The sequence below is a fragment of the Nocardioides deserti genome, assembly GCF_014266025.1.
Classification (GTDB): Bacteria; Actinomycetota; Actinomycetes; order Propionibacteriales; family Nocardioidaceae; genus Nocardioides; species Nocardioides deserti.
The window spans coordinates 398974-454713 of the sequence record NZ_JACMYC010000003.1 but is presented as its reverse complement, the minus strand read 5'-3'; the positions used below and the strand labels follow the sequence as shown (position 1 = coordinate 454713).

Sequence of the window (55740 nt, the reverse complement as noted above, 5' to 3'; positions counted from 1 at the left end):
ACGATCGCGCGGACGATGGACAGGCCGAGGCCGAAGCCCTCGTCGCCGTCGGGAACGGAGCTGCGCCCGAACCGCTCGAAGACCGCCTGCCGGTCCGCGGCCGGCACCCCGGGGCCGGAGTCGCGGACCCAGAGGCGGAGCTCGCCGGCGGTGCCGTCGGGTCCCGGGACGCAGGTCGACCCCAGGGCGACCAGGTCGCCGGGGCGGGTGTGCTTGACGGCGTTGTCGGCCAGCTGGAGCAGCGCCTGGGTGAGCCGTTGGCCGTCGACGCGGACGACCTGGTCGGCGGTCCCGTCCAGCTGCCAGTCGCGGTCGCCGAGGCCGCGGACCTTGGCGAGCACGTCCTCGGTGAGCTCGCCGAGGTGCACCTCGGTGGGCAGCACGAAATCGGGACGGTCGGACTTGGCCAGCAGGATCAGGTCGCCGACGAGCCGCGCCATCCGGTCGATCTCGTCGAGCAGCAGCGCGCGCGTCTCCTCGACGTCGGCGGCGTCGGTGGCGTCGACCAGCTCCAGGTGGCCGCGCAGCACCGTCAGCGGGGTCCGCAGCTCGTGGCCGGCGTCGTCGAGGAAGCGCCGCTGGTCGGCGAAGCTGGTCTCGAGGCGGTCGAGCATCCGGTTCAGGGTGCGGGTGAGCGCGGTGATGTCGTCGTTGCCGGCCTCGGGGATGCGCCGCGACAGGTCGGACTCGCCGATCTCGTCGGCGGTCTCGCGCAGGACGCGGATCGGCGCGAGCAGGCGGCCCGACTGCCACGCCGCAGCGGCGACCACGAGGATCGTCAGCAGCGTCGCCACGACGGCGTAGGTGCGCATGGTGTCGAGCAGCTCGCCGCGGTCCTCGGCGAGGTAGACCACCACGACGAGCGCGCCGGTCTCCTCTCCGGCGGGCGTGCTCTGCCGGACCGGCTGCGTCGCGACGAGCGCCGGACCCTGGTCGGTGTCGATGCGGGTGGAGCCGCCGGTGGTGACCAGGGGCCGCACGGCCTCCAGGAAGCGCGGGTCGCGATAGAGCTCGTCCTCGCGCGGGAACCGGTAGATCGGTCGGTCACCCGCCCACGCGATGAGGACCTCGTCGTCGTCGGGAACGTTGCGCTCGAGGAACAGTCGCAGCAGGTCGCGGATCGAGGCGAACGGCTCGCCGGTCGTCGGGTCGGTCCCGTCGCCCTCGAGCACCGCGAACTCGTCGAGCTCCTGCTCCACCTCCTCGACCGTCTGGGCGTCCACGCGCTGGGACTCCACGGCGTACACGATCACGCCGGCGGCGCTCAGCGCGCCGAGGACGAGCACCGCCACCGTGGCGGTGATCCGGGCGCGCACCGAGAACCCCGGGCGGCGCGCTCGGGGCTCGGTCCGGGGGGCGGCCCGGGGGTGGACACGGGGCGGTACGCCGTTCAGTCGTCGTCCTCGCGGTCGTCGTCGTCATCGTCGTCGTCCCGGTCGTCGTCCCGGTCGTTGTCGTCGAGGTCGTCGGGCTCGGGGTTCACGACGCGGACGTCCTCATCCCCATTGTCGTCGTCGTCGGGGTCGTCGTCCCCGCGGCCGGACGGGTCGCCGCTGGGGGAGGGGCGCGGGCTGATCGTGGTGCCGGGCGAGGACTGCTGGGCGGGGGCGTCGCGGATGACGATGACCTCCCGGGGAGCCGGGTCGTCGCCGCTGGTCGCGGCGAGCGACCCCGCGACGTACCCGCCGACGGGCAGGACGACCGCCAACGCCAACAGGCTTCTCCAGAGGGGACTCATGACGACCACGATCCTGCCCGACGGTGGGTCGCGGGTGAGAGGTCGATGAGAGGACTCTCATCGATCGGTCCCTGGATGCCGGGCCGGATGCCGGGCAGGGCGGCCGGGTACTCCGAGGACGTCCAGTCCCCGACGACAGGAGATCCCGTGGCCGACGCGCCGCACCACGACCAGCTGCCCCTTCCCGACTACGACCATCTCCCGGTGGGCTCGCTCGAGGGCCGCATCCGCTCGCTCGACGGGGCCGGGCTCGAGGCGCTGCTCGCCTACGAGCGCGACCACGCGAACCGGGTGCAGGTCGTCCAGCTGTTGGAGAACCGGCTCGAGGCGGTCCAGGGCGGCGCGCCGCTGTCCGGCGGCTCGCCGATGGCGAACGCCCCGGAGGCGGACGCGGCCCCGCAGACCGACTCCCAGGGCGGTGCCTCCGTCAACGAGGGCCCGGCGATGAACCCGCCGTCGCAGGGCGTGCCGACGAACCCCGCCCAGCCCCGCTGAGCCAGCCGCGCTGAGCGGGGTCCGTCGTACGACGTCCCGACCGGCGGGCGCCCGTCAGATGGTGACCGGCTGCCCGCCGGTCACGGCGATGACCTCGCCGGTGATGTAGCTGGCGTCGCTGGAGGCCAGGAAGACGTACGCCGGCGCGAGCTCGGCCGGCTGGCCCGCGCGCCCCATCGGGGTCTGCTCCCCGAAGGACTCGACCTTCTCCTCCGGCATCGTGGCCGGGATCAGCGGCGTCCAGATGGGGCCGGGCGCGACGGAGTTGACCCGGATGCCCCGCTCGGCCAGCTGCGCGGCCAGGCCGCGCGTGAAGTTCACGATGCCGGCCTTGGTGGTGGCGTAGTCCAGCAGCGGCACCGACGGCGAGGACGCCTGCACCGACGAGGTGTTGATGATCGACGAGCCCTCACCCAGGTGCGGCAGCGCCATCTTGCACAGCCAGAACATGGCGTACAGGTTCGTCTTCATCACCCGGTCGAACTGGTCGGTGGTGATGTCCTCGATCCCGCCGGGCTGCGACATCTGGTACGCCGCGTTGTTGACCAGCACGTCGATGCGGCCGAGCTCGCGCACGGCGGTGTCGACGAGCTCGCGGCAGGCCTCCTCCGAGACCAGGTCGCCGGGGACGGTGATCGCGCGGCGGCCGGCCTCCTCGACGAGCCGGGCGGTCTCGCGACCGTCCTCGTCCTCGCCCTCGAGGTAGGCCAGCACCACGTCGGCGCCCTCGCGGGCGTAGGCGATGGCGACGGCCCGGCCGATGCCGGAGTCGCCGCCGGTGATCACGGCGACCTTGTCCTGCAGCCGGCCGGAGCCGCGGTAGCTGTGCTCGCCGTGGTCCGGCTCCTGGCGCATCCCCGGGGTGACCGACTCCTCCGAGCCCGGCGGGGGCAGCTGCTCACCCACGTCAGGCGTCCTGGCTGCCGGGGGTGGGCTGGTCCCAGCGCAGCAGCGCGGCGACGGGCTCGCCGCCCATCGCCTGGTACGGCGCGACCGTCACCGAGGCGTCGGTGAGCACCGCGGCGGCCACGAGGGCCTGGTCGGCGCGCAGCGGCTGCTGCGGGACGCCGTCGCCGAGGTTCAGCCCCTCGTACTTCGACGGGTCGAGCTCGGTCTCGGCGGCCTTGGTCGGGTCGAGGAGGAGGGTGTCGACCTGGCCGCGGACGAAGGCGTCCGCCACGTCGTCGATGCCGCTGGCGACGGACTCGCCGCGGCCGAGTCGCTCTTGGAGCTCGTGCACCGCGCCGAGGCGGCGCTGGACGACCTGCTCCATGAGCGCGTCGCGGATCGCCTGCTGCATCGCCTCGTCGCCGCCGTCCTCGGCGCGCTGCCCGCTGCTGAGCTCGACGACCTCCGCTGGGGTGCCCTCGAGCCGGTCCTTGACCAGGCCCTTGGACTGCGGGTCCCCGGCGAGCAGGACCAGCCGGTGGCCGGCGCGGACGTGGGAGGTGACCGCGTCGACGACCTCCTCGGCGCTGTCGCGCCAGGCGTTCTCGGCGCGCAGCTCGTAGTGCTTCTGCGCCCAGCCGCCGACCGAGACCTTGTTGATGTCGTCGGCGCGCTGGTCGTCGACCTCGATGCTCTGCTCCTCGAGCGCGGTCGGCACGTCGGAGACGTGGACCGCGACGTCGCCGCCGGTGTGGTCGACGATCGCGAGCACGAACGACACGGTGCCGTCGCGGTGCTCGACCCACCGGGCGAGGTCGGGCAGCGGGCCCCACGTCGCCACCGCCTGGTCGACCTGGACCGACGCGACCTCCTCGAGCACCACGCCGTCGGCGTTGGCGACCACGAGCCGACCGACCGGGGCCGGCTGGTCGACCGGCTCGGCGAGCACGCGCGTCACCGCCTCGACGACGGCGTCGTCGGCGCCCTGCTCGCGCAGCTGGTCCGCGGCTGCTCGCACGCGCAGCTCGTGCTCGTGCTCGCCGTTCTCGGTGGCCCGGCTGACGTCCACGAAGGCGGTCGCGAACGGGCCGGCTGCCTGCTTGAGGTTGCTGAAGTCAGAGGTGTCCATGCGGCGCCGGTGCCCCGCGTGCGCTCCGGGCAACCACCGTCCGTGCCGCCTGCGCCGCGCCCGCCTAGAGTGGCCTGCGCCACGTCGTACGCGTCCGCTCTGGAGGTCCCGTGCTCGTCCCGTTCAGCGTCTCCGACTTCATCGACCGGGCCGTCACGGTCTACCCCGACCGCACCGGCGTGGTCGACGAACCGCAGCAGCCGGCGCCGTCGCTCGGCTCGCCGACGTACCGCGAGATGGGGGAGCTGGCCGTGCGCCAGGCCGCCCGCCTCGACGAGCTCGGCATCGGCGTGGGGGAGCGGGTCGCCGTCGTCAGCCACAACAGCGCACGCCTGCTGACCTCGTTCTTCGGTGTCGCCGGGTCGGGACGGGTGCTGGTGCCGGTGAACTTCCGGCTGCGGCCCGACGAGGTGCGCTACATCGTCGAGCACTCCGGCGCCCGCGCGCTCTACGTCGACCCCGAGCTCGAGGACGCGCTCGGCGGGGTCGGGGCCGAGCACCGGTTCACGCTCGGCCACGACGAGGACCTGTACGCCGCGGCCGGGGCCACCGCGCAGCCGTGGGAGCCGGACGAGAACGCGACCGCGTGCATCAACTACACCTCCGGCACGACCGCGCGGCCCAAGGGCGTGCAGATCACCCACCGCAACATCTGGGTCAACGCGCTGACCTTCGGCCTGCACGCCGGGCTGACCGACCGCGACGTCTACCTGCACACCCTCCCGATGTTCCACGCCAACGGGTGGGGGATGCCGTTCGCCACCACCGGCCTGGGCATCGAGCAGGTCGTGATCCGCAAGATCGACGGCGCCGAGATCCTGCGCCGGGTCCGCGACCACGGCGTCACCGTCATGTGCGCCGCGCCCGCCGTGGTCGCCGCGGTGCTGGACGCGCTGCCGTCGTGGGAGGGCAAGGTGCCCGGCCGCGACCGCGTGCGGATCATCGTCGCCGGCGCCCCGCCGCCGACCCGCACCATCGCCCGGGTCGAGGAGGAGCTGGGCTGGGAGTTCATCCAGATCTACGGCCTCACCGAGACCTCGCCGCTGCTGACCGTCAACCGCACCCGGGCCGAGTGGGACGACCTGACCTCCGACGAGCGCGCCGCGAAGCTGGTCCGCGCCGGCGCCCCCGCCCTCGGCGTACGCCTCTCGACCGGGCCGGAGGGCGAGGTGCTCGCCCGCTCCAACGTCGTCATGGAGGGCTACTGGGAGCAGCCGGAGGAGAGCGCCACCGCGCTGGCCGACGGCTGGTTCCACACCGGCGACGGCGGCACCATCGGCGACGACGGTTACCTGACGATCTCGGACCGCAAGAAGGACGTGATCATCACCGGCGGCGAGAACGTCTCCTCGATCGAGGTCGAGGACGTGCTCTTCTCCCACCCCGCCGTCGCCGAGGTCGCCGTCATCGGCGTCCCCAGCGAGAAGTGGGGCGAGACGATCAAGGCGCTCGTGGTCCTCGCCGAGGGGGCCACCGCCACCGAGGCCGAGCTGATCGCCTGGTGCAAGGACAAGGCGGCCGGCTACAAGGCGCCGACGTCGGTCGAGTTCCGCAGTGAGCTCGCCCGCACCGCCACCGGCAAGCTGCAGAAGTTCAAGCTGCGCGCGGAGTACTGGCAGGGGCAGGGCCGGCAGGTCAACTGACCTCCGGCTGGCTCGCTGGCTCGCTCGTCATCGGTTGTGGAGGTGCCGGCGGAGCCGGTCGACGACGAGCCCGCGGGCGACCGCGACGTGGATCCCGGTCGTCCGCGAGGACGCCACCTGTCGGGGCCGCCCGCCCGAGATGTCCCACAGCCAGATCGAGCCGCTCTCCCAGTGGTCGACGAGCAGGTGCCGGTCCGTGAGCCACGCCTGTGCACCCAGGCACCCCTCGCCCTGCTCGTTGGCCAGCATGGCGATGAAGTCCCCGGAGACCGGGTCGACCACGACGACCCCGCCGGGGTCCCTCGGCCGGCGGGCGTGGGGGCACTGGCTGTACGCAACGTGCTCGGCCGCGACCGGGCCGCCGGCCGTGGACGGCGAGGTCCGGAAGGGGAGGTCGACCGTCGTGGCGCCTGGTTCCTCCTGGTGGATCACGACCTGCGCCGGTCGCGTGTTCGCCCCGGCTCTCACCTCGACCGCCCGCCCGGCGGCGTCGTGGGTGGTCCGAAAGAGGTCGTAGGGGACCGTCGTGAGCTCCCCGGTGGTGAGGTCGAGGGCGCAGCCCTTCGGCCCGCAGGGCCGCCTGCCGCTGTGCCGGTCCTTGAGGAGGAGCACCGACCGATCGGCGGTCCACTGCAGCGCGACGGCGTGGTGGACGGGCAGGTCGAACCTCCGGAAGGTGCCGTCGCGGAGGTCGACCACCGCGAGACCGGACGGGTCGGCGAGGGCCACCCTCCGTCCGTCGTGGGAGAGCGCGGTCGACAGCTCGCCGTACGTCCTCGACCCGAACCCGTACCGCTGGAGGTCGAACCGGCGCCAGCCGCCGGCCTGCGTCATCAGGTAGGGCTCGCCGGGGCGGATGGCGTCGTAGCCCGGGTCGGTCGAGAAGAGGCTGAGCTGGACGAGCAGCATCCCTCTCCCGACCGGCGCCTCGTCGACCGTCGGGGCTCGCGTGGCGTCCAGGAGGTCGATCTCGATGCTGGCTCCGACCATCGCAGCCGTGGGCTCGAGCCGTTGCCGCTGGTCGTCGGGCACGGACGCCAGGCGCTGTGGCGGCACGTGCGTCGGCGTAGGGGACGTCTCGGCCTGCTGGGATGTCGGTCGCGCATCGGGCTCTGCAGGTGGTCCCGCGGAGCAACCCGTCGCGACCAGCAGCAGCCCGGCGCACCAGGCCGTCAGGTTGGTCGCTCTCACCGGTTCAGCCGCCTGTCGTCGGTGCCGTCGTCACGACTATGACGCCCGGCGCGTTTGTCTGGTTGGCGTGGCTCGTTCCCGCGGACCGATGTCGTCCTCGTTCAGGAAGGTGCGCACGCTCGGGCGCGCAGGGACCGGGTGCGCGCTCGGCCGCGCCGGCAGGTCGGCGGCTTCGGCGGTCGTCCCGGTCGGGTCTTGTGCCGCCCGGCTGTCGGGCTCCTCAGGCTGGACCGCCCGCGGAGTGCTGCAAGCCCCGACGGCTGCGAGGACTGCGGCGGCCAGGCAGGTGACGCTCGGTGCTGCACGGGGCGCTCCGCTCGGTCTGGGGGTGGACCGGCAGTACGACGGCGCGGCGCGGAGGTTGGTTCCGCCGTGGGTCCGAGCTGGGCCCGGGCGCAGCTCGTCCGGACGTGCCTGTGCCCCGCCGGCTGGGTGCTTCGGCGGGGTGTGGGGCGGGGTGGCTAGTGCTCGGGTGGGTCGGTGTCGTGGTCGTGGGTGCCGTGGTGGTCGACGGTGTAGGTGACGCCGGAGGGGCTGGTCCAGTGGTAGCTGCCGGAGCTGGGTGAGGAGTGGCGCCAGCCGCCGTGGGTCTTGGCGCGGTGGTGGCGTCGGCAGAGGGGGCCGATGTTCTCGGTGGCTGTCGGCCCGCCGTTGCGGTAGGGCGTGGCGTGGTCGTCGTCGACCTTCGAGGTGGCGGTGGCGGGGCGGGTGCACCAGGGGAAGACGCAGTGGTGGTCGCGGAGCCGGGTCTGCTCGGAGAGGCGGTCGGGGACTTCGTAGGCCTCGACGTGGATCCGTTCGGTCAGGTCGATGACCGGCTTGACAGTGATCCTGCCGTTGGTGTTGGTGGCGGCGCGGGTGCACCACTCGGCGAGCTGACCGGTGAGGGCGAACCCGCGGACGTTCTCGACGCGGACGACCTGGTCGAGGACGGGTTCGCCGGTGTGGGGGTCGGGGTGCTGGTGGACGTGGACGACCATCGGCTTGGGGTCGGTGTCGAACTCCAGGACCAGCTGCCGGCGGGCCATGTCACCGAGCGCGGTCGCCCGGCGGGATCCCTCGGCCTCACGGGAGCCAAGCGCTTCCAACCGGTCCGCGCCCTTCGCGATTGCGTCCTCGAGGTCGAGCGCGTCGGCGAGTCGAGGGTGGCCCAGACGTCGACGTGGCCGTCGAAGGACACCTGCCGGGTCTGCACGGTCACGTGGCGCGCTTCGGTGCGTTCGAACCGGATGCGCTCGGCACGGGAGCGGGAGGGTCTTGCGGGCGATCGTCCGGGCTTTCCAGGCGGGGAGGTCGCCGCCGGTGACCTTCGCCCAGACCTTGGGGAGCCGGTAGCGCAGCTCGAGCGCCTCGGACAGGTACGCGCGGCCGGCGTCGAGAGATTTGCCGAGTGCCGCGGCGAGCTCGACGACCGCGAACTCGGTCACCAGGGGCGCGCCGTCGCCGGCGAGGCCGACGGGCTGGTCGCCGAAGCCCTGCATCGTGGCCCAGGACGCCGATTCCGCCAAGGACTCCGTAGGGTGCAGCGCGCACCACTCGACCGCAGCCTGGAGGACGCGGACCTCGGCGGCGTCGGCCTCTCGCTGGCTGACCCGCGCGGCCGCGAGGACGTCCGCTGGGTCGTCCAGCGGGGTCTCGGGTGTCGCGAGATGGGCCAGCGTCATGGCCACCTCCCACTCGAACAGGTGTTCGAGTGGGAGGTCCCGCCGCGCCCGTTGTGGATTGGTCCAGCGGGTTCGAGACGGCCGTGGCCGGCCTCCTCAACCCAGGCACGCGGAGCTAGCCGCGGACGTCGAGGACGACCTCGAACTCGAGGAGCGAGGCGCCAGTGGAGACGGGGCCGCCGGCGGGCGCGCCGGCGTGGGCGGCGCGGGCGTCGCCGTCGCGCCAGGCCTCGAAGGAGGCGTCGTCCTCCCACTGGGTGACCACGAAGTAGCGGTCCTCGCCGGCGACGGGGCGCAGGAGCTGGAAGCCGAGGAAGCCGGGCGTGCCCTCGACGGTGCCGGCGCGGGCGGCGAACCGCTTCTCGAGCTCGGGGCCGGCCTGCGGCGGGACGGAGATGGCGTTGATCTTCACGACGGGCATGGGCCCGAGCCTAGGGAGGTGCGGCGCTAGCCTGACGCGGTGCCTGCCCTCAAGGACGTCGTCGACCTGCTGCACGCGTGGTACCCCCCGCACACCGCGGACGGCTGGGACGCCGTCGGCCTGGTGGCCGGCGACCTCGACCAGCCGGTCGCCAAGGTGCTGCTGGCCGTGGACCCGACCGAGGTCGTCGCGCGCGAGGCGGCCGAGTGGGGCGCGGACCTGCTGGTGACCCACCACCCGCTCTTCCTCAAGCCGGTCCACGGGTTCACGACGGCGACGCCGAAGGGCCGCACGCTGACGACGCTGACCCGGGCCGGTTGTGCCCTGCTGGCCGCGCACACCAACGCCGACCAGGCCGTCGGCGGGGTCTCGGAGTCGATGGCGCTGGCGCTGGGACTCACCGACCTGCAGCCGCTCGTCCCGGCGCCCGCCGAGCCGCTGGACAAGCTGACCGTGTTCGCGCCCGCGGACAGCGCGGAGGCCGTCCGTGGGGCGCTGGCCGACGCGGGCGCCGGCCGGCTCGGTGACTACGAGGCGGCGTCGTTCACGGCTGCGGGGGAGGGTCGCTTCCGGCCGTTGCCCGGTGCCGACCCGACGATCGGCGAGGTCGGCAGGCCCGAGGTGGTCGACGAGGTGAGCATCCAGGTGGTGCTGCCGCGCCGGCGGCGCACGGCCGTGGTCCGCGCGCTGCTCGCGATCCACCCCTACGAGGAGCCGGCGTACGACGTCGTCGAGCTCGCCGACCCCGGCATCGCGACCACGGGAACGGGGCGGGTCGGCGAGGTGGAGCCGACGACGCTGCGGGCGTTCGCCGAGCGGGTCCGCGACGCGCTGCCGGCGACCGCGCACGGGGTGCGGGTCGGCGGCGACCCCGACCGGGAGGTACGCCGCGTGGCGCTCTGCGGCGGGGCCGGCGACTTCCTGCTCGACCGGGTCCGGGGCAGCGACGTCGACGTGTACGTGACCAGCGACCTGCGTCACCACCCCGCGGCCGAGTTCCTGGAGCACGGCGGGCCGGCGCTCGTCGACGTGGCCCACTGGGCGGCGGAGTGGACCTGGCTGCCGGTGCTGGAGAGGCGGCTCCTGGAGGCGCTGGGCGGTACGGTGGCCACCCGCGTGAGCACCACGAGCACCGACCCGTGGTCGTTCCGCGTCTGACCATCTGAACAAGGAGACCCCGCTGAAAGCCGACCCCGCCGCCCAGCTCGCGCTGCTCGAGGTGCAGGAGATCGACGCCCGCGCCGCCCAGCTGCGCCACCAGCGGTCGCACCTGCCCGAGCTCGCGGAGATCGCCGAGCTCGAGGCCAGCCGGAAGGCGGTCGACGACGAGGCTCGCGACGCCCGGATCGTGGTCGACGACCTGAGCGTCGAGCAGGCGAAGGTCGACGCCGACGTGGAGGCCGTCCGGACCCGCCGCACCCGCGACCGGGACCGGGTCGACCAGGGCCTGGTGACCAACCCCAAGGACCTCGAGCGGATGCAGCGCGAGCTGGAGTCCCTCGACCGCCGGATCGGCTCGCTCGAGGACGACGAGCTCGAGGTCATGGAGAAGCTCGAGGAGGCGCAGCGGACGCTCGCCCACCTCGAGGAGCGGATCGCCGCGCACGACGAGCGGCTCGCGGCGCTGGCCGCCGAGCGCGACCGCCGGTGGGCCGAGATCGACGCCGAGCTGGCGACCGCCGAGGGCGGCCGCGGCGCGAAGGCCGACGGGCTGCCCGCCGACCTGCTCGCGCTCTACGACAAGCTCCGCGCGGCCAAGGGCGGCATCGGCGCCGCCGAGCTGCGCGCCCGTCAGTGCGGCGGCTGCCGGCTCACGCTCGACAACGCCGAGCTCGCCGTCATCGCGCGGACGCCGGCCGACCAGGTCGTGCGCTGCGAGGAGTGCTCGCGGATCCTCGTCCGCACGGCCGAGTCCGGGCTGTGACGAGCCGCTCGGTCGTCGTCGAGGCCGACGGCGGCTCCCGCGGCAATCCCGGCCCGGCGGCGTACGGCGCGGTCCTCAAGGACGCCGACACCGGCGCCGTGATCGCCGAGGACGGCACGGCGATCGGCCGGGCCACCAACAACGTCGCGGAGTACTCCGGTCTCATCGCCGGCCTCCGGCTCGCCGTCGAGCACGCGCCCGGCGCGCGCGTCGAGGTGCGGATGGACTCCAAGCTCGTCGTCGAGCAGATGTCGGGCCGCTGGAAGATCAAGCACCCCGACATGCAGCCGCTGGCGGCCGAGGCGAAGCAGCTCGCGCCGGCCGGCACGACGTACACCTGGGTGCCGCGCGCGCAGAACGGCCACGCCGACCGGCTCGCCAACGAGGCGCTGGACGGGCTTCGCTCCGGCGTCACCGTCGCCGGCGCGGTCGAGACCGACCGCGAGGTCCTCGACGAGGACTCCCTCATCGAGGAGCTCGAGAGCCCCGAGGCCGCGGCCGCGGGCGACGCGCCGGCGTCGATCCAGTCGCAGGCGCGCGGCTGGTCGGCCGGCACCGGCGCGCCGACGACGCTCGTGCTCGTGCGCCACGGGGTCACCGCGCACACCAAGGAGAAGCGCTTCTCCGGCGGCCTGGCCAGCGCCAACCCGGGCCTGAGCGAGGAGGGCCGGGCGCAGGTGCGCTCGACGGCCGAGTGGTTGGCGCCGCTGGCCGAGCGGGTGGACGCCGTCGTCGCGAGCCCGGTACGCCGCACCCGGGAGTCGGCGGAGATCCTCGCGGAGGTCCTGGGTCGCCCGCTGCTGGAGGAGCCGGGCTTCGCGGAGATGGAGTTCGGCGCGTGGGACGGGCTGACCTTCGGCGAGGTCGCCGAGCGGGACCAGGCCGGTCTCGACGCGTGGCTCGGGTCGCTGGACGTGCCCGCGGGCGGCGGCGAGTCGTTCCGCACGGTCGAGGAGCGGGTGCTCGCCGGGCTCGAGCGGGTGCTGGCCGAGCACGAGGGCCGCACGGTCGTCGTGGTCAGCCACGTGACGCCGATCAAGACGCTGGTCGCGCACGCAGTCGACGCGCCGCTGGACGCGGTCTTCCGGATGGAGCTCACGCCGGCGTCGGTCACGGTGCTGTCGTTCTTCCCCGCCGCCGACGCGGAGGGCGGGAAGACGGGCCGGCGCGGCTCGATGCGCCTGTTCAACGCGCTGCCGCCGGGCAGCGGCGTGGTCGCCGACCTCGGGCGCTGGTAGCCGGCTACAGCTCGCTGACCACCACGTCGAGCTGGGTGCCCTTGGCGGTCGGCTCGCCGACCTCGACGGTCCAGCCGAGGTCGCGCAGCACCTCGGCGAGCGCGACGGGGGTGCGCGGGTCGCGGCCGTCCTCCATGAGCGCGCGGACGATGCGGCCCTTGGTCGCCTTGTTGAAGTGGCTGACGACCTTCCGCCTCCCATCGACCTCGTGCAGCACCCGGACGGTCGCGGTGCGAGCGGCGAGCTCGCGGTCGGGGCGCCAGAACGCGACGTACGTGCTGCTGCGCAGGTCGACCAGGAGCCCGCGCCCGAGCGCGTCGACGACGGCCGGGCCGAGCGCCTCGCGCCACACGCCGGCGACCGCGCCGAGGCCGGGCAGGGTGGCGTCGCCGGAGAGGCGGTAGGCCGGGATCCGGTCACCGAGGCGCACCAGGCCGAAGAGGCTGGAGACCACCGCGACCCGCGAGGCGGCGCGCCGCTTGGCCGCGGGGCTGAGCGTCGCCGCACCCAGCGCGTCGTACACGACGCCGGAGTAGACCTTGTCGGCCCGCGCGGTCGCAGCGTCGCGCAGCAGCGCGTTGCGCTCGACCAGGTCGAGCTGGGAGGGCCCGAGGTCGAGCACGGTCGCGGCCTCCGCCGCGTTGCCGGAGCACAGCGCTACCAGCGCGTCGAGGACCCGCTCCCGCGCCTCGGTGAGCACGGGGGAGGAGAGGGCGGCGAGGTCGAGCGGCGCGCCTCGGCGCGGGGCGGTCTTGCCCTCGCTCGGCGGGAGCAGGATCAGCACCGGCCTAAGGTACGAGCATGCCGAGCAACCGCGTGGTCCGGGTCCGCACGACGCAGGACGGGGTGGCCGCGACCCTCCTCCGCGAGGGCATCGAGGCCGTCCGCGAGGAGCTCGGCGTCACCCCGGACTTCCCACCGGAGGTCGAGGAGGCCGCGGCCCGCGCCGCGGCCGCGCCCCGCCTGCCCGACCTGGACCGCACGGACCTGCCGTTCGTCACCATCGACCCCGAGGGCTCGATGGACCTCGACCAGGCGCTGCACATCGAGCGGGCGGCCGACCGGGGAGCAGCCGACGGCTACGTCGTCCACTACGCGATCGCCGACGTCCACGCGTTCATCACCCCCGGCGACCCGGTCGACGAGGAGTCCCGGCGGCGCGGGGAGACGCTCTACGGCGCCGACTCCAAGATCCCGCTGCACCCGAAGGTCATCTCCGAGGACGCCGGCTCGCTGCTGCCCGACCAGGTGCGCCCCGCGCTGCTGTGGACGATCCGCGTGGACGCCGACGGCGAGGGCACCGACGTCCACGTCGAGCGCGCGCTGGTGCGCTCGCGCCGCCGGCTGACGTACGCCGAGGCGCAGGCCGCGATCGACGACGGCACCGCCGACGAGGTGCTCGTGCTGCTCTCGGAGGTCGGCCGCCTGCGCATGGCTCGCGAGGCCGCGCGCGGGGGCGTCTCGCTGCCCCTGCCCGAGCAGGAGATCGACATCGACGGCGACCACTGGCGCCTCGAGCTGCGCCGCCAGCTGCCGGTCGAGGAGTGGAACGCCCAGATCTCGCTGCTGACCGGCATGGCCGCCGCCTCGCTCATGGTCTACGCCCGGGTCGGGCTGCTGCGGACGCTGCCGCCGCCGGACCCGCGCGACGTGCAGCGCCTGCACCGCACGGCGCGCGCGCTCGGCATCGAGTGGCCGGCCGAGCAGCTCTACCCCGACTTCATCCGCTCCCTCGACCCCGAGCAGCCGCGCCACGCCGCGATGGTGGTGGCGTGCACCCGCCTGCTGCGCGGGAGCGGGTACGCCGCGTTCGACGGCGAGGTGCCCGCCCAGCCGCTGCACGCGGCGCTCGCCGCGGAGTACGCCCACGTCACCGCGCCCCTGCGGCGGCTCGGCGACCGGTACGCCGGCGAGGTCTGCCTCGCGCTGTGCGCCGGCACCGAGGTGCCCGGGTGGGTCCGCGAGCGACTGCCCGAGCTGCCGGCCGTCCTGCAGACGTCGGGGCAGCGGGCCGGCCGCTACCAGCGCGCGGTCGTCGACCTGGTCGAGGCCGGCGTGCTTGCGCCGCGGGTGGGCGAGGTCTTCGCCGGCGTGGTGGTCGACGTGGACGACGACGACCCCCGCACGGGTGACGTCACGGTCGACGCGGTGGCCGTCGAGGCGCGGGTGACCGCGACCTCCGACCTGCCGCTCGGGACCGACGTGCGGGTCCGGCTCGTGACCGCCGACGTGGCCAGCCGCCGGGTGGCCTTCGAGCTGGTCGAGGACGCCGCGCAGGAGTAGGTCAGCCGTGCAGCAGCACCTGGAGGAGCACGATCAACGACAGCACCACCCCGCAGGTCACGGTGGAGGCCAACAGGTCTGATCCGTCGTCCTGCGGTGTGCTCATCCGGCCTCCTCGGGCAGCGTCGCTGTGGCAGGCTCAACGACGCTCGGGCACACCGGTGACGCCCGACCGACTCCGGAGGTCCCGTGCCTGCTCGACTCCCCGCCCGGCTCGCCGTCCTGCTCGCGCTCGTCCTTGCGCTCGTCCTGGGGCTGACCGGCGTGGGGCTCGTCCCGGCCGGGGCCGGCGAGGGCACCCAGGCCGCTCCGCCGTCCCGCGCGGTGCAGACCGCGAAGGCCGCGTTGACCGCCGCCCGCGGCGCGCTCGCCGGCGACGGACGCGAGGCGACCATGGCCCTGCGGGACCTCGCGCTGACCCGGTCGAGCCTGGTCGGCGAGGAGCGCGCCGCGGCCGACCGGATCCTCGCGCGGCCCACCGACGGCCCGCTGGACCCGGAGGGCTACGGGCTCTTCGTCGGGTCGGCGCGGAAGTGCACCGCGGTGTGCGTGCACTGGGCCACCAGCGGCCGCCACGCACCGCCCAGCGCGGACGACGACCGCGACGGGGTGCCGGACTACGCCGAGCGCGCGCTGAAGATCCTCACCAAGGTGCACCGCACCTACGTCAAGGCCGGCTACCGCCCGCCCAAGGGCGACGGCTCACTCGGCGGCGACAAGCGGACCGACGTCTACCTCGCCGACATCGGCAACCAGGGGCTCTACGGCTACTGCACGAGCGACGAGGACCTGCTGGTCGGCTCCTCGCCGACGTTGTGGGCCTACTGCGTGCTGGACAACGACTACGCGTCCAGCCAGTACTCGCAGAACACCCCGCTCGACAACCTCCGGGTGACCGCCGCGCACGAGTACTTCCACGCGGTGCAGTACGCCTACGACGCCGGCGAGGACACCTGGCTGCTGGAGTCCACCGCCGCCTGGGTCGAGGACGAGGTCTTCCCCGGGATCGACGACAACCTGCAGTACCTCCTCCAGTCCCCGCTCGCCCAGCCGCGCGCCTCCCTCGACGAGTCCGGCAGCCTGGCGCGCTACGGCGGCTGGATCTTCTTCCGCCACCTGACCGAGCGCTTCCCGCAGGCCAAGGGCGGGCTGCCGACGTTCGTCCGGGACGTGTGGCGCCAGGCCGACAGCCGCCGCGGCGCCGCGAACCGCTGGTCGGTGCAGGCCGTGGACCGCGTGCTGCGCAAGCGGGGAACGAGCATGCGCGCGGCGTTCGCGCGGTTCGCCGCCGAGAACCGCCGGGCCCGCACGACGTACGCCGAGGGACGGCCCAACCGCTACCCGAACGCGCCGCTGGCCGACCGGGCGGTGCTTGGCGCCCGCGCGTCGACCGGGTGGGGGACCCTGCGGCTCGACCACCTCGCCGCGGGCACCGTGCGCCTCGAGCCCAAGCGCGGCCTCGGTCGGGCGTGGGACGTCCGCCTGGAGCTCGACCTGCCGTCGCTGGTGCGCGGTGGCGCCGCCGTCGTCACCTCCAAACCGCGCGGCGGGAGGGTGACCAGCCGGCTGGTGCGCACCGACCGCGACGGCGACGGGACGCTGCGGGTGCCGTTCGGGGCGAGCGAGTGGGTGGAGGTGACGCTGGCGAACACCAGCAGTCGCTACCGCTGCTGGCAGGCCACCTCGTTCGCGTGCCGCGGGCTGCCGCTCGACGACCAGCGGATCTTCCGGCTCAAGGCGACGACGGTCCGCTGAGGCCGGCCCCCGTCGGCGCCGTGCCGGTCAGCCCGCCCGGCGCGCCACGCGGCGCACCGCCCAGGCGGCGGCGAGCGCGCCGGCCACCCACGGCGCGCCGTTGACGACGGGGTCGATCGCCTGGTGCCGGATGTCGGTGCGCCCCTGCCCGAAGCGGGACGCTCCGTGCTCGAGCTCCGCGGCGATGCCGGTCTCGGTGATCGGGTTGTCCGGGCGCAGCGTGACGAAGGAGCGCAGCACGTGCTCGGCGACGTCGACCCGGTCGGCGGCCATCAGCAGCAGCCAGTGCGCCGCCTTGCCCTCGCTGTGCCGTCGGTAGGCGTAGCGCCGGACCACGCCGGACAGCCCGTGCAGGGGCTGGGCGGTGCCGAAGACCGGGGTGAGCATGCCGTGCTCCATCGACCGCTCGCGCTCGCCGTGCTCGGGCTGCGGCTCGGGCAGGTCCCAGTGCGCGCCGGTCTCCGCGGCGATCTCGCGGGGATACGACGGCCGGTCGGCCGGGTCGAGGTCGGCTCCCCAGCCGGGGATCCGCGCGCGCAGCTGCTCGGGCGTCTCCGGCAGCGGCGGCTTGCGGTGGGTGTAGACGGGCGGGTGGCCGGTGCGCTCCATCGGGGTGTCCATACCGGGGCCTCCTTCAGCTCGCTTCCGGGATGATGACCGGCTTGATGCAGCCGTCGAGCTTGGCCGAGAACAGGTGGTAGGCCTCGCCGATGTGCTCGAGCGGGATGCGGTGCGTGACGATGTCGCTGGGCTTGAAGTAGCCGCTCCTGATGTGCTCGAGCAGCCGCGGCCACTGCCGCTTGACCGGGCACTGGTTCATCCGCAGCGTGAGCCCCTTGTTGAGCGCGTCGCCGAACTTCACCGAGCTGAAGATCGGGCCGTAGGCGCCCATCACCGAGACCACGCCGCCCTTGCGCGCGCCGTCGATCGCCCAGTTCAGCGCGATCGGCGACCCGCCCTGGAGCTTGAACCGCGCCGAGGTGAGGTGCTGGGTCATGTTGCCGTCGGCCTCGGCGCCGACCGCGTCGATGACCGCGTCGAAGCCGAGGTGGTCGGTCTGCTTCTTCATCTCCAGGACGACGTCGTCGACCTCGTTGAAGTTGATCGTCTCGGCGTGCGCGAACGTGCGTGCCTTCTCCAGCCGCTCCGGCAGCTGGTCGATGACCACCACCCGACCCGCACCCATCAGCCACGCGCTCCGCGCGGCGTACAGGCCGATCGGACCGGCGCCGAGCACGGCGACGGTGTCACCCTCGCTGATCTCGGCGAGCTGGGCGCCGAAGTAGGCGGTCGCCAGCGCGTCGGTCATCAGCAGCGCGTCCTCGTCGTCGAGCCAGTCGGGGATGATCGACGGGCCGACGTCGGCGAACGGCACCCGGACCAGTTCGGCCTGCCCGCCGTCGTACCCGCCCGTGGTGTGGGAGTAGCCGTAGATCGCACCCACGGCCGTGGCGTTGGCGTTGACGTTGTGGCAGTTCGAGTAGAGCCCGCGGGCGCAGTAGAAGCAGGACCCGCAGAAGATGTTGAACGGCACCATGACCTTGTCGCCGACCTGCAGGTTCTGCACCGACGAGCCGACCTCCTCGACGATGCCGATGAACTCGTGGCCGAAGGTGTGGCCGACCCGGGTGTCCGGCATCATCCCGTGGTAGAGGTGCAGGTCCGAGCCGCAGATCGCCGCTCGGGTGACGCGCACGATCGCGTCGTTGGGGTGCTCGATGCGGGGGTCGGGCTTCTCCTCCACGCGCACCCGGTACGGGCCGCGGTAGACCATCGCTCGCACGTCTCAGCTCCTGTCGACGGGGTCAGGTCGGCGAGGTACCCCGGGGGCGGCCGGGACAGACGACTTCCGGGGTTCGCGCGCGGTGCTGCAGTGCCTCGTGGGATCATCGGGTCTCGACGAGGGCAGGAGCCACCAGGTGCAGATGCGGTCGGACGCGACCGGCGGTGCACCGACACCTGCCGTCGACGAGGTCGCCGAGCGGGTGCGCTGGGAGCTGGCCGTCTCGGCCGCGGGCATCGGCGCGTTCGACTGGGACCTGGTGACCGGCGAGCTGCGGTGGGACGACCGGCTGCTCGAGCTGTTCGGCGTCCGGCGCGACCACTTCGGCGCCACGATCGAGGCTTTCCACGCCCTGGTCCACCCCGAGGACCGGCCGCGCGTCACGGAGGCGCTGCGGATCGCGGTCGAGAGGTGCGGTGAGTACGCCGCGGAGTACCGCGTGCTGCGCCCCGACGGGACGACCTGCTGGGTGGTCGCGCGCGGCCGGGCGCTGGCCGGACCGGACGGCCGCGCCGAGCGCGTGCTCGGGGCGGCGTTCGACAACACCGCCGTGCAGGACGGCGAGGCGCGGGTGCAGCGGGTGCTCGAGGCCATGCCGACGGCGTTCTTCCACCTCGACCGCGAGTGGCGGTTCACCTACGCCAACCGGGTTGCGCACGAGCTCCTCGGCGGGGTCACCCGCCAGCTCGCCGGCGGCGTGATCTGGGAGCTGTTCCCGGCCGCGGTGGGCAGCGACTTCGAGCGGCACTACCGCGACGCGGCCACCAGCGGGGAGCCCGTCACCTTCGACGCCTACTACCCGCCGCCGCTCGACGCCTGGTACGAGGTCCGCGCCTGGCCCACGCCGGACGGGCTCTCGGTCTACTTCAACGACGTCACCGACCGGCACGCCGCCCAGGTGCTGCTCGCCCGCGACAGCAGGCGCACCGCGATGCTGGCGGCGGTCTCCGAGGCCCTCACCGGCACCCTGGACCCCGAGGTCGGGGTCGGCCGGCTGGCGCAGGTGCTGGTGCCCGAGGTCGCCGACTGGTGCGTGGTCACCCTGGTCTCCGAGTCGGCGCGCACGGACTGGCGCGAGCGGCTGCGCGACGTCGGGTGGTGGCACGTCGACCCCGCCCGCCGTCCCGACCTCGACCGGTACGCCGAGCTCCGCGTCTCCTCGCTGACCGACGCCTCGTTCGTGGCGCGTGCGCTGTCGTCGGAGGTCCCGCTGCTCATCTCCTCGGGCGCGACGGAGGCCATCGAGCGCGTCCTCGTGCCCGGTCCGGCGCGCGAGCTGGTCCAGGGGCTCGGTCCGGGCTCGGCGGTGATCGTCCCGCTGCACGGCCGCGACCGCACGGTCGGGCTGGTCACGCTCTTCCGCGACGCCGGCCGGGCGACGTTCGACGAGGAGGACCTCGCGCTGGTCGGTGAGGTCGCGGCGCGCGCCGGCGTCCACGTCGACAACGCCCGCCTCTACGCCGAGCAGCGGGACCTCGCGGCCACGCTGCAGCGCAGCATGATGACCGACCCGCCGCCGTCGGAGACGCTCGAGCTGGTCGTGCGCTACGAGGCCGCGGCGCAGGCCGCGCAGGTCGGCGGCGACTGGTACGACGCGTTCCACCAGCGCGACGGCTCGACCGTGGTCGTCATCGGTGACGTCGTCGGCCACGACGTCGACGCGGCCGCGGCGATGGGACAGATCCGCAGCCTGCTGCGCGGCATCGCCGTGCACACCGGCGACGGGCCGGCCGCCGTCCTCCACGGCGTCGACGAGGCGATCGAGGTGCTCGACCTGGCGACGACGGCGACCGCCGCGATCGTGCGCTTCGAGCCGGGCGACGACGCCGCCACCACGCGGGTGCGCTGGTCCAACGCCGGGCACCCGCCGCCGGTGGTCATCGACGAGACCGGGCAGGTGCACTTCCTGGCCGAGGACCAGGCGGGGCTCCTGCTGGGGCTGCAGCCGGACACCGACCGGACCGAGTCGGTGGTAGCGCTGCGCCGCGGCTCGACGGTCCTGCTCTACACCGACGGGCTCGTCGAGCGGCGCGACCAGTCGATCGACGTCGGGCTCGCCCTGCTCGCCGAGCGGCTCGCCGCCCTGGTGCGCGAGGAGCGCGACCTGGAGACGTTCTGCGACGAGCTGCTGCGCCGGATGCTCCCGCCGCGGCGCGAGGACGACGTCGCGCTGGTCGCGGTCCACCTGCGCTGACCGGGCCGGCGTCGAGGGACACGGCCCGGGGACCCCATGCCAGCCCCCGAGCCGTGCCCGCGCGCCGGCGTCGCCGCAGCAGGGTGAGCGTTCACCCTCGCTGGCGTCGTTCGGCGCCGACCCACTAACCGCCTGGGTCGGGCCGATACCCACCCCTCGGAGTGGTCTCAGTCGGTGGTCGACCAGTGGGTCATGTCGGCGGGCCGACGTCGAGGTACGACGCGTCGTCCTCGGTCACCAGCACCACCCGGTCCCCGGCCAGCGGCACCAGCCGCACCGCGTCGACGTCGTCGCCGCGCTCGGCGAGCACCAGCTCGTTGCTCATCCGCCCGTCGGCCAGCCGGAGGACCGACACATGGCCGGCGCGGCCGTGCGCGACGACGGTCACCACCGTGCGGATCCCCGGCAGCCACGCCAGCTGGCGCGGGTCGGTCGCGACGCCGGCTCGCGAGCCGGGGGCGTAGTCGACGGTGTCCAGGCGGCGTACGTCGGTGAGGTCGGTGACGTCGAAGAGGCCCGCCTGCGCGCCCCAGGACGTGCGGCCGCCACGGGCGGGGACGGGACCCTCGCCGACGCCGAGGAGCCGGCGCTCGCCGAGCGGGTGGAGGTAGGAGCTGAAGCCGGGGATCTTGAGCTCCCCGAGCATCGCCGGCGCGGCGGGGTCGGAGAGGTCGATGGTGTGCAGCGGATCGACCTGCCGGAAGGTCACCAGGACCGCCAGGTCGTCGAACCAGCGGACGGCGGTGATGTCCTCGCCCGGCGCGATGTCGTCGAGCCGCCCGACCTCGAGCAGCTCGTCGCCCTTGCGTCGCAGGGTGACCACCGCGTTGCCGCGCCCGGTCTCGGAGGTGGGGGAGAGGGCGAGGCGGAGCACGCCGTCGACCTCGTCCATCGCCCAGCGGTCGCGGACCGCCCCGTCGACGCGGCCGGCGCCAGCGTACCGCGTTCCGGTGCCGTCGAGCTCGAGGTCGAACACCTGGGTCGTGCCGTCGTCGGCGGTCGGGACGACGCGGCTCGTGCACACGGCGCGCCAGGCGCCGGGGCCACAGCCGTCCCAGCCCCAGCCGGACGTCGTGGCGAGGTAGAGGTGGTCGGACGAGGAGTAGGTGGTGGAGGCGTCGGCCGCGATCGCCGTGACGTCCCAGGCGGCGACGTCGTCAGCGGCGAACCCGAGCACCGTCGTGGTGCCCAGCGGGGCGCTCGTGCTGGGGATCGCGACGTCGGCGCAGTCGGAGAGCTGCTCCTCGGGGCCGCGGTCGACCGACGCGCGGGGCAGCCAGTCGGCGATGGTCGTGTCGGCGACGAGGGCGCGGTTGCGCCGCTGCGCCTCGGCGGACGTGACGCCCCGGCGGCGGTTCGGCTGGACGAAGTCGAGCTCCGGCAGCCCGGTCGAGATCACCAGGCGGAGGTCGTCGCCGTGCTGGCGGGCGGTCACCACCGGGGACGTGAGGTCGACGCGGGTGCGGGGCTCCATCGCGGCCGGGTCCGTGACGTCGACGGTCTGCACACGGTCCTCGCCGACCACGACGACGGTGTCCCCGGCGAGCAGGATCTCGGCGTCAGCGGTGCCGGTGAGTGCCACGGAGCCGATCCGCTCGACCTCCGGGCCCGTGACGTCGTACGACGTGAGCCGGCCGTCGGCGTACCGGTAGAGCACCTCGCCGTCGGTCTTGACCAGGTCCGGCTCGTCCACGCCGGCCTCCTGGACGTTGGTGCCGGTGTCGCTGCTGGTGGCTCGGGTGACCTTCGCGGCGGTCCGATCGGCGAGAGCCATCCGGCCCGCGTCGAAGCCGCCGCGCGGGATCGCGCCGCCGTTGAACTCCGTTGCCAGCTCCGTTGGCCAGGCACCCTCCCAACCCCAGGGGCCGACCAGCTCCTGGCCGGTCGCGGCGTAGTGCTCCAGCAGCGCCTCGCACGACCCGGCCGCGACGAGCGCGCCGGAGAACTCCGCGACGTCCCCGCCTCCGCCCGCACCCGACGTACCTCCCGGGTCCCGGGGGCCGCCCGTGACCGACGTGCCGGCGACGAACGCGGCGGCGAGCGCGCCCAGGGCGAGCACGGTGCCAGTGGAGCGGAGCAGGGGGCGGCGCCACGACCGCTGCTCGGGGCGCGCGGCGCGGAGGATGCGGTCGGTGGGGGCGGGGCCGACGGGGACGTCGTCCCAGAGGCGCTCGAGATCGGTCACGAGGAGGTCCTCCCGGTCAGGTCGGCGAGGTGGTGGTCGGTGGCGAGCTGCGCGAGCGCGCGGGAGAGCCGGCTCTTGACGGTGCCGGGGGCGACATCGAGTGCTGCGGCGGTCTGGGCCTCGGTGAGCTGGACGAAGTAGCGCAGCACCACCACGTCGCGGTTGACCTTGCTCAGCCCGCCCAGCGCGCGGTGCACGGCGTCGGTCACCTCGACGGCGGCGTGCGGGTCGTGCGACCGGTGCCTGTCGTGCTCCGGCACGTCGGCGCGGGAACGCTCGCGGCGCCAGGGTCGGCGGTGGCTGTCGCGGACGGTGTTGACGAGCATCCGGTAGACGTAGGCCTCCCGGTTGTCGGCGCCGGTCACCTTGGTCCACGACCGGAAGCACTTGACGAGCGTCGCCTGCGCCGCGTCCTCCGCGTCGGGCAGCCTGCAGCCCAGGAACACCGCCGCGCGCACCAGCGTCGGCCACGCCTCGTCGGCGTACGCCGCGAACTCCGTCTCGTCCATCACGGGGTAGACGCGGCCCGAGCTGCTCGGGGTTCCGTCCCGCTCGGACTTCCTGCGGCTCGCGTGCACGGGTGCGCCGGGCCCCCGTGGCATCCGACCACTACCCACGCTCCGGCGGCGCGAGGTCCCCTGGTCCGGGCTGCCCGGCTAGGCCGCCGTGCGCTCGCAGTAGAGCGAGACGACCATGTCGCCGGACAGGTCGGGGAACCCGGTCGTGTGGTTGACCACCCGCCACCCCTCGTCGAGCATCGTCAGCACGCTGTCCGGCAGCTCGAAGGCCGTCGCAGTGCCCGCGGTGGGCATCTCCGGCGCGGTGATGCGGACCAGGACGAGTCGGCGTTCGGTCATGGCGCGAGCCTACGGACGCCACGCACCCGCCTCCCGTTCGGATCCGCCTCACGCTCGTCGGTGCTCACCGACAAGCAGTGCGACCGACTGCAGTCGCTCTTCGTCGACGACGCCCACGTCGAGGTCGAGGCGACCTGGGGCGTCTACCAACGGATGATCGGCGCCAACCGGCACGAGGATCGGCGCCACGGTCGCGGAGCTGATGGACAAGTGATCACGGACCTCAGCCGGTGTGCCGAGACGCTGGCCGAGTTGATCACGCTGGGCCGGACACTGAAGAAGCGAGCCGAGGAAGTGCTCGCCTACGTCGACCGCCCAGGCACATCCAACGGCCCGACCGAGGCGCTCAACGGGAGGCTTGAGCACCTCCGCGGCAGCGCCCTCGGTTTCCGCAACCTCACCACCTACATCGCCAGATCCTTGCTGGAGACCGGAGGCTTCAGACCCCAACTCCTACACCCTCGAATGGGATGAGCCAGCTTGATCGTTCGCCCGGCGACTGTGACAGCGCGCGATTGCGTCCGTGCAGGGGTTGCCGACGATCCGCGAGCCGGGATGTGGTCGGTGGCGGCCCAGCAGGCACGAGTGCCGGTTACAGCCGACCGGTCCCGATCCCTTCTCGACCGAGTTCGAGGAACAGCTGACTCTCGGTCGGCGTCTGGATGGGCAGGAAGGCCGCCTCGCGGTGTCGACGTGCGGTCGGGCTGGTAGCGAGGAACCCGGCCCCGCCGGCGAGGCGGACCTCGAGGGCGACGGCCGCGCCGGCGACCTGGGCCGCGTGAAGGCGGGTTCGGACGATGTCAGAGATCGGCGGGTTGCGGCTGTTGTCGAGTGCGTCGAGCGCGGTGCGAACGGTCTCGGTCAGGGTCGCCGTAGTAGCGGCGAGCGTGCTGTGCTCAGTCAGATGGGTGGGTGCGGCGCGGTGCAGGCCCTCGGCTCCTGCGGTGATCGCCGCGTCGGCGAGGCCGAGGCAGTAGGCGGTCTGTAGCAGGAGCAGCCTGGGCTTCATGGCACGCATGTAGCCGGTCAGGTCGTCGCTGATGACGGCACCGGAGGGGATGCGTGTGCCGTCGAGCTCGACGGTCGAGGAGGCGGTGCTCTCGAGAGCCAGGAGGGGCAGCGGGGCGCCGAGGCGGACGGTGGGGTCGCGGCCGTCGACGGCGAGCACGAGCGGGTCGCCGCCGGCTGGGTCGGCGGAGCGTGCGGTGAGCACGAGCACGACGTTGTCGTCGAAGAGGTTCGAGGCCCAGGGGATGCGACCGTCGAGGACGAGCGTGACGTCATGGCGGCGATAGGTGACTGGCAGGTCGCCGAGGCCGGCGAGGTACTTGATCGTCGGCGCCATCGCAGTGGAGCCCCATGCGGTCGGCTGGCGCAGCCGCGTCGCGTGCTCGGCCAGCAGCGCGGTCGGGGCGGCGCGGAGGCACTCGAGCACCATGGCGTGGGACCACAGGCTGAACGCTGCGGCGAGGTCGGCTCGGGCGACGCCCCGAATCAGGTCGAAGGTCGCGCGGAGCGTCGGAGCATCGATCAGGCCGCGGGCCCCGAGGTGGCGCAGGAGGTCGCTGGAGCCGTGGCGGTCGCCGCCCGCGGAGTCGGCCGCACGCTGATCGAAGAACAGGCGGATCGCCGCAGCTGACGTGCGGTCGTGATCGTTCGGCATGTCAGTTCCTTCATCTTGCCTCCGCGCACTGCGGCTTCTGTCAGCCGCTTGGGTCACTTGCCTGTGCAGCCTGTGCGCCGGCGCCCCGGCTGGATATGCCAGCTACTCAGCGCAGGACGAGGAACAGGCCCACCGCTGTCGGGACCACGAATCCGGCCACGACCCACCACGAGGCGAGGGGCTTCTTGTGGATGGCCAGCGCGGCGACGACGGCGATGGCACCGAAGGCGCCGGCGATGATGGTCAACCCGATCTCGGAGGCAAGGCTGGGGTTGGGCAGGAACATCGCGGCCAGGATTAGTCCCACAGACAGGTGCAGGATGGTCGTGACCGCGAGGCTGGACATCACCCACTGCTGGACGCGGATCATCCTGGCGTCCTCGAGGTAGGGATTGTGCGTCGGCTTGGGGCCGTTGGGGTCCATCAGGTGCCGGCGGCGCTTGTCCGGGCGAGGTGCCTCGGTTGGCCGTTCAGAGGTGTTGCTCACGTGTGTGCTCCGGGCGCTGGTCGTGGTTCCGTGGCTGGTTGCAGGGTGGGCGGGCCGACCTTGCTAGGGGTCCACTCGCCGTTCGAAGTGCCGATGTCGGCGGTTCAGCCCGCATCGGTCACGCCGCCGCCCGCTGAGGAGGAGGCGTCGCCGCGTGTGGTGTCGGCGTCGGGTAGCCGGCTGGCTGCGGCAATGACGCGTGTCAGCGCGACGTGGAGCTCGACGAGCTCCGGGACGTCGATGCCGAGCCGTTCGACGACTGCCGGCGGAATCTTCTCGGCCTCCGAGCGCAGGTCGCGGCCGGTGTCGGTGAGCTCCACAACGAGGACCCGCTCGTCCTCGGCACTGCGGCGGCGGGACAGGTAGCCGAGCGCTTCGAGCCGCTTGAGCAGCGGTGACAGCGTCGCGGGGTCCAGGTGCAGCGAGGTGCTGAGGTCCTTGACCGACCGCGGCGAGCGCTCCCACAACGCCAGCAGGACCAGGTACTGCGGGTGCGTGAGCTGCAGCGGTTCCAGGAGAGGCCGGTACACGCCGATCACCGATCGCGACGCGACCGCGAGCGCGAAGCAGACCTGCCGGTCCAACGCCAACGGATCGGCATCGAAGTCGGGCACCGCCGCCAGGACGTCCTCACCGTTGCTCACGGATGCGAGTCTACGCCCACTATGGGTTAGCGTGTGAATCGTTAGCACCCCAACTATTTGTGCTGTCTATGGCGAATATGCCGGGCAGCGTCGAGGAGCACCTCATGAGCCGCACCGATGTCCTGGTCGACGCCGACTGGGCCGAGAACCACCTGAACGACCCCACTGTCGTCTTCGTCGAGGTCGACGAGGACGTCTCTGCCTACGACACCGGCCACATCGCCGGCGCCGTCCGACTCGACTGGAGTACCGAGCTGCAGGAGGACGGCGTCCGTGACGTCATCGACCGCGCGACCTTCTCGGAGCTGCTGTCGGCCAAGGGCATCAGCAACGACGACACCGTCGTGCTCTACGGCGGCAACAACAACTGGTTCGCCGCCTACGCCTACTGGTACCTCAAGCTCTACGGTCACCGCGACGTCCGCCTGCTCGACGGTGGCCGCAAGAAGTGGGAGCTCGACGGCCGCCCACTGACCACCGACGTCACAGAGCGCCCCCGTGCTCAGTACGAGGCCAGCGAGCAGGACCTGAGCATCCGCGCGTTCAGCGACGAGGTCCGCGACGCCATCGGCACGAAGAACCTCGTCGACGTCCGCAGTCCCGACGAGTTCAGCGGCAAGATCGCCGCCCCGGCACACCTGCCTCAGGAGGCCGGCGCCCGGCTCGGCCACGTCCCGACCGCCGTCAACCTCCCGTGGAGCCAGGCCGCGAATGACGACGGCACCTTCAAGAGCGCCGACGAGCTCCGCGCCCTCTACGCCGACGCCGGACTCGACCCTGCCAAGGAAGTCATCGCCTACTGCCGCATCGGCGAGCGCAGCAGCCACAGCTGGTTCGTGCTGCGCGAGCTGCTGGGCTACACCAGCGCAAAGAACTACGACGGCTCCTACCTCGAGTGGTCGGCCCAGCCCGAGCTGCCCGTCCACAACCCGCAGGCCACTGACATCTGAGCGCTGACACCGAGCGCTGTTCGTCGACACCCACGTCGCCCAGTTCGCCGCGTCGATCGGGGACGACGTCGGAGGGCTCGCCGCCGTCATCGATCGTCCAGCGGGTCTCGGGTGTCGCGAGGTGGGCCAGCGTCATGACCTCACTCGACTCGAACACGTGTTCGGGCGCTGCTCGACCGGGCGACCGGGGAGTGGTGCGGACGGGCTGGCCTGTAGGCCGGGTTCTGTCCCCGGGCCCCTCGCGGGGCGTCGGGGGGCGACCATCCATCTACGAGCGCCGTTGCCGACGCCCTCCAGCGGTCTACCCGTGCACTCGGGCGGGCAGCCCTCGAACGTGCACGCATCGCGGGCGGACCCACGACTTCTTGACCTTGCTCCGGGTGGGGTTTACCGAGCCGACCCGGTCGCCCGGGTCGCTGGTGGTCTCTTGCACCACCGTTTCACCCTTGCCGCCCGGCCGGAGCCGGGAGGCGGTCTGTTTTCTGTGGCACTGTCCCGCGGGTCACCCCGGGTGGGTGTTACCCACCACCCTGCCCTGTGGAGCCCGGACCTTCCTCGTCGCACCCGGAGGTGCGCCGCGGTCGCCCGGCCAGCCCATCCGCACGGCAAGGATCGCACAGTCCCGACCGCCGCCGCACGCATCGTAGGTTGGGCTGCATGGACGAGCCGAACCAGGAGCCAGAGGAGCTGAAGGCGCCGCCGCTGATCTTCCCGGGCAAGCGCGGCCACGAGTCGGCGTACCGCACCGCCCACGACCTGCTCGCCCGCCGCGCGCCCGTCGAGGCGCTCGCGGTGATCGAGCCGGCGCTGGAGCAGGAGCCGGGCAACACCGGGCTGCGGTCGCTGCGGGCGTGGGCCTACCTGCTGCGCGCCCAGCTCGGCCGCGCCGAGGCGGAGCTGGCCGCGCTGGTCGACGAGAACCCCGACGACGACTGGGCGCGCCACGCGCTGGGTCGCGCGCTCGAGCGCCAGGCGCGGCTGGTGGAGGCGTTGCCCCACCTGCGGTTGGCCGCAGCGATGAGCGGTGACCCCGAGCACGAGGTGGCGGTGCTGCGGGTGGAGCGGCGACTCGCCGAGACCGGCCAGACGTCGTACGACGACCTCACCTGACGCGGGTACCTTGCGGCCATGAGCGTGAGCGAGCCCGAGGAGTACTGGTTCTGCGTCAAGCACCACCGCGTCGAGACCCAGGACAACCTCTGTCCGAGCAAGCACCGGCTCGGTCCCTACCCGTCCGAGGCCGAGGCGGCCCGGGCGCTGGAGAAGACCGAGGAGCGCAACGAGGCCTGGGACAACGACCCGGACTGGAACGACGACGACCCCGACTCGGCGCCCGACCCCGAGCCCGAGTCCGGGGCCTGAGGCTTGGACCTCTCGCGTCGCCGCAAGGTCCGCCCGCACAACCCGAACGCGATCTCGCCGCGCCCGTTCATCGGCATGGGGCTGGTGGCCACCGCGTTCTTCCCGTACGCCGCCAGCGGCCTGCTCGCGCCGTGGTGGGGCGTCGTCCTGCTGGTGCTGGTGTGGCTCGCGTCGTTCGTGCTCGCCTGCGCCTGGTGGACGCCGCACCCCGACCGGTTGCCGTGGCTGGGCGCGGGCGTGCTCGTGCTGTGGTTCGTGCTCGTCAACGCCGGCGGGTTCTTCCTCGGCTGGACCGCCTAGCTCCCGCTCCCACCTGCAGGCGCTGTCCCACCCGGCGCGACGACTGCCTCCCCAGTCTGGGCGATTCGCCGGGACAGGTCCGTTGCGACGCTGGAGCCATGCGCGTGCTCGTCGCCAGCACTGCCGGCTCCGGCCACTTCGGCCCGCTCGTCCCCGTGGCGCGCGCCTGCGTGGACGCGGGCCACCGGGTCGCCGTGGCCGCTCCCGGTTCGTTCGCGCCGGAGGTGGCGCGCAGCGGCCTGCTGCACCTGCCGTTCGACGACGTGCCGCCCGAGCAGCTGGGCGCGGTGATGGGGCGCCTGCCGACGCTCAGCACCGAGGAGGCGAACCGGCTGGTGGTGAGCGAGGTGTTCGGCCGGCTCGACGCCCGGGCCGCGCTGCCGGGGGTCACCGAGGTCGTCGAGATGTGGCGGCCCGACCTGGTCCTGCGCGAGCCGGTCGAGCTCGGCTCGCTCGCCGCGGCGCTCGCGGCCGGCATCCCGCAGGCGGTGGTGGCGGTGAACGTGTCCGCGCTGATGGGCCGGGTGGCGGCGTACCTCACCGAGCCGCTGGGCGAGCTCGACGGGCTCGTCGGCCTCCCGCCCGGCACCTGCTGCGCGGCGGTGCGCGGGGCGACGACGTTCACGAGCGTCCCCGCCACGCTCGACGACGCCTGCGGGGCGCGCCTGACGAGCGGGCCGCTGCACCGCTACCGCGAGACGCCGCCGGCCCCGATGGGCGTGCTGCCCGAGCGGTGGGGCGACCCGGACCACCCGCTGGTCTACGTGTCCTTCGGGTCGGTGGCGGCCGGGATCCCCATGCTCGCCGCGATCTACGCCGCCGTCCTCGAGGCGCTCGCCGACGAGCCGGTGCGCGTGCTGATGACGACGGGCAACGGCCTCGACCCCGCCGCCCTGCGCGTGCCGGGCAACGCGTGCGTCCAGCGGTGGTGGCCGCAGGCAGAGGCCCTCCAGCACGCCGCGGCCGTGGTCGGCCACGGCGGGTTCGGCACGACCATGGCGACGCTCGCGGCCGGGGTGCCGCAGGTCGTGCTGCCGCTCTTCGCCTCCGACCAGTTCCTCAACGCCGAGCACGTCGCCGCGTGCGGCGCCGGCGTCGCGGTCGCCGGTGGCGTCGGCGCCGCCGGCGCGCTGCCGGCGGCGCTCGCGGCGGTGCTGCACGAGGAGCAGTACGCCGCCGGCGCGCGCGCCGTCGCCGACGAGATGGCCGCGCTGCCGTCGGTCGCCGACGTGGTCCCGCTCCTCGAGGGGCTCGCCGGCCGGGTCAGCGCGGGCTGACGCGCAGCAGCCGATCGCGCCCGGAGCCGTTGTCGGTGGTGACGAGGAGGTCGCCGTTCGGGGCGTTGACGACCGAGCGGATCCGGCCGTGCTGGCGCAGCGCCGCGGGGGTCCGGGAGCCCTTCAACCGGCCCTTCGCGTCGAAGCGCAGGAACAGCACGCGCTCGCCCTTCTGCACGCCGACGGCGAGCATGCCGGCGTACGCGCCCCAGCGCTTGCCGCGCACCCACGCCGCGCCGGAGGTGGCGATGGTCGGGGTGCCCGAGCGCCAACGGGCGCCGCGCTGCTTGCCGGGCAGCGACTGGTCGGTCATCGGGACCTGCTCGTTGTAGCCGGGGACGGGGTGCCAGCCGTAGTCGCCGCCGCGCACGAGCTTGTTGACCTCGTCGTCGCGGAAGCTGCCGTGCTCCACCGACCAGATCGAGCCGTCGGCGCGCTGGGCGAGGCCCTGGACGTTGCGGTGGCCGTAGGTGAGGACGTAGCGCTTGTTGCGGTTGCCGGCCTTCGCGAACGGGTTGGCCGGCCACGGCTTGCCGGTGCGGCGGTCCAGCCGCAGCACCTTGCCACCGAGGGACGTCAGGTTGCGCGGGTTCGTGCCGACGGCCGCGTCGCCCGTGCCGACGAGCAGCGCGCCGTTGCGGGCGATGAGCAGCCGGCAGCCACCGTGCCGACCGCTCGAGGTCGGGAGGCCGCCGAGCAGCTTCCGCACCGGCTTGGCCGCGCCGCCCTTCAGCCTCCACGCCATGACCCGCACGTCGCGGCGACCGCCGCCCGCGAACCCGCCCTGGCAGGTGTAGAACCGCTTGGTCTGCTTGAACCGCGGGTCGACCTCCAGCGACATCAGGCCGGTCTCGCCGGAGACCCACACCGACCCGCTCGGGAAGTCCAGCGGTCGGGCCTTCCCGCCCTTGACGACCAGCACCCGGGCGCGGTCGCGCTCGGTGACCAGCATCCGTCCGCCCGAGATCGGCTTGACGTCCCACGGCTTGTCGAGCCCTGCGACCACCGTCCGCACCCGCAGCCCCGGCGCCGCCTTCCCGGCGGGTGCCGCAGGCGCGACCGAGGGCCCGTCCGCGACGAGAGCCCCGGCCGTGGCCGGCGGGAGCGTGAGGACCAACGAGGACAGCAGGCCGACCGAGAGCGCGCGCATGGGGGCGACGCTAGCCGCCGGTCGACCGGGTGAGAAGGCTCAGAAGGTGTGCTCGGGCCCGGGGAACGTGCCGGCCTTGACGTCCGCGGCGTACTCCTGGGCGGCGGCGAGCAGGACGCCGTGCAGGTCGGCGTACTGCTTGACGAAGCGCGGCATCTTGGCGGTCCGGAGGCCGAAGGCGTCCTGCCAGACCAGCACCTGGCCGTCGCAGTCCGCACCTGCGCCGATGCCGATGGTCGGGATCGCGAGCGACGCCGTCACCTCGGCGGCGACGTCGCCGGGCACCATCTCCATGACGACGGCGAACGCGCCGGCGTCCTCCATCGCGCGGGCCTCCTCGAGCACGCGCTTCGCGGCCTCGCCGCGCCCCTGGACGCGGTAGCCACCGAGGGTGTGCTCGCTCTGCGGGGTGAAGCCGATGTGCGCCATGACCGGGATGCCGCCCTCGACGAGCTTGCGCACCTGGGGTGCCATCTCGACGCCGCCCTCGAGCTTGACCGCGTGGGCGCCGGCCTCCTTCATGAACCGGACGGCGGTGAGGTAGGCCTGCTCGGGCGAGGCCTGGTAGCTGCCGAACGGGAGGTCCGCGACGACCAGCGCGCGGCGTGCCGAGCGGGTCACGGCGCGCGCGAGCGGGATCAGCTCGTCGACGGTCACCGGCAGCGACGTCTCGTTGCCGAACACGTTGTTCGAGGCGCTGTCACCGACCAGGAGGACGTCGATGCCGGCCTCGTCGAAGGTCTGCGCGGCGTACTGCTCGTAGGCGGTGAGCATCGTGAACCGCTCGCCGCGCTCCTTCATCTCGCGCAGGTGGTGGGTGCGGACGCGCTTGACCGGTGCGCTCCCGGCCGGCTTCGCCGGTCCGGTGCCGTACGGCGCGGTCTCCTCGCTCATGGCAGGGCTCCCTCGGGGTGTCATCTCGCGGCCTCCTGGTGAGGTCCACGGACCGCTTCCAGGCTAGTGCCGGGGTACCCCGCGAGCGCCTGTGCCGCTGGTCACGCCGGGACTGCCGCGTCGACCGCCGCCTCGAGGTCGGCGACGACGATGCGCCGCATGCCGAGCATCGCCTGCACGGCGGCCTGGGCGCGAGCGGGGTCGGGGTCGGACACCAGCTCGTAGAGCCGGGTCGGCACGACCTGCCACGACAGCCCGAACCGGTCCTTGAGCCACCCGCACATCGACTCCTCGCCACCGTCGGCGAGGAGCGCGTGCCAGTACCGGTCGACCTCGGCCTGGTCGCGGCACGAGATCTCGAAGGACACCGCCTCGGTGAACGGGAACTGCGGCCCGCCGTTGATCCCGCGGAAGGTGATGCCGTCGAGCACGAACTCACCCGCCATCACCGCCCCCGGCTCGCCGGGACCGGCCTCGGTGTAGCGGCTGAGGTGGCCCATCGACGAGCCCGGGAAGATCGACACGTAGAACGCCGCCGCCTCCTCCAGCTGGTCGTCGAACCACAGGCACGGGCTGATGCTGGTCGGGTGGACGGTCATGGCGTCTCCTCGGGTCGGGGTGACACCTCCGACCCGCCGACGTCGCGGGACTCATCGCCGGTGGCCGAGGCATGCCGAGCCGCCGACCTGGGAAACTCGCCACTGTGGACTTCTACTCCGCCTACGCCCACGGGTTCGCGCGCGTCGCGGCCTGCACGATGCCGATCGCGCTGGGGGACCCGGCGGCCAACGCCCGGACCGTCCTCGAACAGGCACGGGAGTGCTCGGAGGAGGGCGTCGCGGTCGCGGTCTTCCCCGAGCTGTGCCTGAGCGGCTACTCCGCGGAGGACCTCTTCCTCCAAGACGTGCTGCTCGACGCCGTGGAGGACGCGCTCGCCGAGATCGTCGCCGCCTCCGAGGACCTGCTGCCGATCATCGTCGTGGGCGCCCCGCTCGCGCACGGCAACCGCGTGCTCAACACCGCGGTCGTCGTCCACCGCGGCCGGGTGCTCGGCGTCGCGCCGAAGTCCTACCTGCCGAACTACCGCGAGTTCTACGAGCGCCGCTGGTTCGCCCCCGGTGACGACCTCGGTGGCACGACCGTCGTGGCCGGCCAGGAGGTGCCGCTCGGCAACGACCTGCTCTTCGCCGCGACCGACGTGCGCGGGCTCGTCCTCCACGTCGAGGTGTGCGAGGACATGTGGGTGCCGATCCCGCCCAGCGCCGAGGCCGCGCTGGCCGGCGCGACGGTGCTGGCCAACCTGTCGGGCAGCCCGATCACCGTGGGCCGGGCCGAGGACCGCAAGCTGCTCGCGCGGTCGGCCTCGTCGCGCTGCCTGGCGACGTACGTCTATGCGGCCGCCGGGCAGGGCGAGTCGACGACCGACCTGTCGTGGGACGGCCAGACGATGGTCTACGAACACGGCGAGCTGCTGGGGGAGACCGAGCGGTTCCCCGACGGCCCGCGCCGGACGGTCGTCGACACCGACCTGGACCGCAACCGCCTCGAGCGGCTGCGCACGGGGACATTCGACGACAACCGGCGTTCGCACGCGTCGTACGCCGACTTCCGCACGATCGAGCTCGAGCTCGACCCGCCGACCGGCGACATCGGGCTGCGGCGCAAGGTCGACCGCTATCCGTTCGTGCCCGACGACGCCGAGCGGCTCGCGCAGGACTGCTACGAGGCCTACAACATCCAGGTCTCCGGCCTCGAGCGGCGCCTGGAGTCGATCGGTCAGCCGAAGGTCGTCATCGGCGTCTCGGGCGGCCTCGACTCCACCCACGCGCTGATCGTCGCGGCGCGGGCGATGGACCGGCTCGGCCGGCCGCGGAGCGACATCCACGCCTTCACGCTGCCGGGGTTCGCGACCGGGGACACCACGAAGTCGTACGCCACCCGGCTCTCGCAGTCGCTGGGCGTGACCTTCGAGGAGATCGACATCACCCCGGCGGCCGCGCAGATGCTGGCGGACCTCGGCCACCCCTACGCGGAGGGGGAGGAGGTCTTCGACATCACCTTCGAGAACGTCCAGGCCGGCCTGCGCACCGACTACCTCTTCCGGCTGGCGAACCACCGCGGCGGCATCGTCCTCGGCACCGGGGACCTCTCCGAGCTGGCCCTGGGCTGGTGCACGTACGGCGTCGGCGACCAGATGTCGCACTACACCGTGAACTCCGGGGTGCCAAAGACGCTGGTGCAGCACCTGATCCGGTGGGTGATCAGCAGCGAGCAGTTCGAGGCGGACACCAACGAGGTGCTCCAGGAGATCCTCGAGCAGGAGATCACCCCCGAGCTGATCCCCACTCGCGAGGACAAGCTGCCCCAGCGCACCGAGGACAGCGTCGGTCCCTACGCCCTGCAGGACTTCACGCTCTTCCACGTGCTGCGCTACGGCATGCCGCCCTCGAAGATCGCGTTCATGGCGTGGCACGCCTGGCGCGACAAGGAGGCCGGCGAGTGGCCGCCGAACTTCCCCGAGCACCGGCGCGCGGAGTACGACCTCGCGGAGATCCGCCGCTGGCTGGTGCTCTTCGTGAAGCGGTTCTTCGCCAGCCAGTTCAAGCGCTCGGCGCTGCCGAACGGCCCGAAGGTCTCCGCCGGCGGGACCATGTCGCCGCGCGGTGACTGGCGGATGCCGTCGGACGCGTCGGCCGCCGCGTGGCTGGCCGAGATCGAGGCGCACGTGCCGGAGGAGTGATCGAGGGGCGGTGTCCCTCAGGGGACTCGCGGACCCCGACCCCCGAGCGGTCGCCGGCAACCCCGGCGGCCGCTCGCGGCATTTTCCTCGGAGCTCGCGTGCAACCGGACGGTCCGCTCGGGCGTCACCTCCTCGCAGACCGGGGCACGGAGTCCCGGCACCGAGCAGAGAGCAGAAGATGATGACGTTCCGCACCGCGGCGGCGATCGCCGCAGCGTCCGTGGCGTTCTCGGGGACGGTCGTGGCGGGCACGTCCGTCGCCGCCCCCGCGAGCACGAGCCCGAGCAGCAGCCCCGGCAGCACCGACCTGACCACGCTGGTCTACGAGGTCCCCGACTGCGAGGGCTGCACCGTCCAGCTGGCCAACGTCCGCCTCCCGGAGGGGGCGGAGCAGCCGGTCGTGTGGCAGTCGAAGGTCAAGCAGGTCGAGGACGGCGAGGTCCGCTTCATGGTGAGCCCCCGGCGCACCTGGGGCATGTCGATGACGATCCGGGCGCCGTGGGAGGGCCACACCGGCTACGTCACGACGGTCGTGCAGCGCTACCGCGGCCAGGCCGTCGGCGACCGGGTGAGCTTCAAGCAGGCGCGCAAGGCGGGCGTCGCGAGCTCGTGCTGGGCCGGCACCCGCAGCGACGAGGCACGCACGAAGGTGGTCGTCCGCAAGGTCATGGTCGACGGGGTGAAGAAGAAGGTGCCCGGCGCCCTCGCCTTCACCCGCGTCACCCAGGACTGGCACGAGCCGATGCGTCGTGCGTACGGCGGCGTGCTGGGCACCCAGGACGCCGACATCTGCCACGACTGACCCGGGCGGGGTGGCGGCGGGCGGGCCGAGGGGGCCCGGCCCTAGGCTGACGCCATGGGCAAGCAGGAAGACTTCGTTCTCCGCAGTCTCGAGGAGCGTGACGTCCGGTTCGTCCGGCTCTGGTTCACCGACGTCCTGGGCTTCCTCAAGTCCGTGGCGGTGGCCCCGGCCGAGCTGGAGGGGGCGTTCGACGAGGGCATCGGCTTCGACGGGTCGGCGATCGAGGGTTTCGCCCGGGTCTACGAGGCCGACATGCTGGCCAAGCCGGACCCGTCGACGTTCCAGATCCTCCCGTGGCGCGGCGAGGGCCCCTCGACCGCGCGGATGTTCTGCGACATCGAGATGCCCGACGGCTCGCCGTCGTACGCCGATCCCCGCCACGTGCTCAAGCGAACGCTGAGCAAGGCGGCCGATCGCGGGTTCACCTTCTACACCCACCCCGAGATCGAGTTCTACCTGTTCAAGAACGCCCCCGAGGCGGGCGAGGAGCCGGTGCCGGTCGACCGGAGCGGCTACTTCGACCACACCGCGCAGTCCAAGGGCGCGGACTTCCGCCGCGAGGCGATCACGATGCTGGAGTCGATGGGCATCTCGGTGGAGTTCAGCCACCACGAGGGCGGCCCGGGCCAGCAGGAGATCGACCTGCGGTACGCCGACGCGCTGACGACCGCCGACAACATCATGACGTTCCGGACGGTGATCCGGGAGGTCGCGCTCGGGCAGGACATCTGGGCCTCGTTCATGCCCAAGCCGTTCACCACCCACCCCGGGTCGGGCATGCACACGCACGTGTCCCTCTTCGAGGGCGACCAGAACGCCTTCTACGAGGCGGGCGCGCAGTACCAGCTCTCCCGCACCGGCCGGCAGTTCATCGCCGGCGTCCTGCACCACGCGCGGGAGATCAGCGTGGTCACCAACCAGTGGGTCAACAGCTACAAGCGGATGATGTTCGGCGGTGAGGCGCCCTCCTACATCTGCTGGGGCCACAACAACCGCTCCGCCATGGTGCGCGTGCCGATGTACAAGCCGAACAAGGGGCAGTCGACCCGCGTCGAGCTGCGCACGATCGACGCCGCCTGCAACCCCTACCTCGCCTTCGCCGCCGTGCTGGCCGCGGGCATGAAGGGGATCGAGGGCGAGTACGAGCTGCCGCGCGAGGCCGAGGACGACGTGTGGTCGCTGACCGAGCGCGAGCGCACCGCGCTGGGCATCGAGCCGCTGCCGAAGAACCTGAACGAGGCGATCACGATCGCCGAGAGCTCCGAGCTGCTGGCCGAGACCCTCGGCGAGCAGGTCTTCGACTTCTTCCTCCGCAACAAGCGCGCGGAGTGGGACGAGTACCGCGGCCAGGTCTCCGCCTTCGAGCGGGACCGGATGCTGCCGGTCATCTGACCGTGGCACGCAACGGGGCCGCCGACGACGCGGTCGTCTACAGCCAGGACCGCGAGCGCCGCCTGCGGATGGCGCTGTACGTCGCGCTGGGCATCGGCGCCGTCGTGGCGGCGTTCGCGGTGTGGATCCTCGTGAGCGTGCTGCCCGACGACAGCGGTGCGCTGACGTACGCCGTGTCGCTCACCGTGGCGGCGGTCGTCGTCCTCGGGGTCACCGGCTTCGCGCTCCGGGCGCTGCCCTCGCGGACGGCCGAGGCCAAGCGCTGGTGCGTCGTCGTCGGCGTGGCGCTGCTGCCGGCCTCGGTGCTGCTGGGCCAGATCGGGTTCGTGACGATCGTCGTGGGGCTCAGCGTGCTGTTCCTCGCGCTGATCGCCGACGACCCCTCGCTCGACACCAAGCCGGGCGTGCCGAAGGGCTACCGCCGGTGACCGGCCCGCGCGTGCTGGTGGTCGAGCACGACCGCGACTGCCCGCCGGCGCTCGTCGGCGACTGGCTGGCCGAGGCCGGCTGCACGCTCGACGTGCTGCGGCCCTACGCCGGCGACCAGGTGCCCGCGACGCTCGACGCGGCCCAGCACGACGCGCTGCTGGTGCTCGGCGGGCCGATGGGGGTCCGCGACGCCGAGCGCCACGCCTGGCTCGCGCCGACGATGGACCTGGTCCGTCAGGCGGTCGCCGCGGGGGTGCCCACCCTCGGCATCTGCCTGGGCCACCAGCTCGTCGCCACCGCGCTCGGCGGGACGGTCGGGGTCAACCCGGACGGGCAGCAGCTCGGCCTGCTCGAGGTCGGCTGGACCGACGCGGCCGTCGACGACCCGCTGGTCGGCGGGCTCACGACCGGCGCCCGGCGCGGCGTGCACTGGAACAACGACGTCGTCACGAGCGTCCCCGACGACGCCGTCGTGCTGGCCCGCACCGCCGACGGACAGGTGCAGGCGGCGCGGTTCGCGCCTGCGGCCTGGGGCGTCCAGCTGCACCCCGAGGTGACTGCCGACGTGCTGCGCCCCTGGGCGGAGGACGACCGCGGGTCGCACGAGGCCCGCGGCATCGACCAGGCCCGGCTGCTCGCCGACATCGAGGTGGCCCGGCCCGAGCTCGAGGCGGCCTGGCGGCCTGTCGCCGAGCGCTTCGCCGAGCTGGCCCGGCAGGACCGCCGGTGAACCGCGCGGCGACCTCGAAGGGGGCCCTGCTCCGGCTGGGGTTCCTCGACGGCGAGGCCGCCGCGGAGCACCTGCGCACGCTCGGCCCGACGGCCGAGGAGCTGCTCCACCTGCTCGCGCGCACCGCCGACCCCGACCTCGCGCTCGCCACGCTCGTGCGGCTCGCCGAGGCGCTCGACGACCCGGGCGCGATGCTCGGGGCGCTCGCCGACGACGAGGGCACCGCCATGCGCGTGCTGTGCGTCCTCGGCGCGTCGGCCGCCCTCGGCGACCACCTCGTCCGGCACCCGGCCCACTGGCGCGAGCTCACCGACCCGACGCTCGGCTCGACCCGCCCGGCGGCGTACGCCTTGCGGGCGGCGCTGCTGACCAGCGTCGGCGCCGACCCCGACGCGCCGGACCCGGTCGCCACCCTCCCGGACGCGGAGGCGCTGGACGCGCTGCGGGTGGAGTACCGCCGGTGGCTGCTGCGCCTGGCCGCCCGCGACCTCGCCCACGCCCTCGGCGTCGACGACACCGCCGCCGAGCTCAGCGACCTCGCGGCGGGCACCCTCGAGGCGGCGCTGGCCGTCGCGCGGCAGCGTGTGGGGGATCAGGCGGCGCTCACCCGCCTGGCCGTCATCGCCCTGGGCAAGTGCGGCGGCCACGAGCTGAACTACGTCTCGGACGTCGACGTCGTCTTCGTCCACGAGCCGGCCGAGGGAGCGGACGACCACGCCGCGCTCCGTGCCGCCACCCAGCTGGCCGGGAACCTCATGCAGGTCTGCTCCGACCAGACCGGCGAGGGCACGATCTGGCCCGTCGACGCCGCCCTGCGCCCGGAGGGCAAGGCCGGCCCGCTCACACGGACGCTCGCCAGCCACCAGGGCTACTACGAGCGGTGGGCGAAGACCTGGGAGTTCCAGGCGCTGCTCAAGGCACGCCCGGTCGCCGGCGACCAGGAGCTCGGCAAGGCGTACACCGCCATGGTCGCGCCGCTGGTGTGGAGCGCGGCCGAGCGCGAGGGCTTCGTCCCCGACACCCGGGCGATGCGGCGCCGGGTCGTCGAGCACATCCCCGCCCGCGAGGCCGAGCGGCAGCTCAAGCTCGGCTCGGGTGGGCTGCGCGACGTGGAGTTCGCCGTGCAGCTGCTCCAGCTCGTCCACGGCCGCGGCGACGAGTCGATCCGCGCGACGGCCACGCTCAGCGCGCTGGCCGACCTGACCCGTGGCGGGTACATCGGCCGCGAGGACGGCGAGGCGCTGCACGAGGCCTACGCGTTCCTGCGCACGCTCGAGCACCGCATCCAGCTCTTCCAGCTTCGGCGCACCCACGTCGTGCCCGACGACGAGGAGGCCATGCGCCGGCTCGGGCGCAGCGTCGGCTACCTGCGCGACTCCGCGGCCGCCCTCGACAAGGAGTGGCAGCACCACCGCCGCGAGGTGCGGCGGTTGCACGAGAAGATCTTCTACCGCCCGCTGCTGGAGGCGGTCGCGGCGATCTCCGGCCCCGGCGTGCGGCTCTCGACCGAGGCGGCGGGGGTGCGGCTCGCGGCGCTCGGCTACCTGGACGCGAAGGCCGCCCTGCGCCACCTCGAGGCGCTGACGACCGGCGTCTCCCGCAGCGCGAACATCCAGCGGGCGCTCCTGCCGGTCATGCTCCAGTGGTTCGCCGACGGGCCCGACCCCGACGGCGGGCTCTTCGGCTTCCGGCGGATCAGCGAGGCTCTCGGGGACAGCCCGTGGTACCTCAAGACGCTGCGCGACGAGGGCCAGGTCGCCGAGCGGCTCGCGCAGGTGCTGTCCCGCTCGCGTTACGCCACCAGCCTGCTCGAGCGGGAGCCGCAGGGTGTCCGGCTGCTCGGCGAGGACCTCACGCCTCTCGGCGGCGAGGCGCTCGTCGAGGAGATGTGCGCGGCCGCCCGCCGCCAGCAGGACCCCGAGAAGGCGGTGCGCGTGGTCCGGGCCGTCCGCCGCCGCGAGCTCTTCCGCATCGCCGCCGGTGACCTCGTCGGGCTCACGCCGGTCGACACCGTGGGCGCAGCGCTCAGCCGGCTGACCGACGCCACGCTCGAGGCCACCCTCGACGTCGTAGGCCGGGCGGTCCGCGAGCAGCGCGGGCTCGACGAGGCGCCGACCCGGCTGGCGATCGTCGCGATGGGACGGTACGGCGGGTTCGAGCTGTCCTACGGCTCCGACGCCGACGTGCTGTTCGTGCACGACCCCGTGCCGGGCGCCGACCCGCAGCGGGCGTCGTCGTACGCCCAGGCGGTCGCGAACGAGCTGCGCCGCCTCCTCGGTCTCCCCGGCGGTGACCCGCCGCTGGCCGTCGACGCCGACCTGCGGCCCGAGGGCAAGCAGGGGCCGCTCGTGCGCACGCTCGACTCCTACGCGGCGTACTACGCCAAGTGGTCGATGGTCTGGGAGGCCCAGGCGCTGCTGCGCGCCGACGCGGTGGTCGGCGACCCCGAGCTGCGCCGGCGCTTCGAGGAGATGGTCGACCCGCTGCGCTTCCCCGAGGGCGGGATCACCGAGGACGACGTGCTCGAGGTACGCCGCATCAAGGCGCGCGTGGACCGCGAGCGGCTGCCGCGGGGTGCCGACCCGCAGATGCACCTCAAGCTCGGCCGCGGTGGGCTCGCCGACGTCGAGTGGACCGTGCAGCTGCTGCAGATGCGGCACGCGCACGAGGTCGAGGGGCTGCGCACCACCCGGACGATGGCTGCGCTCGACGCCGCCCGGGACGCCGGGCTGATCGACGCCGGTGACGCCGACGTCCTGCAGCAGACCTGGCGGCACGTCAGCCGGGTGCGCAACGCGGTCACGCTGGTGCGGGGGACACCCTCGGACCAGATGCCGCGCGACGCGCGCGAGCGGGCGGCGGTGGCCAGCATCCTGGGCTACCCGTCCGGCGAGACCGACGCGATGGTCAACGACCACCTGCGGCACACCCGACTGGCCACCGCGGTCGTGGACCGCGTCTTCTGGGGGTAACGAGCAGCCATGACCGACCACGCCAGCGCCACCGCCGCCAAGGCGAGCGAGCTTTTCCGCCTGCACCAGGACCGCGAGCTGCTCACCGTCGTCAACGTGTGGGACGCCGTCAGCGCCAAGGTCGTCTCCGGCGTCCCCGGCACCAAGGCGCTCGCCACCGCGAGCCACTCCATCGCCGCCACCCTCGGCCACGCGGACGGCGAGCAGATCCCGCTCGACGAGATGCTCGACATGGTCGGCCGGATCGTGCGCGCGACGGATCTGCCGGTCACTGCCGACCTCGAGGGCGGGTACGGCGACGCACCCGCCACCATCCGCCGGGCCATCGACCTCGGCGTTGTGGGCGCGAACCTCGAGGACCAGCTCAAGCCGCTCGCCGAGGCCGCCCGGCAGGTCGAAAACGTGGTGCGCGTCGTCGACCAGGCCGGCATCGACTTCGTGCTCAACGCCCGCACCGACGTGTTCCTCAAGGCCGGGGACCGGGACCGCGGCGAGGTGCTCGCCGACGCGACCGAGCGCTGCCGCGCCTTCCTCGACGCCGGTGCCCCGGTGGTCTTCGTGCCCGGCTTCCTCGACGAGGACGAGGTCGCCCACCTCGTCGACGTCCTCGGGCCGCAGAAGCTCACGCTCATCGGCCTGCCCGGCCACCCGCCCCTCGCGCGCCTGCAGGAGCTCGGCGTCGCCCGGGTGAGCTTCGGCCCGGTCCCGCAGAACGTCGCCCTCACCGCGCTCCAGAAGATGGTCGAGGACGTCCACCGCGGCGGCACCGCCCCCGAGGACACCCGCCGGCTGAACTGAGCCGCGCCCTCCGCTGCTCGATCAGCGGCTGGCCGGGCGTGGGATGATCGCGGGCGTGGAGCGTCGGATGGACCCGGTCGTGCTGTGGGCACGCGCCGTCGTCGTGACGCTCCTGGCCGTCTTCCTCGGCGCGGCGGGCCACGTCACGGCCGAGGGGCTGCTGCCCGGGCCGGGCGTGCTGGTGCTGCTGGTGGTCGTCGGGGCGGTCGTCTCGGCTGCGCTGCTCGCCCGCCCCGCCTCGTCGCTGCGCGTGGTGGTCATGCTCGTGCTGGGCCAGGCCGGCGTGCACGCCGTGCTGACCGCGACGGGTGGCCACGTCGGTGACGCACCCGCAGGGCGCGGGCCACTGGCGCACGCGACCGGAGCCGCGCTGCCCGTCGTCGACGGCCGTCGCGTCGGCTCGCTCCAGGAGGCCTACGAGGGCACCGGTCACGCGGTCGCCCCCGCGCTCCCGGTCGGGCACCTGGTCTCCGACGTCACCGCCCACGCGCCGATGATGGCGGTCCACCTCGTGGCCGCGGTCCTCGTCGGGCTGTGGCTGGCGGTGGGGGAACGGTCCCTGTGGACGCTCGTCGCACTCGCCTCGACCGCCTTCCTCCGGCCGTTCCTGCTCGCGCTCGCCGTGCTCCGCGCGGTCCGCGTGCCGGCCGTCGCCACCGCCACGGTGCGGTCCGACGAACCGGCCCCTCGCACGACCTTCCTCCTCGCGCGCTGCGTCGTACGCCGTGGGCCGCCTCTCCTCGCGGCCTGACTCCCGTCCGCAGCGGACCGCCACCCGAGGCGGTCCGTCGACCCCTGCGTGCGTGGCGCCTGCCCGGCCCGTCCGGTCCGGTGCAGCCGCACGCCGTCTCGAGGAGAGACCGCATGACCGACCTCCGCGTGCCCGAGCGCGCTCCCGATCCCGACCCCGGCCCGCCACGGCGCCGGCACGACCGCGCCGGCAAGCCGTCCGGCGGCGGCCTCTTCCGCGCCGTGTGGCGCTGGCACTTCTTCGCCTCCTTCGTCGTCGTGCCGGTGCTGCTGGTGCTCGCGGTGACCGGGTTGATCTACCTCTTCCGCTTCCAGCTCGAGCCGCTGCTCCACCCCGATCTGATGAAGGCGGAGCCGACGGCCACCCAGCAGATCGCGCAGCCGTACTCCGCGCAGCTCGCCGCCGTCCAGTCGGCCTACCCCGACGCCACGGTCGTCTCGCTGGCCGAGCCGCGCGAGGAGGGCCGGAGCACGGTCTTCTCCGTCGTCCTGGCCGACGGCGAGGGCCGCGACGTGTTCGTCGACCCGTTCGCGGTCGAGGTGCTCGGGTCGATGAACCCCGACACGACCCTCTCCGGCACGGCGGTGCGGCTGCACGCCGACCTGATGTCCGGCCGGGTCGGCGATGCAGTCATGGAGCTCGGCGCCTGCTGGGCGATCGTCATGGCGATCACCGGCTACTACCTGTTCTTCCGCGGCCGCAAGGCGCGACGACGGCTGGCGCGGTCGGGCCGACCGGGGGCGAGGCTCCGTGCCCGGCACGGCGTCGTCGGCGCCGTCGTCGGCGTCGGCCTGCTCACGCTGCTCGTCTCCGGGCTGCCCTGGACCGGCTTCTGGGGCGCGAAGGTCCAGGAGCTCGCCACCGCCCGGGGCTCCTCGATGTGGAGCACCGACCACGGCGGCTTCTCCGACCCGGTCTCGACGCTGGACGAGTCGCTCCCGCACAGCCACGTGCAGGACGCGCCCTGGGCGCAGCACAAGTCCGAGGTGCCGCGGTCGGAGGTGCCCGAGCCGGACGCGGCCGGCGAGGTCAGCGTCGCGAACGTCGACACCGCGGTCGTCGTCGCCGAGCGCGAGGGTCTGCGCCGGCCGTTCACGATTGCGCTGCCGAGCACCGACGACGGGGTCTTCTCGGTCATCGGCTACGCGTTCGACGCGCCGTCGGACGAGCGGACGGTGCACGTGGACCGGTACGGCGGGCAGGTCGTCTCCACCTACGGGTACGACGACTACCCGGCGCTGGCGAAGGTGGTCGCCCAGGGCATCGGGCTGCACGAGGGGCGCAGCCTCGGGCTGTGGTCGTTCTGGGGCGCGGCGCTGATGTGCGTCGGGGTGGTCGTCTCGTGCGTCTCCGGGCCGCTGATGTGGTGGCGTCGGCGGCCACGTGGCAAGGCGTCGATCGGTGCGCCGCGGGGGCGGATGCCGCTGCGCTCCACGCCGGCCCTGACGGTCGGCATCGTGGTGCTCGGGCTGCTGCTGCCGTTCTTCGGGATCTCGCTGCTGCTGGCACTGCTGGTCGACCAGCTCGTGCTGCGCCGGGTGCCCGCCCTGGCCGGGTGGTTCGACCGGCCGGCACAGGCCTGAGCGGGGTTGAGCAGGCCTTGAGGAGATCTCGGGGTTGCACCAGCGGGGCCCTTGATCTGCGAGCGGCAGAGTTCTCGTCATCAGGACTCCACCAGTCCGGCCCCACCAGTCCCGAGGAGTTCGGTCGTGAGCACCGTCGCACCGCAGGCCGTCACCGTCGGTCGCCACCGCGCCGAGCAGCCGCAGCGCGTCATCGCCCGTCGGCCGGTCCTCGTGCAGCTCGCCGCCGAGGCGTCCGATCCGCAGGCGCCGCAGGAGCAGCCCCATGGCGAGCGCTCCGGCCGTCGCTGGGCCCGCCGGCTGATCAGCATGGTCACCACCGTGGTGCTGCTCGTAGGCGCGCTGGCGTTCTGCTTCCTCGCGGTCGGCCCGCACCTGCTGGGTTACCGCACCTCCACCATGCTCACCGGCAGCATGGAGCCCGGCATCATGCCCGGCGACGTCGTCGTGACCACCCCCGAGCCGGCCTCCGAGGTCGCCGTCAGTGACGTCATCAGCTACCACATCCCCGTCGAGGACCACCGCGTCGAGACCCACCGCGTCGTCGAGGTCATCGACAACGAGGACGGCACCATCGCCATCCGGACCAAGGGCGACAACAACGAGAACGTCGACCCGTGGGTCGCCACCCTCGAGGGCGACACCGTCTGGGAGATGCAGGCCGTCGTCCCGAGCCTCGGCACCGTCATCCGCACGCTCCGCTCGCCGATCGTGCAGGACGGGGTCCTCTGGGTCGCGCTCGGCGGCGCCATCCTGCTCGGCATGTCCCTGATCTGGTCCTCCGACGAGGACGAGGACACCGACGAGGACGAGGACACCGACGAGGACGACGAGACCGCGGCGGAGCAGGCATGAGCGCCACCCTCGTCCTCGACCGCGAGGCGCTCACGCGCCTCGGCTCGGACATCCAGGACTGCGAGTTCGCGATCTCCTTCGCCCGGCGCTACTGCTCGATGCTCGAGAGCCGGGTGCGTCGAATCCTCGACGCGCTCCTCGACGGCGACCTGGTCGCCGCGATGGACTCGGTGCTCAGCCTCAAGGTCTCCTCGAGCACCGTCGGGACCCACGAGCTGGCCCACCTGGCGCTCGCCGTCGAGCAGCACGTGCGGTGCCGCGACGTGGTCGCCGCCCGCCAGCAGGCGGCCGCGCTCGCCGATGCCGCCGACCGCGCCGAGACGGCGCTGGCCGACTACCTCGCGGCGTACCGGGCCGGCTGAGCCGGGCGCTCCGGGGCTACAGCGACTCCATGCGGTAGCCGACGCCCCGCACGGTCCGCACGAACTTGGGTCCCTCGCGGGACTCGCCGAGCTTGCGGCGCAGGTTGCCGACGTGGACCTCGACCAGGTGGGTGTCGGTCGCCCAGTCGGTGCCCCACACCGAGCGGAGCAGTGCCTCGCGGGTCCAGACCCGCGCCGGCGTGCGCATCAGCTCGGTGAGCAGGTCGAACTCGGTCCGGGTGAGCGAGAGCTCCTCCTCGCCCCGGAATGCACGCCGACCGTCGACGTCGACCCTCAACGGGCCGTGCTCGAGCACCTCGTGCTCGGGCTCGCCGGAGCTGGTCGGCACCACCGACAGCGCCGGACCGCGGCGCGGGCGCCGGAACAGGGCGTTGACCCGGGCCTTGAGCTCACGGACGCTGAACGGCTTGGAGAGGAAGTCGTCCGCGCCGGTCTCGAGGCCGATCAGCCGGTCGATCTCGTCGTCACGGGCGGTGATCATGACGATGTAGGCGTCGCTCGTCTCGCGGATCCGCCGGCAGGTCTCGATCCCGTCGATGCCCGGCAGGCCGAGGTCCAGGGTGATCAGGTCGGGGTCGAGGGAGTGCACCGCCTCGACGCCGGCCAGGCCCGAGTCGACGGCCGTGACGTCGAAGCCCTGGGTCTGCAGCGTGAACTCGATGAGTGCGCGGATGTCCTCGTCGTCCTCGACGACCAGTGCCGTGCGCTCCTGACCCGAACCCGATCCGTCCACGGCGCCGAGTGTGCCAGACCTTGCATGTTCCTTGAGGTTCCGCCTCGGGCCCCTTGAACCCGTGTCGGCAGACTCCTGTCCATACCCCGAGAACACCCCGCACGACACCCCCGCAGCACAGGAGAGCACCCATGTCCCGCAGCACCGACACGTGGCGTCGAGCCGTGTCGCTCGCGCTCGCGGTGCTGTGCTTCCTGGCCGTCCCGCAGGTCGCCCAGGCGGTCTTCAACGGACAGGTGAAGCCCGGCGGTACGGCGGTCACGGTGGCGCGGATGCCACCCATCTCCGACGTCACCGGTTCCCTCAAGTGCGAGTACAGCATCTTCAACCTGTTCCGCGAGGGCGCCAGCGTGTCCATCGACGGCATCACCGACGGCGCGCAGCTGCCCGGTACCACCTATGCGGTGACCTTGGCGTCCGACGGATCCAGCACAGCGCAGCTGCCGGGGAAGCGCGGTGGCACGTCGATCAGTCAGCCCGTCGACGTCGGGAGCACGGCTTACGTCGTCACCGTCACGGCTTCGTTCAGGACATGGACGACGACCTGGAGCAGCACGATCGAGTGCGACGCGGGTAGCAACCGACGGATCAGCCTCTGACCTGAGCCGACACGCCGGTGGTCTCGACCAACTGCCGCGGAGGATCCCGGCTGTGCCACGATGCGGGTGCCAGGTCGCGACCGATGCCCCCCAGAGGTCGCGTCCTGGCATTTCAGCGTCCGGACGCGATCCCGAGTGGCAACCCGCCCCCGGGACGCGGGCTGCCGAGGGCTCTCTGCCCGATCCGGGCGGGCCGCAAACCGACCAGCACGGGCGGTGCGGCCCGCCTCACCCCGGGGGGTGACGCACCGATTGTTCGCCTCGGGATGGTGACGTGGACACCGACGCGGCGTAGCGTCGAAGACGTGCCCGGAGCTTCCGGTGCCACCTCCCAGGACCTCTCGGCCCGGATTGTCGGTCACTTGTACTTCTCACTCAACACCGTGGCTGATCCGCCTCAGCTGCACGTCGTCGTCACGGGCGAGCTGGACGTCCTCTCGGTGTCCGGCCTGCGAGGTGCCGTCGCGCGCCGCTCCGCGGACGGCTGCAGGTCCGTCGTGATCGACCTCGAGGGAGTGACCTTCATCGACTGCACGGGACTCTCCGCGCTGCTCGCCTGCCAGCAGGAGGTGGCCGCCTCCGGCGGGACCTTCAGCGTGGCGGCCCTCAGCGCGGCGGTCGCCCGGGTGGTGGAGCTGACCGGCACCGCCGGTCGCTTCCGGACCATGACGCTCGAGTCGGCCTAGCCGCTCGGACCCGTCTTCCAGACACAGCGCACGACACAGCACGGCCCGTCACTCCCGGAGGAGTGACGGGCCGTCGTGCGTGTGTGGGCCGGGGAGTCAGACCCCGGTGGGCTCCAGGTCGCCGATGCCCTCGCGCAACGTGCCGAGGATCCGGCTGAGCAGGCGCGAGACCTGCATCTGGGTGACGCCGAGCTGGTCGGCGATCTCCTGCTGGGTGCAGTCCTCGGCGAAGCGCAGGTGGAGGATGCGGCGGTCGCGCTCGCTGAGCTCGCGCATGAGCGGGGTCAGCATCGCCCGCGCCTCGGCCGCGCGCTCACCGCCCGGGTCGTCGTCGCTGAGGGTGTCGCCCAGCGAGCCACGGCCGTGGTCGGGCGAGACCGGCACGTCGAGGGAGAGCGGCTGGAAGCAGCCGTCGGCCATGAGCGCGGCCTGCACCTCGGAGGGCTTCAGGTCGAGCTGCTCGGCGATCTTCTCCGCCGAGGCCGGCTCGCCGGACTCGCGGGCGCGCTGGTGCGCGGCGACGACCTCGGACTGGATCTCCTGGACGCGGCGCGGCGGACGGACCATCCAGCCGAAGTCGCGGAAGTAGCGCTTGAGGTCACCGCGGATCGACGGCACGGCGTACGCGAGGAAGTCGCGGTCCTTGCTGGCGTCGAACTTCGGGACGATCCGCACGAGGGTGAGGAGGGCGACCTGCTCGAGGTCCTCGAGCGGGACGCCGCGGTTGCGGAACCGGGACGCGAGGGTGCGGGCGACCTCGATGTTGAGGAGGACGATCTCCTCGTGGAGGCGCTCGCGCTCGATCTCGTTGTCGGTGGCGGCCGCCTCCGCGAACAGACGGGCGGTCTCGGCCTTGCGACGGAGGTCCTTCGGTCGGCGTCCTAGGGGCACAGCACTCGTCGTCATGACCCCTCCCTACCCGGGTCCGCCGGGGTGAAACCACCGACCTGGCAATAGACCCGAAGGGGTGGGTCCAACCACCTCGAGGGACCCAGGTCCCGCTGGGTCGGCGGAGCGGGCACGCCCGCGTCACCGCGCTGCTAGCGTCCGCCGCGTCCCACGAGACCAGGAGGCGCCGTGCCCCGTCGTACCGTCATCACCGGCAGCGCCGCAGGCATCGGCCATGCCCTCGCCGAGCAGCTCAGGGTCCGCGGCGAGGAGGTCATCGGCGTCGACCTGCGCGACGCCGAGGTCGTCGCCGACCTGTCGACCCCGGAGGGACGGGCCGCCGCGGTCGTGGGGGTGCGCGAGCTGGCGGGTGACCGCATCGACGCGCTGGTCACCTGCGCCGGGGTGGCCCAGCCGAGCCCGCTGATGGTGCGCATCAACTACTTCGGGACCGTCGACGTGGTCGAGGCGCTGCAGCCGCTGCTCGCCGCCTCCGACGCCCCTCGGGTCGCGGTGATCGGGTCGATCTCGGGGACGATGGGCAACGACGACCGGGTCCGGCGCGCCTGCCTCGACGGGGACGAGGCGACGGGCGTCGCCCGTGCGAGCGAGCTGACCGATGGCGGCCGGCCGCACTCGATCTACCCGGCGACCAAGGCTGCGATCGCGGAGTGGGCGCGGCGTACGTCGGTCTCGCCCGGGTGGGCGGACGCCGGCATCGCGCTGAACGTCGTCGCCCCGGGCGTGGTGCTGACCCAGATGACCACCGGCCTCTTCGAGGACCCGGTGATGCGCGAGCTGATGGACGCCGCGGTGCCGATGCCGCTGAACGGCTACGCGCCGCCCGAGGCGGTGGCGAAGGTGCTGGCGTTCCTGGTGTCGGCGGACAACACCCACGTCACGGGGCAGGTGCTCTACGTCGACGGGGGCGCCGAGGTGACTACGCGGGCTGCCGACCTGTTCTAGGCTCCGGGCGATGAGCAGCCCACCCACGCCCGGTCGCGACCCGATCGCCGAGGCGCGCCGCCAGTGGATCGCCCACGGGTGGGAGGACGCCGCCCCCGGGATGGCCGCGGTCACCTCGGTGATGCGCGCCCAGCAGCTGCTGCTGACCCAGATCGACGGGCTGCTGCGGCCCTTCGGGCTGACGTTCGCGCGGTTCGAGCTGCTGCGGCTGCTGTCGTTCGCCTCCGAGCAGCGGATGACGATGCGCCGCGCCGGGCAGCGCCTCCAGGTGCACCCGACATCGCTGACCAGCCTCGCGGCCCGGCTCGCGGAGGACGGGCACGTCGAGCGGGTGGCCAACCCCGACGACGGCCGGTCGGCGGTCCTGGTGCTGACCGCGTCCGGCTCGCGGCTGGTCGAGGAGGCGACAGCGGTCCTCAACGCCGAGGTGTTCGAGGCGATCGGGCTGTCGTCGGACGACGTGGCCGTGCTGGTGGACGTCCTGGGACGGTTCCGCGCGGGGCGTGGTGACTTTGCTCCCTGAGGCGGGTCCGACACTGGTCGCTGTGCCGGGGCTCGGCCTGCGCCCGACCGCGTGGGAGACGACATACGCCGCGCTGCCGGGCCGGCGCACGCGCACCGTCCTGCTGCCGGGGTACGGCGAGCGTCCGAGCCGCGGTGACCGGCTCGACCCGGCTGCGCTCGGCCGCCGGCTCGTCGAGCGGCTGCGGCCGGAGGACGGCCGGGTCGTGCTGCTGGGGCACTCCGCCGGCGCTCAGGTCGTCGCGCACGCGGCGGCCGCCGCGCCCGAGCGGGTGGCCGGGCTGGTGCTGGTCGGACCCAGCACCGACCCCCGGGCGCGGAGCTGGCCGGCCCTCGCCGAGCGGTGGTTGCGGACCGCCCGCTTCGAGCGGCCCGGACAGGTGCCGTTCCTGCTGTGGAGCTACCCGCGCACCGGGCTGCTGCACATCGCCCGCACGATGGACACCGCCCGGCGCGACGACGTCGTGGCGACGCTCGCGCGGGTGCGCTGCCCGGTGCTCGTGCTGCGCGGGCGGCACGACCGGATCTGCCCGGTCGACTGGGCGGAGCGGGTCGCGGCGGCCGGGCCGGCAGGGTCCCGGGTGGAGACGCTGCCGGTCGGCGCCCACATGGTGCCGCTGACGCACGGGCCGCAGGTCGCCGCCGCGGTGGCGGCGTACCTCCGCGCCGACGTCAGCGGTGCTTGAACTCGGCCTTCCGCTTCTCCACGAATGCGCCCATGCCCTCGGTGCGGTCCTCGAGCGCGAACGCCGCGTGGAAGGTGCGGCGCTCGAACTTCACGCCCTCGGCGAGCGTGGTCTCGAAGGCGCGGTTGACGGCCTCCTTGGTGGCGTAGAGGACCGGGAGGGACTTCTCGGCGATGGTGGCCGCGACCTCGGCGACCTGCGCGAGCAGCTCCCCGGTCGGCACGACGCGGGAGACCAGGCCGACGGCGAGCGCCTCCTGGGCGGTCATCGTGCGGCCGGTGAGGATGAGGTCCATCGCGACGGCCTTGCCGACCGCGCGGGTCAGCCGCTGGGTGCCACCGATGCCGGGGAAGACTCCGAGGTTGATCTCCGGCTGGCCGAAGCGGGCCGACTCCGCGGCAATGATGATGTCGCACATCATCGCCAGCTCGCAGCCGCCGCCCAGCGCGTGCCCGGAGACGCCGGCGACGACCGGCGTGCGGAGCGTCGCGAAGCGGTCCCAGGCGGAGAACCAGTCGCCGAGCGCCATGTCGGCGTACGACTGCTCGGCCATCTCCTTGATGTCCGCGCCGGCCGCGAAGGCCCGCTCGGAGCCGGTGACGACGATCGCGCCGATGCCACGGTCGGCGTCGAGCTCCTCGGCGGCCGCGACGACCTCGGTCATCAGCTGCGCGTTGAGCGCGTTGAGCGCCTTCGGGCGGTCGAGGGTGATCGTCCCGACGCGGCCCTCGCGGGTCACCTGGATGGTCTCGTACGACGACGACATGGGGCTCCTCTGGTGCGGGTTCGACTGCGGGTCTGGTCGGGTCTGGTCGGGTCACTCGGCCGTGGCGGCCGAGCGCTCCCGGATGGTGTTGACGATGGCGGAGAAGTCGAGGCCGGCGCCGCCCTCGTCGGCGAAGCGACGGTAGAGCTCCTCGGCGAGCGAGCCGACGGCGGCGTCGGTGCCGGACTCCTCGACCGCACGGCGGGCCAGGCCGAGGTCCTTGGCCATGAGCGCGCCGGCGAAGCCGGGTTTCCAGTCGCGGTTGGCCGGGCTGGTCGGCACCGGGCCGGGGACCGGGCAGTTGGTGGTCAGCGCCCAGCACTGGCCCGAGGCGGTGGAGGCGACGTCGAAGAACGCCTGGTGGGTCAGGCCGAGCTTCTCGCCGAGCACGAACGCCTCGGAGATCGCGATCATCGAGGCGCCGAGCACCATGTTGTTGCAGATCTTCGCGGCCTGGCCGGCGCCCGAGGCGCCGCAGTGGACGACGCGGCCGGCCATCGGGTCCAGCAGCGCGGTGGCCTGCTCGACGAGCGCCTCGTCACAGCCGAGCATGAACGTGAGCGTGCCGGCCTCGGCACCACCGACGCCGCCGGAGACCGGGGCGTCCGCGGCGCGGTGGCCCGCGGCGACGGCGAGGTCGGCGGCCTGGCGGGCGTCGGAGACGGCGACGGTCGAGCAGTCGACGAAGAGCGTGCCCGGCGCGGCGGCGCCCAGCACCTCGTCGTACACCGACAGCAGGAGGGCGCCGTTGGGGAGCATCGTGATGACGGTGCCGGCGCCCTGGACGGCCTCGGCGGCCGAGCCCTTGACGTCGACGCCGGCCTCACGGGCCTTGTCGCAGGCCTCCTGGCCCACGTCGAAGCCGGTGACGGTGCGGCCGGCCTTGACGAGGTTGGCGGCCATCGGGCCGCCCATGTTGCCCAGGCCGATGAAGGCGACCTGGTCCGAGGTGGTGCTCATGCGGGTCCTCCGGAGGTGGTGGTGAGCTCGAGCTCGCCAGTGGGCAGCGGCTCGAAGAGGGCGGCGACGGTGGCGGGGTCGACCTCGTCGAGCGAGGCCGGCTGCCACTGCGGGTTGCGGTCCTTGTCGATGACCTGGGCGCGGACGCCCTCGACGAAGTCGGGCACGTCGAGGAAGCGGACGGTCAGCCGCAGCTCCATCGCGAGCGCCTCGCCGAGGTCGGCCAGGCCGGCGGCCTCGCGCAGGGCGCGCAGGGTGGCGGTGACGGCGAACGGCGAGCGCTTGGCCAGCGTCTCCGCGGCCCGGTGCGCCTCGGGGGAGCGGTGCTCGCGCAGCCGCGCCAGGACCGCGGCCGCGTCGTCGCCGGCGTAGCACTCGTCGATCCAGTCGCGCTGGGCGAGCAGCGGGGCCTCCGGGGCGGCCTCGGCGAGGTCGGCCAGCACGGCGTCCGGGTCCTCGTCGGCGAGCCGGCGGGCCAGCTCGTCGAGGCGGTCGGAGGGGACGTAGTGGTCGGCCAGGCCGAGGGCGATCGCGTCGCCGGGGCCGACCGAGCCGGCGGTCAGGCCGAGGTGGGTGCCGAGCTCGCCGGGGGCGTGGGAGAGCAGCCAGGTGCCGCCGACGTCGGGCACGAAGCCGATGCCGGTCTCGGGCATGCCGAGAGAGGAGCGCTCGGTGACGACGCGGTGGCTGGCGTGCGCCGAGACCCCGATGCCGCCGCCGAGGACGATGCCGTCCATCACGGCGACGTACGGCTTGGGGTAGGTGTTGATCGCGTGGTTCAGGACGTACTCGTCGGACCAGAAGCGCGCGGACTCGTGGGTGCCGGCCTTCGCGTCCTTCCAGATCGACACGATGTCGCCGCCGGCGCACAGGCCGCGCTCACCGCGCCCGGTGAGCAGCACGGTGCGGACCGCGTCGTCGTCGCGCCAGGCGTCGAGGGCGTCCCGGAGCAGCCCGACCATGGTGTGGTTGAGCGCGTTGATCGCGCGCGGCCGGTTGAGCTCGAGCCGGCCGAGCCGGCCGGTGGCGGAGACGACGACCTCGGGCTCCTGCGCGCCCGCCTGCTCGTCGGTCATGCCGCTCCCTGGGTGAGCGCGCGGCCCACGATGACTCGCATGATCTCGTTGGTCCCTTCGAGGATCTGGTGGACGCGGAGGTCGCGGACGACCTTCTCGATGCCGTACTCGGCAAGGTAGCCGTAGCCGCCGTGCAGCTGCAGGGCGGTGTTGGCGGCCTTCCAGCCGGCGTCGGTGACGAAGCGCTTGGCACCCGCCACCACGACCGCGGCGTCCGGGTCGCCGGCGTCGAGGCGGGCGGCGGCGTCGTGCAGCATCGTGCGCGCGGCCTGGAGCTCGATGTGCGCGTCGGCGAGCGCGAAGACCAGGCCCTGCTGGTCGGTCAACGGGCCGCCGAAGGCCTGCCGGGTGCGCAGGTGCTCGGCCGCGCGGTCGACGGCCCACTGGGCGCCGCCGAGCGAGCACGCGGCGATGTTGAGCCGGCCGCCGTTGAGGCCGCGCATCGCGATGGTGAAGCCCTGGCCCTCCTCGCCGAGGAGGTTCTCGGCGGGGACGCGGACGCCGTCCATGACGACCTGGCGGGTGGGCTGGGCGTGCCACCCCATCTTCTGCTCCGCAGGCCCGAAGGAGAGCCCCTCGGACTCCGCCGGCACGATGAACGCGCTGATGCCCTTCGGGCCGGCGCCGCCGGTGCGGGCCATGACGACGTACACGCTCGAGGCGCCCGCGCCGGAGATGAACTGCTTGGTGCCGGACAGCACCCACTCGTCGCCCTCGCGGCGCGCGGTGGTGCGCAGGTTGCCGGCGTCGGAGCCGGCGTCGGGCTCGGTGAGGCAGTAGCTCGCGAGGTTCTCCATGCCGGCCAGGTGCGGGACCCAGCGGGCACGCTGCTCGTCGGTGCCGAACGTGTCGATCATCCAGACGGCCATGTTGTGGATGGAGATGTACGCCGCCACCGCGACGTCGCCGCGGGAGAGCTGCTCGAAGATCAGCACGGCCTCGCTGCGGCCGAGGCCGGAGCCGCCGACGTCCTCCTTCGCGTAGATCGCGCCCAGGCCGAGCCCGCCGGCCTCGGCCAGCACGTCGACCGGGAAGTGGTGGGCCTGGTCCCACTCGACGGCCTTCGGCGCGATCCGGGCCTCGGTGAAGTCGCGGACCGCCTCGACGATCGCGCGACGCTCCTCGGCGTCCAGCCCTGGTGTGCTCGGCGAGGTGCTCATGCACGGCACTCTGCCATTTGGTTGGACGTCCTAGCAAGAGGTCGGAGGCCCGATCATCGGCTGGCTAGGCTCCGTGCCTGTGGAGGCCTCCAGGGTGTTGGTGACCGGTGGCGTGCGGTCGGGGAAGTCGACACACGCCGAGCGGCTGCTGGCCGACGAGCCGGCGGTCGCGTACGTCGCCCCCGGGCCGTCGCCGTCGGCCGACGACGCCGACTGGGCCGCGCGGGTCGCCGCGCACCGGGCGCGCCGGCCGGCGTCGTGGACGACGGTCGAGACCGCCGACCTGGCGGCGGCCCTCTCGGGTGGTTCCGGGGCTGTCCTCGTGGACTGCGTCGGGACCTGGCTGACCGCGCTGGTCGACGAGGCCGGGCTCTGGGACGCGCCGGCCGATGAAGTGCACGGTCTGGTGCTCGGTGCGGTCGAGCCGGTGGTGGCCGCGCTGGGTGTCGCTCGTGGGCCCGTGGTGCTGGTGACCAACGAGGTGGGGCTCGGCGTCGTGCCGGCGCACCGGTCGGGGCGGCTCTTCCGCGACCTGCTCGGCACGGTCAACCAGCGGCTCGGCGCGGCGTGCGACGAGGTGCACCTGGTCGTCGCCGGGCGGGTGCTGGTGCTGCCCGACCCGCTCTGAGTCCGGCTGCGTCCCTCACGCGGAGGCGACGACGAGCAGGGTGGCGAGGGCCAGCTCGACGGACGCGCCGAGGATGTCGCCGGTGACGCCGCCGAGGCGCATGACCGCCCTGCGGAGCAGCAGCACGACGACCGCGGTGGCGGCGAGGACCGCGACGACCCCGGCCGGGCCGGCGACGGCGTACGCCAGGGCCGCGGCGGCGAGCTGGAGCGCGAGGGTGGCGAGCGGGCGGACCGAGCCGACGTAGGTCGACCCGAGCCCGTCGGCGCGGGCGCCCGGGACACCGCGGGTGCAGCCGAGGGCGAGCGCGCAGCGGGACAGGCAGACCAGCACGCCGGCGACCGCCCAGCCGCGGTCGGTGCGGAGCACGGCGGCCAGCGCGGCGACCTGGGTGCCGAGCACGAGGACGACCGCGGCGACCCCGGCCGGTCCGGACGTGCCGGACCGCATCACCTCGAGCGACCGGCGGCGGTCGTAGGAGGAGGTCAGGCCGTCGGCGGTGTCGGCCAGGCCGTCGAGG

At 73.5% G+C, this 55740-nt stretch carries 56 protein-coding genes, 1 other RNA gene and 1 pseudogene (2 of these 58 cut by a window edge); 31 read left to right on the top strand and 27 right to left on the bottom strand.

Annotated features, from left to right (window positions below):
* Together H7344_RS21115 and H7344_RS07715 are read right to left on the bottom strand one after the other, a co-directional pair.
* On the bottom strand, nt 1-1316 hold the 5' portion of the coding sequence (locus H7344_RS21115; protein ID WP_229707053.1) for a sensor histidine kinase. Its footprint begins 118 nt before the window's first position; only the first 1316 of its 1434 coding nucleotides appear in the window; it begins with the start codon at nt 1314-1316; its stop codon lies off the left edge, out of view.
* A 74-nt stretch (nt 1317-1390) separates the two neighbouring features.
* Nucleotides 1391-1738, bottom strand: a complete 348-nt coding sequence (locus H7344_RS07715; RefSeq protein WP_186345416.1) for a hypothetical protein — start codon at nt 1736-1738, stop codon at nt 1391-1393.
* A 147-nt stretch (nt 1739-1885) separates the two neighbouring features.
* On the opposite strand from H7344_RS07715, the gene H7344_RS07710 reads away from it, so the two are divergent.
* Nucleotides 1886-2233 (top strand): hypothetical protein, encoded by a 348-nt coding sequence (locus H7344_RS07710; RefSeq protein ID WP_186345415.1) that lies wholly within the window; start codon nt 1886-1888, stop codon nt 2231-2233.
* Between the two features lie 54 nt (nt 2234-2287).
* Here H7344_RS07710 and H7344_RS07705 read toward each other — a convergent pair whose 3' ends face one another.
* On the bottom strand, nt 2288-3139 hold the full coding sequence (locus H7344_RS07705) for an SDR family oxidoreductase (RefSeq protein ID WP_229707054.1): 852 nt from the start codon (nt 3137-3139) through the stop codon (nt 2288-2290).
* A 1-nt stretch (nt 3140) separates the two neighbouring features.
* On the bottom strand, nt 3141-4250 hold the full coding sequence (locus tag H7344_RS07700) for a baeRF2 domain-containing protein (RefSeq protein ID WP_186345414.1): 1110 nt from the start codon (nt 4248-4250) through the stop codon (nt 3141-3143).
* Nucleotides 4251-4360: 110 nt separating this feature from the next.
* Between H7344_RS07700 and H7344_RS07695 the strand changes: the two genes are divergently transcribed.
* Nucleotides 4361-5893 carry an AMP-binding protein gene (locus H7344_RS07695; RefSeq protein ID WP_186345413.1) on the top strand — a complete coding sequence of 511 codons (1533 nt, stop codon included), beginning with the start codon at nt 4361-4363 and terminating at the stop codon, nt 5891-5893.
* Nucleotides 5894-5920: 27 nt separating this feature from the next.
* On the opposite strand, the gene H7344_RS07690 is transcribed toward H7344_RS07695, so the two are convergent.
* The 3 genes from H7344_RS07690 to H7344_RS07680 form a co-directional block, all read right to left on the bottom strand.
* Complete coding sequence (locus tag H7344_RS07690) at nt 5921-6949, bottom strand: hypothetical protein (RefSeq protein ID WP_186345412.1); 1029 nt, start codon at nt 6947-6949, stop codon at nt 5921-5923.
* A 596-nt stretch (nt 6950-7545) separates the two neighbouring features.
* On the bottom strand, nt 7546-8748 hold the full coding sequence (locus tag H7344_RS07685; RefSeq protein WP_186345411.1) for an HNH endonuclease signature motif containing protein: 1203 nt from the start codon (nt 8746-8748) through the stop codon (nt 7546-7548).
* A gap of 115 nt (nt 8749-8863) precedes the next feature.
* Nucleotides 8864-9169 (bottom strand): antibiotic biosynthesis monooxygenase family protein, encoded by a 306-nt coding sequence (locus H7344_RS07680; RefSeq protein ID WP_186345410.1) that lies wholly within the window; start codon nt 9167-9169, stop codon nt 8864-8866.
* 39 nt (nt 9170-9208) lie between these two features.
* Here H7344_RS07680 and H7344_RS07675 point away from each other — a divergent pair, with 39 nt between their 5' ends.
* The 3 genes from H7344_RS07675 (at nt 9209) to H7344_RS07665 (ending at nt 12331) form a co-directional block, all read left to right on the top strand.
* The gene (locus tag H7344_RS07675) at nt 9209-10327 is read left to right on the top strand and encodes a Nif3-like dinuclear metal center hexameric protein (RefSeq protein ID WP_186345409.1); all 1119 of its coding nucleotides are present in this window, start codon (nt 9209-9211) and stop codon (nt 10325-10327) included.
* 61 nt (nt 10328-10388) lie between these two features.
* Nucleotides 10389-11093 (top strand): zinc ribbon domain-containing protein, encoded by a 705-nt coding sequence (locus H7344_RS07670; protein WP_229707055.1) that lies wholly within the window; start codon nt 10389-10391, stop codon nt 11091-11093.
* Nucleotides 11090-12331 (top strand): bifunctional RNase H/acid phosphatase, encoded by a 1242-nt coding sequence (locus H7344_RS07665; RefSeq protein ID WP_186345408.1) that lies wholly within the window; start codon nt 11090-11092, stop codon nt 12329-12331. The genes H7344_RS07670 and H7344_RS07665 overlap by 4 nt, the downstream gene beginning before the upstream one ends.
* Before the next feature lie 4 nt (nt 12332-12335).
* Here the strand turns inward: H7344_RS07665 and yaaA are convergent, their stop codons facing one another.
* Nucleotides 12336-13115, bottom strand: coding sequence for a peroxide stress protein YaaA (gene yaaA / locus H7344_RS07660; RefSeq protein WP_186345407.1), 780 nt, complete (start codon nt 13113-13115; stop codon nt 12336-12338).
* A 17-nt stretch (nt 13116-13132) separates the two neighbouring features.
* On the opposite strand from yaaA, the gene H7344_RS07655 reads away from it, so the two are divergent.
* Nucleotides 13133-14614, top strand: coding sequence for an RNB domain-containing ribonuclease (locus H7344_RS07655; protein WP_186345406.1), 1482 nt, complete (start codon nt 13133-13135; stop codon nt 14612-14614).
* Between the two features lie 189 nt (nt 14615-14803).
* Nucleotides 14804-16369: an MXAN_6640 family putative metalloprotease gene (locus H7344_RS07650; RefSeq protein ID WP_186345405.1), complete on the top strand. Its 1566-nt coding sequence runs from the start codon at nt 14804-14806 to the stop codon at nt 16367-16369.
* Between the two features lie 27 nt (nt 16370-16396).
* Here H7344_RS07650 and H7344_RS07645 read toward each other — a convergent pair whose 3' ends face one another.
* Together H7344_RS07645 and H7344_RS07640 are read right to left on the bottom strand one after the other, a co-directional pair.
* Entirely contained in the window at nt 16397-16990 is a 594-nt protein-coding gene (locus H7344_RS07645) for a hypothetical protein (RefSeq protein WP_229707056.1), read from the bottom strand.
* 13 nt (nt 16991-17003) lie between these two features.
* On the bottom strand, nt 17004-18143 hold the full coding sequence (locus tag H7344_RS07640; RefSeq protein WP_222130409.1) for a zinc-dependent alcohol dehydrogenase: 1140 nt from the start codon (nt 18141-18143) through the stop codon (nt 17004-17006).
* Nucleotides 18144-18294: 151 nt separating this feature from the next.
* On the opposite strand from H7344_RS07640, the gene H7344_RS07635 reads away from it, so the two are divergent.
* Complete coding sequence (locus tag H7344_RS07635; RefSeq protein ID WP_186345482.1) at nt 18295-20346, top strand: SpoIIE family protein phosphatase; 2052 nt, start codon at nt 18295-18297, stop codon at nt 20344-20346.
* Between the two features lie 190 nt (nt 20347-20536).
* Here the strand turns inward: H7344_RS07635 and H7344_RS07630 are convergent, their stop codons facing one another.
* The 3 genes from H7344_RS07630 to H7344_RS07620 are packed head-to-tail and all read right to left on the bottom strand — an operon-like array spanning nt 20537 to nt 23388.
* Nucleotides 20537-22531, bottom strand: a complete 1995-nt coding sequence (locus H7344_RS07630) for a beta-propeller domain-containing protein (RefSeq protein WP_186345403.1) — start codon at nt 22529-22531, stop codon at nt 20537-20539.
* Nucleotides 22528-23133, bottom strand: a complete 606-nt coding sequence (locus H7344_RS07625; protein WP_222130353.1) for an RNA polymerase sigma factor — start codon at nt 23131-23133, stop codon at nt 22528-22530. The genes H7344_RS07630 and H7344_RS07625 overlap by 4 nt, the downstream gene beginning before the upstream one ends.
* A gap of 54 nt (nt 23134-23187) precedes the next feature.
* A complete protein-coding gene (locus tag H7344_RS07620) occupies nt 23188-23388 on the bottom strand; it encodes a hypothetical protein (RefSeq protein ID WP_186345489.1) in 201 nt (66 codons plus the stop codon).
* A gap of 54 nt (nt 23389-23442) precedes the next feature.
* Here H7344_RS07620 and H7344_RS07615 point away from each other — a divergent pair.
* Nucleotides 23443-23862 (top strand): annotated as a pseudogene (locus H7344_RS07615) (transposase); the annotation flags it as partial.
* 118 nt (nt 23863-23980) lie between these two features.
* Here the strand turns inward: H7344_RS07615 and H7344_RS07610 are convergent.
* The 3 genes from H7344_RS07610 to H7344_RS07600 all read right to left on the bottom strand — a co-directional run bounded on the left by H7344_RS07610 (nt 23981) and on the right by H7344_RS07600 (nt 26182).
* Nucleotides 23981-25051: an acyl-CoA dehydrogenase family protein gene (locus tag H7344_RS07610; protein WP_186345402.1), complete on the bottom strand. Its 1071-nt coding sequence runs from the start codon at nt 25049-25051 to the stop codon at nt 23981-23983.
* A gap of 106 nt (nt 25052-25157) precedes the next feature.
* On the bottom strand, nt 25158-25538 hold the full coding sequence (locus H7344_RS07605) for a hypothetical protein (protein WP_229707057.1): 381 nt from the start codon (nt 25536-25538) through the stop codon (nt 25158-25160).
* A gap of 104 nt (nt 25539-25642) precedes the next feature.
* Nucleotides 25643-26182, bottom strand: coding sequence for a MarR family winged helix-turn-helix transcriptional regulator (locus tag H7344_RS07600; RefSeq protein WP_229707058.1), 540 nt, complete (start codon nt 26180-26182; stop codon nt 25643-25645).
* 104 nt (nt 26183-26286) lie between these two features.
* Between H7344_RS07600 and H7344_RS07595 the strand changes: the two genes are divergently transcribed.
* Nucleotides 26287-27132, top strand: coding sequence for a sulfurtransferase (locus H7344_RS07595; RefSeq protein ID WP_186345401.1), 846 nt, complete (start codon nt 26287-26289; stop codon nt 27130-27132).
* Nucleotides 27133-27329: 197 nt separating this feature from the next.
* Here H7344_RS07595 and rnpB read toward each other — a convergent pair.
* Nucleotides 27330-27729, bottom strand: an RNA gene (gene rnpB / locus H7344_RS07590) — RNase P RNA component class A.
* Between the two features lie 60 nt (nt 27730-27789).
* On the opposite strand from rnpB, the gene H7344_RS07585 reads away from it, so the two are divergent.
* From H7344_RS07585 to H7344_RS07570, 4 genes are all read left to right on the top strand, one after another.
* A complete protein-coding gene (locus H7344_RS07585; RefSeq protein ID WP_186345400.1) occupies nt 27790-28242 on the top strand; it encodes a tetratricopeptide repeat protein in 453 nt (150 codons plus the stop codon).
* A gap of 18 nt (nt 28243-28260) precedes the next feature.
* Nucleotides 28261-28494 (top strand): hypothetical protein, encoded by a 234-nt coding sequence (locus tag H7344_RS07580; RefSeq protein WP_186345399.1) that lies wholly within the window; start codon nt 28261-28263, stop codon nt 28492-28494.
* Nucleotides 28495-28497: 3 nt separating this feature from the next.
* Complete coding sequence (locus H7344_RS07575; protein WP_166193166.1) at nt 28498-28794, top strand: hypothetical protein; 297 nt, start codon at nt 28498-28500, stop codon at nt 28792-28794.
* A gap of 98 nt (nt 28795-28892) precedes the next feature.
* Nucleotides 28893-30071: a glycosyltransferase gene (locus H7344_RS07570; RefSeq protein ID WP_186345398.1), complete on the top strand. Its 1179-nt coding sequence runs from the start codon at nt 28893-28895 to the stop codon at nt 30069-30071.
* Here H7344_RS07570 and H7344_RS07565 read toward each other — a convergent pair.
* The 3 genes from H7344_RS07565 to H7344_RS07555 all read right to left on the bottom strand — a co-directional run bounded on the left by H7344_RS07565 (nt 30058) and on the right by H7344_RS07555 (nt 32714).
* Nucleotides 30058-31221 carry a PQQ-dependent sugar dehydrogenase gene (locus H7344_RS07565; RefSeq protein WP_186345397.1) on the bottom strand — a complete coding sequence of 388 codons (1164 nt, stop codon included), beginning with the start codon at nt 31219-31221 and terminating at the stop codon, nt 30058-30060. The genes H7344_RS07570 and H7344_RS07565 overlap by 14 nt on opposite strands.
* A 39-nt stretch (nt 31222-31260) precedes the next feature.
* On the bottom strand, nt 31261-32115 hold the full coding sequence (panB, locus tag H7344_RS07560) for a 3-methyl-2-oxobutanoate hydroxymethyltransferase (RefSeq protein WP_186345396.1): 855 nt from the start codon (nt 32113-32115) through the stop codon (nt 31261-31263).
* 101 nt (nt 32116-32216) lie between these two features.
* Nucleotides 32217-32714, bottom strand: a complete 498-nt coding sequence (locus tag H7344_RS07555) for a VOC family protein (RefSeq protein WP_186345395.1) — start codon at nt 32712-32714, stop codon at nt 32217-32219.
* Between the two features lie 71 nt (nt 32715-32785).
* On the opposite strand from H7344_RS07555, the gene H7344_RS07550 reads away from it, so the two are divergent.
* From H7344_RS07550 to H7344_RS07500, 11 genes are all read left to right on the top strand, one after another.
* Nucleotides 32786-34855: an NAD(+) synthase gene (locus H7344_RS07550; RefSeq protein ID WP_222130352.1), complete on the top strand. Its 2070-nt coding sequence runs from the start codon at nt 32786-32788 to the stop codon at nt 34853-34855.
* Between the two features lie 181 nt (nt 34856-35036).
* Entirely contained in the window at nt 35037-35657 is a 621-nt protein-coding gene (locus H7344_RS07545; protein ID WP_186345393.1) for a hypothetical protein, read from the top strand.
* 54 nt (nt 35658-35711) lie between these two features.
* Entirely contained in the window at nt 35712-37049 is a 1338-nt protein-coding gene (gene glnA, locus H7344_RS07540; RefSeq protein WP_186345392.1) for a type I glutamate--ammonia ligase, read from the top strand.
* A 2-nt stretch (nt 37050-37051) separates the two neighbouring features.
* Entirely contained in the window at nt 37052-37477 is a 426-nt protein-coding gene (locus H7344_RS07535) for a hypothetical protein (RefSeq protein ID WP_186345391.1), read from the top strand.
* On the top strand, nt 37474-38208 hold the full coding sequence (locus H7344_RS07530) for a type 1 glutamine amidotransferase (RefSeq protein WP_186345390.1): 735 nt from the start codon (nt 37474-37476) through the stop codon (nt 38206-38208). The genes H7344_RS07535 and H7344_RS07530 overlap by 4 nt, the downstream gene beginning before the upstream one ends.
* Nucleotides 38205-41180 (top strand): bifunctional [glutamine synthetase] adenylyltransferase/[glutamine synthetase]-adenylyl-L-tyrosine phosphorylase, encoded by a 2976-nt coding sequence (locus H7344_RS07525; RefSeq protein WP_186345389.1) that lies wholly within the window; start codon nt 38205-38207, stop codon nt 41178-41180. Before H7344_RS07530 ends, H7344_RS07525 begins: the two co-directional genes overlap by 4 nt.
* A gap of 9 nt (nt 41181-41189) precedes the next feature.
* Nucleotides 41190-41978: an isocitrate lyase/PEP mutase family protein gene (locus tag H7344_RS07520; RefSeq protein WP_186345388.1), complete on the top strand. Its 789-nt coding sequence runs from the start codon at nt 41190-41192 to the stop codon at nt 41976-41978.
* A 55-nt stretch (nt 41979-42033) separates the two neighbouring features.
* On the top strand, nt 42034-42729 hold the full coding sequence (locus tag H7344_RS07515; protein ID WP_186345387.1) for a hypothetical protein: 696 nt from the start codon (nt 42034-42036) through the stop codon (nt 42727-42729).
* 113 nt (nt 42730-42842) lie between these two features.
* On the top strand, nt 42843-44312 hold the full coding sequence (locus tag H7344_RS07510; RefSeq protein ID WP_186345386.1) for a PepSY-associated TM helix domain-containing protein: 1470 nt from the start codon (nt 42843-42845) through the stop codon (nt 44310-44312).
* 126 nt (nt 44313-44438) lie between these two features.
* Nucleotides 44439-45167, top strand: a complete 729-nt coding sequence (locus H7344_RS07505) for a signal peptidase I (RefSeq protein ID WP_186345385.1) — start codon at nt 44439-44441, stop codon at nt 45165-45167.
* Nucleotides 45164-45529 carry a hypothetical protein gene (locus tag H7344_RS07500; protein WP_186345384.1) on the top strand — a complete coding sequence of 122 codons (366 nt, stop codon included), beginning with the start codon at nt 45164-45166 and terminating at the stop codon, nt 45527-45529. Before H7344_RS07505 ends, H7344_RS07500 begins: the two co-directional genes overlap by 4 nt.
* Before the next feature lie 16 nt (nt 45530-45545).
* Here the strand turns inward: H7344_RS07500 and H7344_RS07495 are convergent, their stop codons facing one another.
* Nucleotides 45546-46283 (bottom strand): response regulator transcription factor, encoded by a 738-nt coding sequence (locus H7344_RS07495; protein ID WP_229707059.1) that lies wholly within the window; start codon nt 46281-46283, stop codon nt 45546-45548.
* 131 nt (nt 46284-46414) lie between these two features.
* Here H7344_RS07495 and H7344_RS07490 point away from each other — a divergent pair, with 131 nt between their 5' ends.
* Nucleotides 46415-46882, top strand: coding sequence for a hypothetical protein (locus tag H7344_RS07490; protein ID WP_186345383.1), 468 nt, complete (start codon nt 46415-46417; stop codon nt 46880-46882).
* Nucleotides 46883-47265: 383 nt separating this feature from the next.
* The gene (locus tag H7344_RS07485; protein ID WP_186345382.1) at nt 47266-47568 is read left to right on the top strand and encodes an STAS domain-containing protein; all 303 of its coding nucleotides are present in this window, start codon (nt 47266-47268) and stop codon (nt 47566-47568) included.
* A gap of 96 nt (nt 47569-47664) precedes the next feature.
* On the opposite strand, the gene H7344_RS07480 is transcribed toward H7344_RS07485, so the two are convergent.
* Nucleotides 47665-48474: a sigma-70 family RNA polymerase sigma factor gene (locus tag H7344_RS07480; protein ID WP_186345381.1), complete on the bottom strand. Its 810-nt coding sequence runs from the start codon at nt 48472-48474 to the stop codon at nt 47665-47667.
* 171 nt (nt 48475-48645) lie between these two features.
* Here H7344_RS07480 and H7344_RS07475 point away from each other — a divergent pair, with 171 nt between their 5' ends.
* Genes H7344_RS07475 through H7344_RS07465 form a run of 3 tightly spaced genes read left to right on the top strand, consistent with a single transcriptional unit; the run spans nt 48646 to nt 50630 of the window.
* On the top strand, nt 48646-49422 hold the full coding sequence (locus H7344_RS07475; RefSeq protein WP_186345380.1) for an SDR family oxidoreductase: 777 nt from the start codon (nt 48646-48648) through the stop codon (nt 49420-49422).
* A gap of 10 nt (nt 49423-49432) precedes the next feature.
* A complete protein-coding gene (locus H7344_RS07470; protein WP_186345379.1) occupies nt 49433-49945 on the top strand; it encodes a MarR family winged helix-turn-helix transcriptional regulator in 513 nt (170 codons plus the stop codon).
* Between the two features lie 22 nt (nt 49946-49967).
* Nucleotides 49968-50630, top strand: coding sequence for an alpha/beta fold hydrolase (locus H7344_RS07465; RefSeq protein ID WP_186345378.1), 663 nt, complete (start codon nt 49968-49970; stop codon nt 50628-50630).
* Here H7344_RS07465 and H7344_RS07460 read toward each other — a convergent pair.
* The 4 genes from H7344_RS07460 to H7344_RS07445 are packed head-to-tail and all read right to left on the bottom strand — an operon-like array spanning nt 50617 to nt 54592.
* Nucleotides 50617-51396, bottom strand: a complete 780-nt coding sequence (locus tag H7344_RS07460) for an enoyl-CoA hydratase (RefSeq protein ID WP_186345377.1) — start codon at nt 51394-51396, stop codon at nt 50617-50619. The two genes, H7344_RS07465 and H7344_RS07460, sit on opposite strands and share 14 nt — an antisense overlap.
* Nucleotides 51397-51447: 51 nt before the next feature.
* Nucleotides 51448-52356 (bottom strand): 3-hydroxyisobutyrate dehydrogenase, encoded by a 909-nt coding sequence (gene mmsB, locus H7344_RS07455; RefSeq protein WP_186345376.1) that lies wholly within the window; start codon nt 52354-52356, stop codon nt 51448-51450.
* Nucleotides 52353-53432 carry an enoyl-CoA hydratase/isomerase family protein gene (locus H7344_RS07450; RefSeq protein ID WP_186345375.1) on the bottom strand — a complete coding sequence of 360 codons (1080 nt, stop codon included), beginning with the start codon at nt 53430-53432 and terminating at the stop codon, nt 52353-52355. The genes mmsB and H7344_RS07450 overlap by 4 nt, the downstream gene beginning before the upstream one ends.
* Nucleotides 53429-54592 carry an acyl-CoA dehydrogenase family protein gene (locus H7344_RS07445; protein WP_186345374.1) on the bottom strand — a complete coding sequence of 388 codons (1164 nt, stop codon included), beginning with the start codon at nt 54590-54592 and terminating at the stop codon, nt 53429-53431. Before H7344_RS07445 ends, H7344_RS07450 begins: the two co-directional genes overlap by 4 nt.
* A 79-nt stretch (nt 54593-54671) precedes the next feature.
* On the opposite strand from H7344_RS07445, the gene H7344_RS07440 reads away from it, so the two are divergent.
* Nucleotides 54672-55220 carry a bifunctional adenosylcobinamide kinase/adenosylcobinamide-phosphate guanylyltransferase gene (locus tag H7344_RS07440; protein ID WP_229707060.1) on the top strand — a complete coding sequence of 183 codons (549 nt, stop codon included), beginning with the start codon at nt 54672-54674 and terminating at the stop codon, nt 55218-55220.
* Nucleotides 55221-55235: 15 nt separating this feature from the next.
* Here the strand turns inward: H7344_RS07440 and H7344_RS07435 are convergent, their stop codons facing one another.
* A protein-coding gene (locus H7344_RS07435; RefSeq protein WP_186345373.1) for an adenosylcobinamide-GDP ribazoletransferase crosses the window boundary here: on the bottom strand, nt 55236-55740 show its 3' portion. The gene runs 245 nt beyond the window's last position; 505 of the gene's 750 nt are visible here — the last part of the coding sequence; the start codon falls outside the window, past its right edge; it ends in the stop codon at nt 55236-55238.

Coding starts and splice junctions, on each gene's coding strand:
- H7344_RS07715 (WP_186345416.1), bottom strand. CDS start 1,738: ATGAGTCCCCTCTGGAGAAGCCTGTTGGCGTTGGCGGTCGTCCTGCCC.
- H7344_RS07700 (WP_186345414.1), bottom strand. CDS start 4,250: ATGGACACCTCTGACTTCAGCAACCTCAAGCAGGCAGCCGGCCCGTTC.
- H7344_RS07685 (WP_186345411.1), bottom strand. CDS start 8,748: ATGACGCTGGCCCATCTCGCGACACCCGAGACCCCGCTGGACGACCCA.
- H7344_RS07680 (WP_186345410.1), bottom strand. CDS start 9,169: ATGCCCGTCGTGAAGATCAACGCCATCTCCGTCCCGCCGCAGGCCGGC.
- H7344_RS07655 (WP_186345406.1), top strand. CDS start 13,133: ATGCCGAGCAACCGCGTGGTCCGGGTCCGCACGACGCAGGACGGGGTG.
- H7344_RS07645 (WP_229707056.1), bottom strand. CDS start 16,990: ATGGACACCCCGATGGAGCGCACCGGCCACCCGCCCGTCTACACCCAC.
- H7344_RS07640 (WP_222130409.1), bottom strand. CDS start 18,143: ATGGTCTACCGCGGCCCGTACCGGGTGCGCGTGGAGGAGAAGCCCGAC.
- H7344_RS07635 (WP_186345482.1), top strand. CDS start 18,295: ATGCGGTCGGACGCGACCGGCGGTGCACCGACACCTGCCGTCGACGAG.
- H7344_RS07625 (WP_222130353.1), bottom strand. CDS start 23,133: ATGCCACGGGGGCCCGGCGCACCCGTGCACGCGAGCCGCAGGAAGTCC.
- H7344_RS07620 (WP_186345489.1), bottom strand. CDS start 23,388: ATGACCGAACGCCGACTCGTCCTGGTCCGCATCACCGCGCCGGAGATG.
- H7344_RS07610 (WP_186345402.1), bottom strand. CDS start 25,051: ATGCCGAACGATCACGACCGCACGTCAGCTGCGGCGATCCGCCTGTTC.
- H7344_RS07595 (WP_186345401.1), top strand. CDS start 26,287: ATGAGCCGCACCGATGTCCTGGTCGACGCCGACTGGGCCGAGAACCAC.
- H7344_RS07585 (WP_186345400.1), top strand. CDS start 27,790: ATGGACGAGCCGAACCAGGAGCCAGAGGAGCTGAAGGCGCCGCCGCTG.
- H7344_RS07580 (WP_186345399.1), top strand. CDS start 28,261: ATGAGCGTGAGCGAGCCCGAGGAGTACTGGTTCTGCGTCAAGCACCAC.
- H7344_RS07570 (WP_186345398.1), top strand. CDS start 28,893: ATGCGCGTGCTCGTCGCCAGCACTGCCGGCTCCGGCCACTTCGGCCCG.
- H7344_RS07565 (WP_186345397.1), bottom strand. CDS start 31,221: ATGCGCGCGCTCTCGGTCGGCCTGCTGTCCTCGTTGGTCCTCACGCTC.
- panB (WP_186345396.1), bottom strand. CDS start 32,115: ATGAGCGAGGAGACCGCGCCGTACGGCACCGGACCGGCGAAGCCGGCC.
- H7344_RS07555 (WP_186345395.1), bottom strand. CDS start 32,714: ATGACCGTCCACCCGACCAGCATCAGCCCGTGCCTGTGGTTCGACGAC.
- H7344_RS07550 (WP_222130352.1), top strand. CDS start 32,786: ATGCCGAGCCGCCGACCTGGGAAACTCGCCACTGTGGACTTCTACTCC.
- H7344_RS07545 (WP_186345393.1), top strand. CDS start 35,037: ATGACGTTCCGCACCGCGGCGGCGATCGCCGCAGCGTCCGTGGCGTTC.
- glnA (WP_186345392.1), top strand. CDS start 35,712: ATGGGCAAGCAGGAAGACTTCGTTCTCCGCAGTCTCGAGGAGCGTGAC.
- H7344_RS07520 (WP_186345388.1), top strand. CDS start 41,190: ATGACCGACCACGCCAGCGCCACCGCCGCCAAGGCGAGCGAGCTTTTC.
- H7344_RS07510 (WP_186345386.1), top strand. CDS start 42,843: ATGACCGACCTCCGCGTGCCCGAGCGCGCTCCCGATCCCGACCCCGGC.
- H7344_RS07500 (WP_186345384.1), top strand. CDS start 45,164: ATGAGCGCCACCCTCGTCCTCGACCGCGAGGCGCTCACGCGCCTCGGC.
- H7344_RS07490 (WP_186345383.1), top strand. CDS start 46,415: ATGTCCCGCAGCACCGACACGTGGCGTCGAGCCGTGTCGCTCGCGCTC.
- H7344_RS07480 (WP_186345381.1), bottom strand. CDS start 48,474: ATGACGACGAGTGCTGTGCCCCTAGGACGCCGACCGAAGGACCTCCGT.
- H7344_RS07470 (WP_186345379.1), top strand. CDS start 49,433: ATGAGCAGCCCACCCACGCCCGGTCGCGACCCGATCGCCGAGGCGCGC.
- H7344_RS07460 (WP_186345377.1), bottom strand. CDS start 51,396: ATGTCGTCGTCGTACGAGACCATCCAGGTGACCCGCGAGGGCCGCGTC.
- mmsB (WP_186345376.1), bottom strand. CDS start 52,356: ATGAGCACCACCTCGGACCAGGTCGCCTTCATCGGCCTGGGCAACATG.
- H7344_RS07450 (WP_186345375.1), bottom strand. CDS start 53,432: ATGACCGACGAGCAGGCGGGCGCGCAGGAGCCCGAGGTCGTCGTCTCC.
- H7344_RS07445 (WP_186345374.1), bottom strand. CDS start 54,592: ATGAGCACCTCGCCGAGCACACCAGGGCTGGACGCCGAGGAGCGTCGC.